The 44676-nt window shown below is 41.0% G+C and carries 39 protein-coding genes, 1 rRNA gene and 1 pseudogene; 23 read left to right on the forward strand and 18 right to left on the reverse strand.

Going from position 1 to position 44676, the window contains the following annotated elements:
- Positions 1-134: 134 nt before the first annotated feature.
- A 5S ribosomal RNA gene (gene rrf, locus OFO01_RS08620) occupies positions 135-253 on the forward strand.
- Positions 254-516: 263 nt separating this feature from the next.
- Here the strand turns inward: rrf and OFO01_RS08625 are convergent.
- The gene (locus tag OFO01_RS08625) at positions 517-768 is read right to left on the reverse strand and encodes a helix-turn-helix domain-containing protein (protein WP_270859952.1); all 252 of its coding nucleotides are present in this window, start codon (positions 766-768) and stop codon (positions 517-519) included.
- Between the two features lie 115 nt (positions 769-883).
- On the opposite strand from OFO01_RS08625, the gene OFO01_RS08630 reads away from it, so the two are divergent.
- Positions 884-1549, forward strand: a complete 666-nt coding sequence (locus OFO01_RS08630) for a hypothetical protein (RefSeq protein WP_270875538.1) — start codon at positions 884-886, stop codon at positions 1547-1549.
- A gap of 11 nt (positions 1550-1560) precedes the next feature.
- Positions 1561-1950: a hypothetical protein gene (locus OFO01_RS08635; RefSeq protein ID WP_270859950.1), complete on the forward strand. Its 390-nt coding sequence runs from the start codon at positions 1561-1563 to the stop codon at positions 1948-1950.
- A gap of 65 nt (positions 1951-2015) precedes the next feature.
- Here OFO01_RS08635 and OFO01_RS08640 read toward each other — a convergent pair whose 3' ends face one another.
- The 3 genes from OFO01_RS08640 to dcd are packed head-to-tail and all read right to left on the reverse strand — an operon-like array spanning position 2016 to position 6020.
- Positions 2016-3167: a cation:proton antiporter gene (locus OFO01_RS08640; RefSeq protein WP_270859949.1), complete on the reverse strand. Its 1152-nt coding sequence runs from the start codon at positions 3165-3167 to the stop codon at positions 2016-2018.
- 54 nt (positions 3168-3221) lie between these two features.
- Entirely contained in the window at positions 3222-5450 is a 2229-nt protein-coding gene (topA, locus tag OFO01_RS08645; RefSeq protein ID WP_270859948.1) for a type I DNA topoisomerase, read from the reverse strand.
- A 9-nt stretch (positions 5451-5459) separates the two neighbouring features.
- Positions 5460-6020, reverse strand: coding sequence for a dCTP deaminase (gene dcd, locus OFO01_RS08650; protein WP_270859947.1), 561 nt, complete (start codon positions 6018-6020; stop codon positions 5460-5462).
- Between the two features lie 131 nt (positions 6021-6151).
- Between dcd and OFO01_RS08655 the strand changes: the two genes are divergently transcribed.
- From OFO01_RS08655 to OFO01_RS08665, 3 genes are all read left to right on the forward strand, one after another.
- Positions 6152-7201 carry a type II asparaginase gene (locus tag OFO01_RS08655; RefSeq protein WP_270859946.1) on the forward strand — a complete coding sequence of 350 codons (1050 nt, stop codon included), beginning with the start codon at positions 6152-6154 and terminating at the stop codon, positions 7199-7201.
- A gap of 147 nt (positions 7202-7348) precedes the next feature.
- Positions 7349-7810, forward strand: a complete 462-nt coding sequence (gene accB, locus OFO01_RS08660; protein ID WP_270859945.1) for an acetyl-CoA carboxylase biotin carboxyl carrier protein — start codon at positions 7349-7351, stop codon at positions 7808-7810.
- Positions 7807-9144, forward strand: coding sequence for an acetyl-CoA carboxylase biotin carboxylase subunit (locus OFO01_RS08665; protein WP_270859944.1), 1338 nt, complete (start codon positions 7807-7809; stop codon positions 9142-9144). Before accB ends, OFO01_RS08665 begins: the two co-directional genes overlap by 4 nt.
- 614 nt (positions 9145-9758) lie before the next feature.
- Here OFO01_RS08665 and OFO01_RS08670 read toward each other — a convergent pair.
- The 7 genes from OFO01_RS08670 to OFO01_RS08700 form a co-directional block, all read right to left on the reverse strand.
- Entirely contained in the window at positions 9759-10484 is a 726-nt protein-coding gene (locus tag OFO01_RS08670; RefSeq protein WP_270859943.1) for a hypothetical protein, read from the reverse strand.
- Positions 10485-10699: 215 nt separating this feature from the next.
- Positions 10700-11464 carry a polysaccharide deacetylase family protein gene (locus OFO01_RS08675; RefSeq protein WP_270859942.1) on the reverse strand — a complete coding sequence of 255 codons (765 nt, stop codon included), beginning with the start codon at positions 11462-11464 and terminating at the stop codon, positions 10700-10702.
- Positions 11465-11561: 97 nt separating this feature from the next.
- Complete coding sequence (gene bcp, locus OFO01_RS08680) at positions 11562-12041, reverse strand: thioredoxin-dependent thiol peroxidase (RefSeq protein WP_270859953.1); 480 nt, start codon at positions 12039-12041, stop codon at positions 11562-11564.
- Positions 12042-12075: 34 nt separating this feature from the next.
- Positions 12076-12285, reverse strand: coding sequence for a tautomerase family protein (locus OFO01_RS08685; RefSeq protein WP_270859941.1), 210 nt, complete (start codon positions 12283-12285; stop codon positions 12076-12078).
- 2 nt (positions 12286-12287) lie between these two features.
- On the reverse strand, positions 12288-13634 hold the full coding sequence (gene purF / locus OFO01_RS08690; RefSeq protein ID WP_270859940.1) for an amidophosphoribosyltransferase: 1347 nt from the start codon (positions 13632-13634) through the stop codon (positions 12288-12290).
- Position 13635: 1 nt separating this feature from the next.
- Positions 13636-14397 (reverse strand): 4-hydroxy-tetrahydrodipicolinate reductase, encoded by a 762-nt coding sequence (dapB, locus tag OFO01_RS08695; protein WP_270859939.1) that lies wholly within the window; start codon positions 14395-14397, stop codon positions 13636-13638.
- 566 nt (positions 14398-14963) lie between these two features.
- Positions 14964-18338, reverse strand: a complete 3375-nt coding sequence (locus tag OFO01_RS08700; protein ID WP_270859938.1) for a DUF748 domain-containing protein — start codon at positions 18336-18338, stop codon at positions 14964-14966.
- Positions 18339-18405: 67 nt separating this feature from the next.
- Between OFO01_RS08700 and OFO01_RS08705 the strand changes: the two genes are divergently transcribed.
- From OFO01_RS08705 to OFO01_RS08745, 9 genes are all read left to right on the forward strand, one after another.
- Positions 18406-19473 (forward strand): epoxyqueuosine reductase QueH, encoded by a 1068-nt coding sequence (locus OFO01_RS08705; protein WP_270859937.1) that lies wholly within the window; start codon positions 18406-18408, stop codon positions 19471-19473.
- 30 nt (positions 19474-19503) lie between these two features.
- A complete protein-coding gene (gene fabZ, locus OFO01_RS08710; RefSeq protein ID WP_270859936.1) occupies positions 19504-19962 on the forward strand; it encodes a 3-hydroxyacyl-ACP dehydratase FabZ in 459 nt (152 codons plus the stop codon).
- A 1-nt stretch (position 19963) separates the two neighbouring features.
- On the forward strand, positions 19964-20752 hold the full coding sequence (gene lpxA / locus OFO01_RS08715) for an acyl-ACP--UDP-N-acetylglucosamine O-acyltransferase (RefSeq protein WP_270859935.1): 789 nt from the start codon (positions 19964-19966) through the stop codon (positions 20750-20752).
- Positions 20752-21987, forward strand: coding sequence for an ATP-dependent Clp protease ATP-binding subunit ClpX (clpX, locus tag OFO01_RS08720; RefSeq protein ID WP_270859934.1), 1236 nt, complete (start codon positions 20752-20754; stop codon positions 21985-21987). Before lpxA ends, clpX begins: the two co-directional genes overlap by 1 nt.
- Before the next feature lie 8 nt (positions 21988-21995).
- Positions 21996-23030 (forward strand): rod shape-determining protein, encoded by a 1035-nt coding sequence (locus OFO01_RS08725; RefSeq protein ID WP_270859933.1) that lies wholly within the window; start codon positions 21996-21998, stop codon positions 23028-23030.
- Positions 23023-23772 (forward strand): rod shape-determining protein MreC, encoded by a 750-nt coding sequence (gene mreC / locus OFO01_RS08730; RefSeq protein ID WP_270859932.1) that lies wholly within the window; start codon positions 23023-23025, stop codon positions 23770-23772. Before OFO01_RS08725 ends, mreC begins: the two co-directional genes overlap by 8 nt.
- A complete protein-coding gene (gene carB, locus OFO01_RS08735) occupies positions 23772-27032 on the forward strand; it encodes a carbamoyl-phosphate synthase large subunit (protein ID WP_270859931.1) in 3261 nt (1086 codons plus the stop codon). Before mreC ends, carB begins: the two co-directional genes overlap by 1 nt.
- A gap of 72 nt (positions 27033-27104) precedes the next feature.
- Entirely contained in the window at positions 27105-27998 is an 894-nt protein-coding gene (locus OFO01_RS08740; RefSeq protein WP_270859930.1) for a DMT family transporter, read from the forward strand.
- A 55-nt stretch (positions 27999-28053) separates the two neighbouring features.
- Positions 28054-28740 carry an aspartate/glutamate racemase family protein gene (locus OFO01_RS08745; protein ID WP_270859929.1) on the forward strand — a complete coding sequence of 229 codons (687 nt, stop codon included), beginning with the start codon at positions 28054-28056 and terminating at the stop codon, positions 28738-28740.
- A gap of 6 nt (positions 28741-28746) precedes the next feature.
- Here OFO01_RS08745 and OFO01_RS08750 read toward each other — a convergent pair whose 3' ends face one another.
- Positions 28747-28893: a hypothetical protein gene (locus tag OFO01_RS08750; protein ID WP_270859928.1), complete on the reverse strand. Its 147-nt coding sequence runs from the start codon at positions 28891-28893 to the stop codon at positions 28747-28749.
- A 16-nt stretch (positions 28894-28909) separates the two neighbouring features.
- Between OFO01_RS08750 and OFO01_RS08990 the strand changes: the two are divergent.
- The 4 genes and pseudogenes from OFO01_RS08990 to OFO01_RS08765 form a co-directional block, all read left to right on the forward strand.
- Positions 28910-29029 (forward strand): annotated as a pseudogene (locus OFO01_RS08990) (DMT family transporter); the annotation flags it as partial.
- A 69-nt stretch (positions 29030-29098) separates the two neighbouring features.
- Positions 29099-29755 carry a CsgG/HfaB family protein gene (locus OFO01_RS08755; protein ID WP_270859927.1) on the forward strand — a complete coding sequence of 219 codons (657 nt, stop codon included), beginning with the start codon at positions 29099-29101 and terminating at the stop codon, positions 29753-29755.
- Positions 29755-30117 (forward strand): DUF4810 domain-containing protein, encoded by a 363-nt coding sequence (locus OFO01_RS08760; RefSeq protein ID WP_270859926.1) that lies wholly within the window; start codon positions 29755-29757, stop codon positions 30115-30117. The genes OFO01_RS08755 and OFO01_RS08760 overlap by 1 nt, the downstream gene beginning before the upstream one ends.
- The gene (locus OFO01_RS08765; RefSeq protein WP_270859925.1) at positions 30114-30785 is read left to right on the forward strand and encodes a DUF799 domain-containing protein; all 672 of its coding nucleotides are present in this window, start codon (positions 30114-30116) and stop codon (positions 30783-30785) included. The genes OFO01_RS08760 and OFO01_RS08765 overlap by 4 nt, the downstream gene beginning before the upstream one ends.
- Before the next feature lie 221 nt (positions 30786-31006).
- Here the strand turns inward: OFO01_RS08765 and OFO01_RS08770 are convergent, their stop codons facing one another.
- The 4 genes from OFO01_RS08770 to OFO01_RS08785 all read right to left on the reverse strand — a co-directional run bounded on the left by OFO01_RS08770 (position 31007) and on the right by OFO01_RS08785 (position 36346).
- Positions 31007-31504 carry a flavodoxin gene (locus OFO01_RS08770; RefSeq protein WP_270859924.1) on the reverse strand — a complete coding sequence of 166 codons (498 nt, stop codon included), beginning with the start codon at positions 31502-31504 and terminating at the stop codon, positions 31007-31009.
- A 245-nt stretch (positions 31505-31749) separates the two neighbouring features.
- Positions 31750-32073: a DUF2325 domain-containing protein gene (locus OFO01_RS08775; RefSeq protein ID WP_270859923.1), complete on the reverse strand. Its 324-nt coding sequence runs from the start codon at positions 32071-32073 to the stop codon at positions 31750-31752.
- 169 nt (positions 32074-32242) lie between these two features.
- The gene (gene nifJ / locus OFO01_RS08780; RefSeq protein WP_270859922.1) at positions 32243-35794 is read right to left on the reverse strand and encodes a pyruvate:ferredoxin (flavodoxin) oxidoreductase; all 3552 of its coding nucleotides are present in this window, start codon (positions 35792-35794) and stop codon (positions 32243-32245) included.
- A 138-nt stretch (positions 35795-35932) separates the two neighbouring features.
- A complete protein-coding gene (locus OFO01_RS08785; RefSeq protein WP_270859921.1) occupies positions 35933-36346 on the reverse strand; it encodes a hypothetical protein in 414 nt (137 codons plus the stop codon).
- Between the two features lie 97 nt (positions 36347-36443).
- Between OFO01_RS08785 and dut the strand changes: the two genes are divergently transcribed.
- Genes dut through OFO01_RS08800 form a run of 3 tightly spaced genes read left to right on the forward strand, consistent with a single transcriptional unit; the run spans position 36444 to position 38166 of the window.
- The gene (gene dut / locus OFO01_RS08790) at positions 36444-37136 is read left to right on the forward strand and encodes a dUTPase (protein WP_270859920.1); all 693 of its coding nucleotides are present in this window, start codon (positions 36444-36446) and stop codon (positions 37134-37136) included.
- A 9-nt stretch (positions 37137-37145) separates the two neighbouring features.
- Positions 37146-37895 (forward strand): EI24 domain-containing protein, encoded by a 750-nt coding sequence (locus tag OFO01_RS08795; RefSeq protein WP_270859919.1) that lies wholly within the window; start codon positions 37146-37148, stop codon positions 37893-37895.
- 55 nt (positions 37896-37950) lie between these two features.
- Positions 37951-38166 (forward strand): hypothetical protein, encoded by a 216-nt coding sequence (locus OFO01_RS08800; protein ID WP_270859918.1) that lies wholly within the window; start codon positions 37951-37953, stop codon positions 38164-38166.
- Between the two features lie 35 nt (positions 38167-38201).
- Here the strand turns inward: OFO01_RS08800 and OFO01_RS08805 are convergent, their stop codons facing one another.
- Complete coding sequence (locus tag OFO01_RS08805) at positions 38202-38609, reverse strand: acyl-CoA thioesterase (RefSeq protein ID WP_270859917.1); 408 nt, start codon at positions 38607-38609, stop codon at positions 38202-38204.
- Between the two features lie 122 nt (positions 38610-38731).
- On the opposite strand from OFO01_RS08805, the gene ciaB reads away from it, so the two are divergent.
- Positions 38732-40552, forward strand: a complete 1821-nt coding sequence (gene ciaB / locus OFO01_RS08810) for an invasion protein CiaB (RefSeq protein ID WP_270859916.1) — start codon at positions 38732-38734, stop codon at positions 40550-40552.
- Between the two features lie 481 nt (positions 40553-41033).
- On the opposite strand, the gene OFO01_RS08815 is transcribed toward ciaB, so the two are convergent.
- Positions 41034-44676, reverse strand: a 3643-nt coding sequence (locus OFO01_RS08815; protein ID WP_270859915.1) for an autotransporter domain-containing protein, incomplete at its 5' end; no start/stop codon positions are given.

The following is a 44676-nucleotide window of genomic DNA, read 5'->3' on the forward strand; positions in this document are numbered from 1 at the left end:
TTATCTTTTTAAGCATTACTTCCTTGTTAAAGGTATTAGAAATCCTTTAACAGTAATGGTAAAAGATTTTATTAAGCTTGATGACTTTTGCAGTGTTAAAAAAGCAAACTTACAAAGTTTCCTTTTTTAACACTGTCCGTGACTATACAGATGAGGAAACGCCTTGCTCCATACCGAACCAAGAAGCTAAGCTCATCATGGCTGATGATACTCTCCGTTACTCGGATGTCGGGAAAGTAGGTCGTTGCGGACTTTGTTTTTATTCTTTATGCTTTTTTAAATCAATTAAATTTTTATGTCAATCAAATTTTAAATCAATTACAGGGTCAGTATTTTGCAGAATTTTAAAATTTAAGCGGAATTTTGCTTTAAATTTTGCTGGATTGCTTCGAGTTTTTTGGCGCTTGTTGTCAAGTTTCTAGGCTGACATTAAGATTTTTTTATTTTATAAATTATCTTTAAATTTATGGATTAAATTTGATTTGCGTTTTTGCAATATAAATTTGTGGGCTAAATTTATTCTATGAAAAATTCATTTATATTTGTGTTTAGGATTTTTGAGATTTTATAAAGATGTTCGAGATTAAAATGAACGCCGTTGTAGCAAATTTCAGCACCCGATACCAAAGAAACTGATTTATAACCAAGTTTTAGACTTAATTCAAGTTGTGATATGTTTTTACTTTTTCGAATTTTTGCTACATTTTTTCCGATTAGTTTATAAAATTCGTCTATTTCTACTTTTTGAATTTCTACTTCATTTTCCATACTTAAAACTCTACTATAATAGATTTTTAAGTTTATCTTGATTATAATTTCGTATCAATCTATAATAATAGAGTTTTATTTTTGTAGAGCTGTTTGCTTTGGAGTAAAATGGATTATGCAAAATTCACAATTACCTGTTTTTATAAGAAAAATAGAAAATAAAGATAAATTCTATAAAGAATTTACGGAAAACTTTTTGGTGAATTATCTCGCTGGCAGTTTTGGGTCTCTTGGCAAAAGCGAAATAGATATTTTGGTTTTTAGTCTTTTGGAGCCGTATTTAGCTATGTCAAATTATGAAAAATCAAGACAACTAAAAATAACTGATACCAGAGTAAAAGCACTATGCCTGAACGCTCATTTGCGTTATGGAAAAAAAGATGATGATGAAATCATAAAAGAAATTTTATCTAGTCTAAATAGTGAAAATAGCAAAAGTAAAATTGATTTTGAAAAAGGCGAAATAGTTTTTGGGCTTGAAAATTCGGTTCAAAGAGACGTTTTTATAGGTCGCATAAAAAAGCTTGGTTATTATGCAGATTTTAGCTTTAATTCTGAGATAGTAATGGTAAGCATAGACGCCATTTTTGGGTTGATTGGAGATGAAAAATTTAAAAATATAGTTCAAAAACATAAAAATTATGATGAAATAAAGAAAAAATTAAATGGTGAAAAAACAACTTGGCAGAAATTGAAGGAATTTATTCCAGATAAAAAATCACTAACTGGTATAGTTTTAAATCTGCTAGGTTCGATATTGTTACCAAAAATCATAACTTAAAAGGAGATAAGATGAAAAGCAAAATTTTAGGTTTTACCTTGTTGTTTGGTTTGGCTATACAGCTTAATGCCAGTGAGCCATTTAAGTTAAAAATAGGTCCTGAGTATATGGGAAGTATTGAATTTGCCTATTTATCGATACAGGCAAAAGATGATATTGAATTGGATCAAATTGAGATAAATAGAGGAAAATGCAAAGCATATGTTACACGACCGGCATGGACTAACAGGGAAATAAATGAATATATACAAGAAACAAAAAAAGGCGGAAAACAAACTGTCATTGAATATGGAAACATTCTTAAAGTATATCCTATGTGCAAATACGATGAAATATTAGAAGTTAAAATTAAGACAAATAAAGGCGAATTTGTATTTGATGAATTTGGTCTCGATTTTTAAGATATCATAAACCTAACTCTGACAAATCAACAAAAGCTTTCTTTGAAAAATTTCCAAGAAAGCTTTTATGATTTTTGCTTTGTTCTATTATATATCAAATTTATCCCAATCATGCAGACCAAAGCTTCTATCAGAGAAGCCACAATCATTGCGTAATAAATCTCTTTGCTTATGAAATTCGCCTCGAAAAACAGCGTCGCAGTCGCGATCAAAAGCGTCAGTGGCATTGAGAGGCTAAGCGCAAAAAGTGCGCCTGCTCGCGCGCGCAGTATCTCCCAAAACACCCCAGCGCACAAAATCCTCGTAAAAATCATTATCCCAGCTAGTAGCAGGCAAAATTTCAAAACCCCGGGCATTAGCAGTGCGTCCAGCTCGACCGCTGCGCCTGTGTGTATGAAAAATATCGGCACGATAAAGCCAAAGCCAAACGACGATAGCTTTGGCACGAGGCCCTCTTTGTGCGAGAAAAATGTCGGCAAAAACGCCCCCGCGATGAAGGCTGCGATAAAGATTTCGATATCTAGCCACGACGCGCTCGCGCAAATTAGGCAAAAAATCGCCATAGCAAAGCGTATGTCTTTTTCGTTTTTGTCATAGTGTGGCATGATTATGGTTTTTAGGCTCGGATACCACCAAAACACCATTTCTAGGGATTTAAACACTAGCGCGATGGCGCCGATAAATCCCACAAGCGAGCCGATTTTAAGCAGCATGCTTGCTCCAAAGCCGTCTTTTAGGTAAATCCCCACCACGCTAAGTGCTACGATGCTTACTATCTCGCCAAGCACGCCTACTAGCATGGCTAGATTGAGCCACTCTTCGTCCTTGCCGTAGTCCTTATACAGCGTCGAGAGCAGTCCCACGCTCATAAGTGGCACGGCGATGATGATTAAATTTGGCAAATCAAAAATCGCTACCAAAATCGCGCCCAAGATATAAAGCAGGGTCAAAAACAGAAGCGATTTTTTTAAAATTTGGCGCGAAATTTTAAACAAAAAGCGAAAATCCACCTCCGCCCCAGCCAAAAACATAAGGTAATAAAACCCGATTTTAGAGGCGAAATCAAAGGTAGGATTGGCATAAAGCAGGCCCAAATTTCCAGCGATTATGCCTAGGATTATCTCTGTGGGCGAGACTGGGATTTTTAGGACTTTGGCTAGATACGGCGAGGTAAATATAAAAAATCCTAGCGTGATTAAAATTAAAATTTCGCTCATTTTGGTTAAATTTCGAAATTTAGCCACGCCAAATTTGGCAATGGCTAAATTTGTTTATTCGATTTCCTCTTTAAATTTGCATTTCGGGCACTCGGCGAAATTGCCTTTTTTCAGCTCTTTTCGCACCATGTAGGTGTTTTTGCACTCAGGGCATTTGCGCGAAAGCACGGCGTAGTTGCTCACAAAATCGCACTTTGGATAGTTTGAGCAACCATAAAATTTCCCCCTGCGCGAAAATCTCTCGACCACATCGCCTTTGGCGCATTTTGGGCAGATTACGCCGGTGCTGGTGGCCTTTTTGGCTGGGGCTTTGGCAGCGCCTTCGATTTGGCGAGAGTATTTGCATTTCGGATAGCCCTCGCACGCGATAAACTCGCCAAAACGCCCAGCGCGCCTTACTAGCTCTTTGCCACATTGTGGGCATTTCTCGCCGATTTTTTCAGGCTCAGATTTGCTTGCCTCATCTGCGCTCTCGCCTAGATTGCGAGAGTATTTGCATTTCGGATAGCCCTCGCACGCGATAAACTCACCAAATCTGCCAGCGCGCCTTACTAGCTCTTTGCCACATTGCGGGCATTTCTCGCCGATTGGTTCGGAGATTTTTTGGCTAGCGATTTCGCTCTTGCCTTTGGCGATTTCGTCCATAAATGGGTAGTAAAAATTCGCCAAAATTTCTTGCCAATCAGCCTTATTTTCGGCGATTTCGTCGAGTTTTTCTTCCATTTTGGCGGTGAAGTTGCTATCAACGATATTTTTAAAATGCCCCTCCAAAACCTCGGTGATTTTAAAGGCGACCTCGGCTGGGATTAGCTGTTTTTTGTCGATTTCGACATATTTTTTCGAGGTTAGAAGCGTGATAGTTGGCGCATAAGTGCTTGGTCTGCCAATGCCTAGGCTTTCTAGCTTTTTAATCAAACTAGCTTCTGAATACCTAGCTGGTGCTTCTGTGAAATGCTGCTCGCTTCCTAGGCTTTCAAGCTCCATTTTATCGCCTTTTTTAAGCTCGGGCAAAATTTTATCCTTATCCAAATCGCCATAAACCTTGTAAAATCCGTCAAATGTAACCTTGCGCCCGCTTATGCGAAATTCGGCGCTCTCTCCGCAAATCGTGATTGTTTGGATATCTGAGGTAGAAGCGCTCATTTGGCATGCGATGAAACGATTATAAATCAGCGTATAAAGCCTAGCTTCGTCGCGTGGGAGCGTGGCCTTTGCCATTTGTGGCGTAAAGGCTATGTTTGTAGGGCGAATCGCCTCGTGGGCTTCTTGCGCGCCTTTGGATTTGGTGGTGTAAATGTTTGGCGATTTTGGCAGATACTGCGCGCCATAGGTTTTTTCGATCATATCGCGTGCGGCAGCGACGGCCTCTTTGGCTAAATTTAGACTATCTGTTCTCATATATGTAATCGCACCGCCAAAATTCGTATTCACGCCCTCATACAGGCTTTGGGCTAGGCTCATAGTCTTGCGCGGATTAAAGCCAAGGCTAGTTGAGGCTGCTTGTTGAAGTGTGCTTGTCATAAACGGCGCGCTTGGGGCTGTTTTGCGAGATTTGCTCTCAATCGCGCTAACGCTAAATTCTTCGCTTTTTAAAATTTTTAGAATTTTATCAGCCTCTGACTTTGTTTTTATGGATAGTTTTTCCATTTTTTCGCCGTTAAATTTGACAAATTCGGCTTCTAGCTTTTTCTTAAAAACAGCGTCTATGCTGTGGTATTCTACCGGCACAAACGCCCTTATTTCGCGCTCTTTATCGACAATGATTTTTAAAGCCGCGCTTTGGACGCGCCCAGCACTTAGCCCTCTTTGGATTTTGGTGTTTAGTAGCGGACTTAGCTTGTATCCTACTATGCGATCTAGCAAACGACGCGCTTGTTGGGCATTTACGCTATTCATATCGAGCGTGCGTGGTGAGTTTATGGCGTTATCAATCGCGCTTTTTGTGATTTCGTGAAATACAATGCGAGGCAGGCTGGTTGGGGCTTTACCGATTGATTCTGCGATATGGTATGCTATCGCCTCTCCCTCTCTATCCTCGTCGGTTGCTAGGTAAATTTGACCTGCTTTTTTGGCTAAATTTTTTATCTGCGACACGATCGCTTCGTGATCGGTGCTGATTTCGTATTCAGGGCTAAATTTGTTGCCGTCGATTTTAATGCCAAATTTTTTCTGCGGAAGGTCGCGGATATGACCTTTGCTAGCGATTACTTCGTAATCTTCGCCTAAAAATTTTTTTATCGTTTTGGCTTTGGCTGGTGATTCAACTATGACTAAATTTTTCATATTTCTCTCTTATTTTAAAATTCTTGGTAGCGTAATGCCCTCTTGGGCTTGGTATTTGCCCTTTTTGTCGGCGTATGTTACTTCGCACGGCTCATCGCCTTGCAAAAACAGCACCTGCGCGATTCCCTCGTTTGCGTAAATCTTGGCTGGAAGCGGGGTTGTGTTTGAGATTTCGATTGTGATATGCCCCTTAAATCCGGGCTCAAATGGTGTTACATTGACGATTATACCGCACCTTGCGTATGTGCTTTTGCCTAGACAGATTGCAAGCACATCAGAAGGCATATTAAAATACTCGATTGTGCGAGCCAGCGCGAAAGAATTTGGCGGAACGATACAGATATCGCCTACGAAATCCACGACATTTTTTTCGTCGAAATTCTTAGGATCGACGACAGTGCCACCGATATTTGTGAAAATTTTAAACTCATTTCCCACTCTGATATCATATCCGTAGCTTGATACGCCATAGCTTACTACGCCTTTTCCCACTTGCTCTTCGGCAAATGGCACTATCATAGCGTGCTTTTGCGACATTTCTCTAATCCATTTATCGCTTTTTAGTCCCATATTTATCCTTAAACTGAAAAATTTTTCGCGCATTATAGCAATAAAATTCCACGATTTACAAATTTGGTGCTATAATTCAAATTTAATTTTGCAATTAAATGCAGAAATTTATCAAATTTTAAGGAGATAAGATGAAAATCTTAGGCAAATTCGCGTTCGCTGCGCTTTTTATCGCTTCATCACTAGTTGCGGCTAAACCAAATATCTACATTTTGGCCACAGGTGGCACAATCGCTGGTGGAGGCGATAGCGCTGTTAGCGGTGATTACACATCAGGCACAAAAACTGTCGATGAATTGCTAGCTGCCGTTCCTCAAATCAACGACATCGCAAATGTCAAAGGTGAGCAAATTTCACAAATCGGCTCACAAGAGATGAACGATGAAGTTTGGCTAAAACTAGCAAACCGCGTAAATGAGCTACTTACGAAAAACGATGTCGATGGCGTAGTCATCACTCACGGAACTGACACTATGGAAGAGACAGCGTATTTTCTAAATTTAGTCGTAAAAACTAAAAAACCTATCGTAATGGTTGGCGCGATGAGATCTGGCACTTCACTAAGCGCAGATGGCCCGCTAAATATCTTTAACGGCGTAAATGTCGCAATCAACCCAAGCGCTCGCGAAAAAGGCGTAATGGTCGTAATGAACGACGAAATTCACGCTGCACGCGAAGTAACTAAAACAAACACAACTGCTGTTGATACATTTGCTTCACCAAACGCTGGCAAAATCGGCACCGTAAATTACGGAATTGTAAATTTCTATATGAATCCACTTCGCAAACACACAGTCGATAGCGTATTTAATATCAAAGATGTAAAAGAGCTTCCACGCGTTGATATTTTGTTCGCTCACGCACAAGATGTCGCTGATTTCGTCGATGCTGCTGTAAATGGTGGCGCCAAAGGTATCGTGCTAGCTGGCATGGGTAACGGAAATCCTTTCCCAACCGTCGAAGCTGCACTTGCAAAAGCTAGCGAAAACGGCGTTGTCATAGTTCGCGCTTCTCGCACAGGCTCTGGCTCAACAAGCGTTGGCGCAGAGGTTGATGACGCAAAATACGGCTTTTTGACAAGCGATAACCTAAACGCTGCCAAAGCTAGGGTTTTATTGCAACTTGCCCTTTCAAAAGGTCTAGACAAAGCGAAAATTGCTGAAATTTACGCTACTCATTAATAACTCTTGGGCGCAGATTTTGCGCCCTTTTTTAAATTTAACTTCACTTTAAATTCCATAAAATTTCGCTAAATTTAAATTTAATGTAAGAATTAACTAAATTTAGGTAAAATGCGCCTTTGGAATTTCTATTTTTAGGAGAAATAAATGAAACAAGAAGATATTAAGGAATTGATGACTTTCTTCGACGAAAAATCATCTCTTAGCAAGATTAAAATTAAAAACGACGATTTTGAAATCGAAATTAAAAAATTCGGCGCAGATATCGAAACCGGCGCAGCATGTGCCACACCTGCACCGCACGCCCCGGCTGCTGTGCCAGCTGTAAATGTCGTCGTAGGCGACTCTCACGCAGCTAGCAAGGCTAGTATGGATACTATCGATAGCCCTATGGTTGGCACTTTTTACAAGGCTGCAAGCCCAGGCGCAAACCCATTTGTAAGCGCTGGTCAAGTCGTGCATAAAGGCGATACTATCGGCATTATCGAAGCGATGAAGATTATGAACGAGGTCGAGGCTGAGTTTGATTGTCGTATCATCAAATCGCTAGTAGAGGACGGACAGCCAGTAGAATACGCTATGTCGCTATTTGAGGTTGAAAAGCTATGAAAGAGCTAAATAAAATTCTTATCGCAAACCGCGGTGAGATAGCACTTCGCGCACTTCGCACTATTCAGGAAATGGGCAAAAAGGCTATTGTCGTACATTCAACAGCCGATCAAGACGCACTTTATGTCAAATACGCTGACGCTGCGATCTGCATAGGTGGGCCACGCTCGACTGATAGCTATTTGAATATTCCAGCCATTATTACGGCGTGTGAATTAACAGAAGCTGACGCTATTTTTCCAGGATATGGTTTTTTGAGCGAAAATCAAAATTTCGTCGAAATTTGCGCCAAACACGGCATTAAATTTATCGGCCCAAGTGTTGAAGCTATGACGCTAATGAGCGATAAAAGCAAGGCTAAGCAAGTAATGATGAGAGCTGGAATCCCAGTAGTGCCAGGATCAGATGGCGCGATTGCCGATGTCGAGGCTGCACGCAAACTAGCCAAAGAAATCGGCTATCCTGTCATCATCAAAGCAGCCGCTGGTGGTGGCGGACGCGGTATGAGAGTGGTCGAGAGAGAAGAGGATTTAGAAAAGCTTTTTTGGTCGGCTGAGAGCGAGGCTATGAGTGCGTTTGGTGACGGGACAATGTATATGGAAAAATACATCACAAATCCGCGCCATATCGAGGTTCAAGTCATCGGCGACGAGCACGGAAATGTCCTACATGTGGGCGAGCGCGACTGCTCTATGCAGCGCCGCCACCAAAAGCTAATCGAAGAGAGCCCGGCGGTGATACTCGACGAAGAAACCCGCGCCAAGCTCCTCGAAACAGCTGTTCGCGCGACTAAGGCGATAGGCTATGTCAGTGCGGGAACATTTGAGTTTTTATACGACAGCAAGGATAAGAAATTTTATTTCATCGAAATGAATACGCGCTTGCAGGTCGAGCATACAGTCAGCGAAATGCGCTCAGGGCTTGATTTGATCGAGCAAATGATTCGTGTAGCCGAGGGTCATAAGCTCCCTAGTCAAGACGAGATTAAATTTAGCGGACATGCGATCGAGTGCAGAATCACAGCCGAAGATCCGAAAAGCTTCATGCCAAATCCGGGTAAAATCACTCGCTACATAGCTCCTGGTGGGCGCAATGTGCGTATGGATAGCCATGTGTATGAGGGATACAGCGTGCCGGCGTTTTACGATAGTATGATTGGTAAGCTCATCGTGCATGACAAAGACAGGCTTCGCGCGATTTCGAAGATGAAAATCGCACTATCCCAGCTCGTCATCGGCGGTATCAAATCGACCCGCGATTTCCACATTGCGATGATGAACAACCCTGATTTTATCAACAACGACTACGATACAAACTATCTGTCAAAACACTAAAATTCTAAATTTAGCCCATGAATTTGGGCTAAATTTAGCTAAATTATTTATTTTTATTTCATTTCATTTCATTAAACATGTAAGTTATTATAAAAACAAACACACAAATCGGTGCAACCAAAAAACTAAATAATCCTATAAGAGTATTTATGTATTCGCTATTGCCATATAAATACTTTGTTGCAACAAAATACAAAAAACCAACATACAAAATTATCAATGATAAATTTTCAATGCAAAAAACTATCACGCTTAATTTTGGATTTTTTATAAATAAATTGCTGTATTTGAATTGTTTATATCTAGCATAAAAATATTTAACAAGATAAATACAAACGAACAAGGCTATAATTAGATTAATAGTAATTCTTATCGCAACACTATCACTAATCAATAACAATATCATAGATACTAATGCTCCCGCCAAATAACCAAATACTAAAATTAATGGCAAAAATAATACATATCTGATATTTCTACAAATTCTATATTTTTGTTTCAAATTCACAAAACGCACCCATTTCACTTTTTAAAAATTTTATTTTGTTCTTTGTCATTTAAATAGGCATTTCCTGCCAAATGTGCGTAAATTTTGTAAGTTGAGAATTTGTTACTCATCTTTTATCCTTGCCATTAGAATTTTTGTTTATTAAATTTTGTTCTAGAATATTGATTATTTCGTAAGTATCTAGCATATTATGGCAAGTTAAGCCCTGAACATCTGTGGATACAGATAAAAATTTGTGCATAAATGAATTATATGGCATAAAATATCTATATACTTTTCCTATTTTTTTATCATTGATATATATGTCGCTTTTATGAATTAAACCTGTATTTTTAGGGCATTTAGCATAATCATTATTGCATTGATGATATATTTCACTATCTTTTAATCGAATATTTTGTAAATCGCTTAGTGCATAATTATTATCTAAAATTTCAATCTTAAAATTCTTTTTAATATCACACTCGTATCTAAATTTAAGTATCTTAAAGCCGTCAAATAAAAATCCATAAGTTAAAAACAGAGTTATTAAAGTAGCTACAAAATGAGTTTTATTTTGAAATAAAAATTTATCATCTTTTGAAATTTCTATTTTTTCATAATTTAATTTATCATCTATTGTATTGATTTTGACTTTATGTTTCTTTGTGATTAGTGCTAAGAAAAACAAAGTCAGAAAAAATACAAAGACAAAAAATCCAAAAAAAACGAAAACAAAGAAAAATAGCAAAGTAAAGAATTTCGCAAATTTGTTTATCTGTGAATTTGCGATGTATTTTATACACAACGCACAAGCAAATGCCACAATTAAATTAACAATTAAAATATCCATATAATTCCTTTGTGTTTTATTGCAAATTTAAATTCGGTCAGTATCGCCGATACCGAATTTATTAAATTTACAAATTTAAACTTACTTTTGAATTTCAAGCTCGTAGATTGCCACGCAAGCAGGCTTGCTTGCAATGACAAATCAAGGGCTAGGGAATTTCTCTGAATCGCCACAAAATATTTCGCAAATTTTGCCAATGACAAAACGGGCGAAATTTACTCCAAAACCTCGTCTAATCGCACGAACTCAAAGCCATTTTTAACCAAAATTTTAAGGCCCCCCACCACGCCTGCGCCACTTGGCTTTTCGGGGTGGTTTGCGTGAGCGATGATGATGTCACCGCCGCGCGCACTAGACACAGCGGTGCGCGCCCCTTCCGCGCTCATCGTAGCCCCTGCATCGCCTAGCACGCTAAATCCCACGGGCGCGTATCCCATATCATAAATCTGCGCCACGGCAAGCTCATCGTAATACGCCGTGCCTGAGCGGTAAAATTTCGGGCGCGCGCCGGTGATTTTTTCGATTAAATCGGCGTTTCGCGCGATTTCATCGTATAGCTCGCTAGCATTCGCCGTGCCCTTTATGCCGTAAATGCTAGCCCCATTTAGCGAGGCTGGGGGGTGTGCGGTGCCGTGATTTTCGATTTCGAAATTTGGATTTTGGCGCAAACGCTCGAATTTTTGTGGGAATTTCTCTATCCAGCGCAAATTTACGAAAAATGTCGCTTTCAGGCTGTGTTTTTCTAAAAATCCCACGATTCGCTCGTCCAAATCGTCCGTTTTGCTTCCGCACAGATCGAGCGTGAGGGCGACTTGCTTTTTGTCGGTTTTGAAATTTTTAATCACGCCCTGCAATTCCTCGCCCCAAAGGCTAGGCTTTGCGTCAGAGTATTTTTGCAAAATTTGCTCTTTGGTCAAATTTTCGCCCTGCGCGCCACACAAAACCCCCAAAGCGCAGATAAAAATTAAAAATTTTTTCATTGATTTCCCCTGTAAATTCGGCTAAATTTTGGCTAAATTTAAAAAGGGGCAAATTTTGAAATTCGCTAAATTTCGAAATTTTACCCCAAATTTGCGCTTAAATTTTGTTTATTTTTTGCGCCAAAATGTCGCCAAGCACCTTTGCGGCGTGGTCTTTGGCTTTGACAGATTTATAGACTTTTTCGATTTTGCCGTCTTTGCCGATTAGAAATGTCGAGCGCACGATCCCTAGATACTCGCGCCCGTAGTTTTTGCGCACTTGAAGCACGCCGTAAGCCTTGGCGACTTCGCGTTGTGGGTCGCTTAGCAAGATATGGCGCAGGCTTTGCTTGGCGATAAAGCCGGCGTGAGATTTCACACTATCTGGGCTAATGCCTATAATCAGGGCGTCCTCGGCGATAAATTTATCCCAAAGCTCGCTAAATTCGCACGCCTCAGTGGTGCAACCGGGCGTATTATCCTTAGGATAAAAATACAAAACGACCCTTTTTCCGATAAAATCGCTTAGGCGAATTTGCACTCCGTCGGCGTTTTCTAGGGCGAAATTTGGCGCCATATCGCCCTTAACAAGCGTGATTTTACGCGCTAAATCCTCTGCGCTAAATGTAGTCTCAGCCATTTTGCGCCTTTTTTCGCATATCTGCGACACTTTCGCCACCGAAATAGAAATTCTCAGCTTCGTCGTATTCGAATTTCACGACCACGCGACTTGGCACCTTGCCTAGGTTTTCGACCATTGTTTTGGTGATTTCACCAGCGATTTTGTCCTGCAATTCCTTGCTTGGGGCTGGTTTGGTTAGGCGGATATTGATGATTGGCATTTTTACTCCTTTATAAAATAATCTCCGTCAAAACTGATTAGCGAATATTTTCGCTCATCTCCTAGCGCGCCGACAAGCTCATTTATGCTTAGAAATGTCAGGGTGTCCGCGCCGATATACTCGCGCACCTCTTCGGTGCTTTTGTTTGCGCTGATTAGCTCGGCATAGCTTGGCGTGTCTATGCCGTATCTATCTGGGTGCTTGATTTCTGGGCTTGCGATACACATGTGAATCTCCCTCGCCCCAGCGTGGCGCAGAAGTTCGACGATTTTTTTGCTAGTTGTGCCTCGCACGATACTATCGTCGATGACGACTATGCTTTTGTCTTTCAAAACCTCGCTCATAGGATTTAGTTTGAGTTTGACCTTTAAATTTCGCATTTCTTGTGTCGGCTCGATAAAGGTGCGCCCCACATAGTGATTTCGCACGATTGCCAGCTCAAAAGGCACCCCGCTTGCGCCTGAGTATCCCAAAGCCGCTGGCACGCCACTATCTGGGACAGGGACGACAAAATCAGCCTTTATATCTTTGCATTTCTCAGCCAAAACTGCGCCTAGTTTTTTGCGGATATTATAGACATTTTTGCCCTCGACCGTGCTGTCTGGGCGGGCGAAATATATGTATTCAAATGCGCAAATTCTAGGATCAACCTCTTCGAAAATTTGAAGCGATTTTATCTCATCTTTGCCCTCTTCGAAAATCACCATTTCGCCAGGCTTCACATCTCTGATAAACTCCGCTCCCACCAAATCAAAGGCGCATGTCTCGCTCGCTACGATATATCCGCCGTCATTGAGTCTTCCGATACTAAGAGGTCTTACGCCGTGCGGATCACGCAGGGCAAACATTTTGCTACGACTTAAAATCAGAAGCGAATACGCCCCAGCGCATTTTTTCACAGCCTCGATTATGCGGTTTTGCAATTTTTTTTCTTTGCTTCTAGCGATTAAATGCAAGATATTTTCTGTGTCCATATTTGACTGAAATATCGCTCCCTCGGCGATTAGCTCAGATCTAACGCTATCTTTGTTTATCAAATTTCCATTATGCACGATTGAAATTTCGCCTAGGGCGTATTTAGCAGAGATTGGTTGCGCGTCGTGGATACTCTCGTTGCCCGCTGTGGAGTAGCGATTGTGGCCGATTGCGCTATTTCCCTTTAAAATTTCAAGGGCTTGTGGGGTGAAAATTTTAGTTACTAGTCCTTGACCTTTTACCGTGTTTATATGGTGGTTGTGATTAGCACTTACTCCGCTTGCTTCTTGTCCTCGGTGTTGCATCGAAAACAGCCCATAAACCGCCGTTTTAGCCGCATTGGCTGAATTTATAACTCCTACTATCGCGCACATTTTAAAATCCTAAACAATCATTTATGCTATAAAGGCCATTTTTTTGTGTGGCAAGCCAAATTCCAGCTTTAATCGCGCCATTGGCGAAGGTCGCACGGCTCGTGGCGGTATGGTTTAGCTCGATATACTCGCCCTCGTTGTAAAACCCTACCGTGTGGCGTCCGACGATATCGCCACCGCGAAGTGCTATGACAGCGATTTCGTCTTTGCCTCGCTCTCCGATTAGTCCGTCGCGTCCGCTAACTCGCACGCTTTTGATATCAAGCTCTCTCGCGCTAGCGGCACTGCAAGCTAGTGTCATAGCTGTGCCACTTGGGGCGTCTTTTTTGTGTTTGTGATGCATTTCGACTATTTCGCAGTCAAAATCGCGCAAAGCCTTGCTAGCTAGATTTACGAGCTTGTTTAGCACGGCTACTCCAAGGCTCATATTTGTCGCGTGAAAAACTGGCATTTTTTGCGCGCACTCTTTTAGCAGTGCTTCGCCCTCATCGCCTAGGGCAGTAGTGCCGATGACAAGGGGTTTTGGGTGAGTTTGGGCGAATTTTAATAAATTTATCACCCCGTCTCTAATGGTAAAATCAATCACCACATCGCAAGAATCAAAAAATTTCGCCAAATCGTCTGTGATTACGCATTTGGGGCTGTATGATAGCTCCTCGATAGTATAAATCGCGCTAACTTCCGCGTTTTCGTAGTTTTTCAGACACTCATAAATCATACTTCCCATTCTACCGCTACCGCCGTGGATACCAATCCTAACCATTTTAACCCTTTCTGAATTTGTAAAAATTTGGCGTAGTATAGCCAAATTTAGCTTATTTCTGAATTGTGTTGTGATTAATTTATAGTGCAAAGAAATGCGAAGCATTTCAGTAAAATAAAACCAGCTAAATTTTAAAAAGCAACGCTTTTTAAAATTTAGCCACTTCTAAGGTTTTACAGGGGTGGGGGTTGGTAAGGGGGAGGGTAGCGTCTCCTAAAAAGCGCGCCCTCCCCCTTACAGAGAATTTCAAATTTCGCTTAAAATTTAAAAAAATCGTTCAATGCAAAATTTAAGTAGAATTTTGCATTAAATTTTACTGGATTGCTTCGCTTCGCTCGCAATGACAGCAAATTTAGCGCAAGGAATTTTAAATTCGTAGATTGCCACGAATTTTGCTAACGCAAAATTCTCGCAATGACAATGGTGAGTGTTTCAGGGCAGTATTTTGCAATGACACACCCGGCGTAAATTTTGTCCGCTATTGTCATTGCGAGGAAAGGCGCAGCCTTGACGAAGCAATCAACGACTTTAAAATTTTTACCGCTAAATTTGCAAAATTTTAAATTTCACTTCTCTACGCCAAGGCCGACGCTGATGAAGCTATCTTGCTTCGCGCTGACATTTGCAGGCTTTTTAATCACGATTTGTGAGTCTGAAACGCCCAAATTCGCAAGCGCACTTTGCACGGATTTAGCGCGCGCGACGGCTAAATCCTCCAAGCGCGAGGTTGTGAATTTTTGCGCCTGTATGAGTTTTTCAAACCCCTCTTCGCCACCCTCTTTTATGCGGTGTTTCGCCCTTAGGCTCGCAATCGCAGCGTCAGATGAGAGATTTTCTTTTAGCATTACCCTGTCTATATTTTCGTTTAGTGTGACGAGCTTAAACGCCCTAGTATCTAGCTTCTCGTTATATGCTGGGGTTAGGGTGATTTTGATTTCTGGCTTTGATTTTGCAATCGTGGCAAGATTCTCGATTTTTTCGTTTTCGCTGATCAAAATCTCGCTACTAGCTGGCTCAAAATCAATTCCGTCGAGGCTAGAAGTATCAATTCCAGCGATTTTGCCCAAAAACCTAAACGGACTTAGCACGATATCGCTAAATAGCTTCGTCACAGCCCCCACGATAACGCCACCAAAGCTAAATTTCGGATCGTTTAGATTCCCGCTGATTGGCAGGCTGACATTGATTTGGCCGTCGCTGTCTTTGAGAATCGAAATCGCTAAATCCAGTGGCAAATTCAGCGCGTCTTTGCTCTGCACCTTTTCGCCAAGCACGAGATTATCGAGGTTTATGTCGTTTGTGGCGTTTAGTTTGGAGGCGTTGATTTTATAATTTAGCTTTAAATTACTCTTGCCACTTTTTATCTCATAGCCCACGAATTTCGCGCTGTATGGGGTGATATCAGCAAGCGCGACATCTTTTAAAACCACGCTAATATCGCTTTTTTGCTCTGGCGCGAAAGGATAGGCTTTAAGAGCGATTTGCCCTAAGCCGCTTTTGCCAACAAGGCCGTTAAATTTGAGGTTTGCTTGGGATTTGTCGCTGATTTTATCTATTGTAGTTTTGATTTTGGAGACCGTGATATTTAGTGGCATAAACAGCGTATCATCGATGAAATTAAACGAGCCGTTTTGCACGCTGAGATTTGCAATATTCACGCCAAAAGCGCCTTTTTGCCCTCTGGCTTGGGCTTTTGGCGCGGGCGATTTGGACGCAGATTTTGGCGAAGTTTTGGCTAGTTTGGCTAGGTTTATCTCGCCGTTTTTGGCGATATGGATTTTCGCGTAAGGGGCGTTTATGGCGATATTTTTGATATCAATCTTGCTCTCATTTAGGCTTAGCGCGCCCACTTTTGCGCTATTTATACTAAAAATTTTCGCCCCTTTTGCGTCGTTTAGGGCCAAATTTTTGCCTGAAATTTCAGTATTTAGCGCGAATTTATCGCTAAATTTGAAATTTCCTTTTAAATTTGCGCTACCACTTGCGATTTTTGCGTTTAAAAACTGCTCCAAATACGGGTTTGCTTTGCGCAAATCAGGGTGGGCGACATCAAAATCAATGTCTAAGTTCAGCGGATTTATGGTGATTTTCGAGGTCGCATTGGCACTTATTTCGTCGCTTGCCACGCTTGCTTTGGCGCTAAAAGGGGCGCTAAAATTGCTAGATAGATTTTGCACGCTAGCGTCAATTTTAGCGAGGTTGTGGGTCATCTTTGGGGCTACGAAGCTCTCTGTGATTTTCGCGTGGCCGCCATTTAGCGCGATTTGCGCGATAGCAAAGCTAAATTTTGGCTCATTTTTGGCTGGTGAAATACTGCGCGCGGAGCCGTTATTTTCGCTATTTTGCGTGAAATTTCCCTCTGGGGCGAGCGTGTGTATCCAAGCTAATAAATTTTGCCTAAATTTTGCATTTTCCGCCTTGCTGGGTGCGTAAGAAATCACGCTTAAATCGTTTATGCTTTTTGCGCCCTCTTCGCTAATCTCTGAGTTAAAAAACGGCGCGTCAATGCCGATTTTATCGATATTTAGAGCAAGTTTATCTAGGGCAAAGCTTAGCTTTTGCACGCTTAAATTTTTAATTCCGCTAAATTTTTCGTTTTTATTGGCTAGGCTAAGCTCGCCAAATTTGGCCAAATTTAGGGCCAAATTTGAGCCTTTTTCGCCCATTTGGAAGCTAAAATCATTTGCGCTTAAATTTGCCAAATTTATTTTGTCAAATTTCGCCAAGGCTAAATTTAGTGGCAAAATTTCGATTTTTGCGACTTTTGCCTCTGTTTTGGAGGCGTTGTTTTCGCCCTTAAAATTTGCGCTGATTTGCGAAATTTTGCCACCCTTTGCGCTTAAATTTATTAAGCTATCATTAAATTTGCACTCATTTAAATTTATCTTGTCTAAATTCGCATTTAAGCCCAAATTTTCGCCCTCTAAGCCAAAATTTAAACCAAAATCAAAAGCCCTGAATTCGCCCAAACTCGCGTTATTTTCTGCGCTTAGAAAATCACTATTTTTAAGCGTGATTTCACCAGTGCCCAAAGCGGCGGCTAAATTTTCCCCAAATTTGGCGTCAAAATCAATATTTGCAAGCGAAATTTGCTCTGATTTGATTAAATTTTGACTAGCAAGCAGGGCAAGGTCATTTAGTGTGATTTTGCTTTTTTTCAAATTTAGCGCGATTTCCTCGTCCAAAATCACCTCATATAGGGCGTTTGCGCTGATTTTCCCACCAAGGAGATCAAGCTCTTTTATATCCAAAAACGATAGCCAAAACGGATTGATTTTGAGATTTTCTACGCTTAAATTTCCCTCGATTTTAAGCGGATTTAGGCTGATTGAGCCTGAGTGAAAGATATTATCGAAAGTCTGCGAAGAGGCGTTAAAATCGTGGTTTCCGATAGAATTACTAGCCAAATTTAGGCCGGCGATTTCGTAGTTTAAGCTACCAAGCTCGATTTTAAAGGGGCGTTCTAGGCTCAAATCTTCGTAAAAAACCCCGCCATTTTCGATTTTGAAATTATCCAGCTTGACATTTATGCTCGAATTTTCGTCCGTTTTTTCGCTTTCGCCCCCAGCATAAAGGCTTTCGAAATTAAACGAGCCGTTATTTTCGCGCGAAATGCTGATTTTAGGGCTTTGCAGGCGCAGGGTTTGGATATCTATGGTTTTGTTAAACAGCTCGCCAAATTTTAGCTTGACATCGATTTTCTCTGCCGAAAATAGCGGTTTGAAAGTCGAAAGCGAGGGAGCAGTGATGTTTAGCTCGTAGGTAAAGGGGTTAAATTTCGCACTTTTAACGCTGAAATTTGCCTCGTTTTCTAGGATTTTTGGAACTGCTTTTTCGATGAGAAGTGGCACGCCAAAAAAGCCAAAAAGCGTGTAAAACGCGCCAATCCCACAAATGCTATAAATAAATTTTTTCTTGTGTTTTGCTAAAAATTTCACCATTTTTGCGCCTATTGATTGTTAAATTTAATAATCTAAAATTATAGCAAATTAAATTAAAAGGCTGATTTTGTTAGTTCATATCTGTTGTGCGGTGGATTGTGATTATTTTTTGCGTAGGTTAGCGCGCGAGTGCGATGAGCCCTTAGTAGGGTATTTTTACGACCCAAACATACACCCTTACAGCGAGTATTTACTGAGGTTGGAGGACGCAAAGAGCGTGTGTGAGGGGCTAGGGATCAAATTTTACGCTGGGGAATATGATTATGAGGCGTGGCTTAGTGGGGCAAAAGGCCTTGAAAACGAGCCAGAAAAAGGCAGACGCTGTGAGTTTTGCTTCGATTTTCGTATGCAAAACACCGCTTGTTTCGCGCGCAGTATTGGCGAGAAAAAAATCACCACGACGCTTTTAATGAGCCCCAAAAAATCGCACGCCCAGCTCGCCCGTTCGCTAGAAAAAATCTGCAAAGAGCAAAATTTGGAGTTTGTCGCGCCTGATTTTCGCAAAAACGGCGGCACGAACGAGCAGTTTGCCCTAGCCAAAAAAGACAGCCTCTATCACCAAAACTACTGCGGCTGCATGTTTGCGCTACGCGCACAGCGCGGAGAGGGCGAAATTTACGAGCTTATGTCGCCAGTTGGCGGGGAAATACTGCCTGCTTCGATAGAAGAAAAGTTTAAAATTTATAAAAAAGTGGCGAAATTTAGGCGCGAAGGGGTAAAATTTGAGATTATCAGAGATGAGTTTTTAAATTACCGCCTGCTTAGGGCGTGGGTGAAATTCTCTGGGCAGATAAGGCCATCATTTATCTTGCATAACTCCCATTTTAGGCGTGAATTTGTCAAATTTAGCATAAATGAGAGTTGCGAAAAATTTTACTGCGATAAGGGCGAGATTAAAATTTTAAGCCTTAAATTTTTCAACGAAATTTTAAAAACAGATTTCAAAAACACAGCCGAAATTTTAAAAAATCCGCCAAGCCTGAAAAAACAAGAGCAAATTCGCGCGAAAATTTGCGGTGCGCGCTCGCTTTCGCCAATCATCGTCGTAGATGAAATTTACCCAGCCAAAGTGGAGATTTACGCGCTATCTCGGATATTTTTAGATGTTAGGGAAATTTTAGTAAAGTTAGGGTAAAATGGCAAGAATTTTTATCAAGGATACGAAATGATTGATATAACCGAAATCTTAAACATACTCCCGCACCGCTACCCGTTGCTTTTGATCGACAAAGTTACCGATATGGATATGGGAAAAACGATAATCGCTTACAAAAACATCACCTATGGCGAGCAAATTTTTCAAGGACATTTTCCGGGCCACCCGATTTATCCGGGCGTTATGATTATCGAGGGACTTGCCCAAGCTGGGGGAATTTTGGCGTTTAAATCAATGGAAGCTGAGGGCACGGATTTAAGCGATAAGGTTGTGTATTTTATGAGTATCGACAAGGCGAAATTTCGCAAACCAGTGCGCCCAGGGGACCGCTTAGAATACCGCTTAGAGGCGATTAAACACAGAGGCAGAATTTGGCAGTTAAAGGGCGAAGCGTATATCAAAGATGACGCAGGAGGCGATGTTCTGGCAGCCGAAGCTGAACTTCAAGCAATGGTAATGGATAAATAAAATGAGCAAAATTCATCACACCGCTATCGTAGAAGATGGCGCAGTTTTGGGCGATGATGTCATAATCGAGCCTTATGCGTTCATAAGCGCTCAGGCCAAAATCGGCTCTGGCACACTCATAAAACAGGGCGCGCGCATCATCGGCGATACTACAATCGGCGAAAATTCTAAAATTTTCTCTTATGCGATTGTGGGCGATATCCCGCAAGATATCAGCTTCGAAGTAGGCGAAAAAACAGGCCTCATAATCGGCAAAAACGCCACAATCCACGAATTTTGCACCATTAGCTCTGGTTCGCACAAGGGAGATGGATTTACGCGCATTGGCGATAATATCTTTATGATGGCGTATTGCCATGTGGCGCATGATTGCATTTTAGGCGATAATATCATTTTGGCAAATTCAGCCACTTTGGCTGGGCATGTGCAAATGGGCGATTATGCCGTAATCGGCGGTCTAACCCCCGTGCATCAATTCGTCAAAATCGGCGAGAGTTGTATGATAGCAGGGGCTAGCGCGCTTGGACAAGACATAGTGCCGTTTTGTCTAGCGGAGGGAAATAGGGCCTATATCAGGGGGCTAAATTTAACAGGAATTCGCCGTAGATTTGACAGAGATACGGTCGAAATCATCAACAAAGCATATAAATTTTTGTTTAACCAAGGCGTGGGATTAAAAGAACAAGCCGAAATTTTGATAAACGAAACAGATAACGAGCATGTGAAAAAAATGTGCGATTTTATATTAAACACAAAACGCGGAATCCCGCTAGATAAGGGTAGAAATTAATGTCAGATAAATGTAGTTTTTGTGGTTCGAGCGAAAAGGACGGACTTACGATTTTTCCAAATGATAGTGGCACGGCTTCGATTTGTAGCTATTGTATAGATCAGGCTTATGCAGCACTTCATGGCGGGGAGGTCGCGAAAAAGAGCGAACGAATCGCAGGTGAGATAGATTTCGAGGCGATTAAACCAAAGGCTTTAATGGAGGTTTTGGACAGATATGTAATCGGCCAAGAAAGGGCGAAAAAGATTTTTAGTGTGGGTGTTTATAACCACTACAAACGAATTTTTCGCAAAGATGAGATAGAGGGCGACGATACTGAAATTTCAAAATCAAATATTTTGCTAATTGGCCCCACAGGAAGTGGCAAAACGCTTATGGCGCAGACTTTGGCTAGGTTTTTAGATGTGCCTATCGCAATCAGCGACGCTACAAGCCTAACAGAGGCTGGATATGTGGGCGAAGATGTCGAAAATATCCTAACTCGCCTGCTTCAAGCAGCCGATGGCGATGTCGAGAGGGCTCAAAGGGGAATTGTATTTGTCGATGAGATCGATAAAATCGCTAGAATGAGCGAAAATCGCTCGATTACGCGCGATGTCAGTGGCGAGGGCGTGCAACAAGCGCTTTTGAAAATCATCGAAGGAAGTGTGGTAAATATCCCGCCAAAAGGTGGTAGAAAACACCCTAACCAGGACTTTATTCAGATTGATACAACAAATATTTTGTTTGTTTGCGGTGGTGCGTTTGATGGCATAAACGAGATTATCGGACGCAGAATCGGTAAAAATGTGCTTGGTTTCGGACAAGAAAAGCGAAGCAAAAAAGAAAACCAAAATTTGCTTGGCATGGTAGAGGCTGATGATTTGGTGCATTATGGGCTAATCCCTGAGCTTATCGGCAGACTTCATGTCATGGCGAGTTTAAACGAAATCGACGAGGCGGCAATGGTGAGAATTTTAACCGAGCCAAAAAATGCGATTTTAAAACAATACCAAAAACTTTTCGCAATTGACGGCGCAAATTTGAAATTTGACGATGAAGCTCTAAGCGAGGTAGCAAAACTTGCTATCAAGCGCAAAACTGGTGCTAGGGGACTTAGATCGATTATTGAAGAGATTATGATTGATATAATGTTTGACCTACCAGAGCTTAGTGGATATGATGTGATTATCTCAAAAGAGGTAGTCAGTGAGGGCGCAAAGCCGATATTAGTAAAACAAAATTTAACTGCATAGGGGAATAAATGTTACTTGATTCTTTATTAGGCTTATTTTCTAGTGATATGGGAATTGATCTTGGCACGGCAAACACGCTAGTTTTGCTCAAAGATAAAGGTATAATCATAAACGAACCAAGCGTCGTGGCTGTGCAAAACGAACGCTATGGCAAACAAAAAATCATAGCTGTGGGCGCAGAAGCCAAAGAAATGCTAGGTCGCACACCAGGCGATATCGAGGCTGTGCGCCCGATGAAAGACGGCGTTATCGCAGACTTTGATATGACCGAAAAGATGATTAGATATTTCATCGAAAAAACGCACAAAAGACGCTTTTTTGTAAGCCCTAGAATTATCATCTCTGTCCCTTACGGACTTACACAGGTCGAGCGTAAGGCCGTGCGAGAAAGCGCGATGATAGCAGGTGCGCGCGAGGTCTATCTAATCGAAGAACCAATGGCGGCAGCGATTGGCGCAGGGCTTCCAGTAGCCGAGGCGAAAGGTTCGCTAGTCGTAGATATCGGTGGTGGCACGACAGAGATTGGCGTGATTTCGCTAGGGGGTATTATAAATGCAAAATCAGTGCGCGTAGCAGGCGATAAAATCGACGCTAGCATTGTAAATTATGTCAAAGAAAAATACAGCCTTCTTATCTCAGAGCGTGCAGCCGAAGAGATCAAAATTAAAATCGGCACCGCAATCCAACAACCAAAAGATCTAACCTACACGGTCAAAGGCAAGGACCAAATCAGCGGGCTTTTAAGTTCGGTTGATTTAACTAGCGAAGATGTCAGAGAGGCGATAAAAGATTCGATCCGCGAAATCGCTGACGCGCTAAAATTTGTGCTTGAAAGTATCCAGCCAGAAGTCGCAGCCGATATCGTAGAAAACGGCGTGGTTTTAACCGGCGGAGGCGCGCTAATTAGAGGGCTAGATAAATATCTAAGCGAGGCTGTGAAACTGCCTGTATTTGTCGCAGATGAGCCGCTGCTTTGCGTGGCAAACGGCACTGGCAAGGCCCTAGAAGATATCAAATCGCTAAAACAAGCAGCAAATGACTAATGTAAAGTTTCTACTCATCGCTGTGGTATTGGTGGCTACTTCGCTTATTTTTGGATCGCAAATTCATGGTAAATTTATCGGTCTTAGCGGAGGAGCTATTGATACTTACAAAGATATTACGAGCTTTATAAAAAACAAAATTTCAAAACATATCGATCAAGCAAACACTATCGAAGCCCTGCGTGCCGAAAACGAGGAACTGAAAAAATCCGCCATGCTTCTTGGCACCTTTGCGGGGGAGTTAAATAAAATTTTGCTTGATAAAAACAGCTCCGCTTACGAACCGCGTGTCGAGCTTGTTAGGACGCTAAGTTACGCTAGTTTAAATGATTACAACAAATTTTGGATAAATTTTAAAAATTTCAATCCAGATAAAGTCTATGGTCTCATCAGCGAGGGCAAAACCGCAGGAATCGTCGTAAATCGCGATAACAAACCCCTAGCCATACTCCAAAAAGATGAAAAAAGCAATTTTTCTGTCTCAATCGGCGAGAGCCAAATTCCAGGCGTTGCAAACGGCGAGGGAAATGCTTTGGTGGTGAAATTTATCCCACAATGGCTAGATCCAAAAGTCGGCGATGAGGTTTATACGAGCGGAAAGGACGAGATATTTTTCGAGGGCGTGCCTGTGGGGCGGGTCAAATCAGTTCAGAGTGGTAAATTATACAAAAGCGCTGTCATAGAGCCATACGCAAATCCAAATATGCCAACGTTTTTGTATGTCGTTACAAAGGAAAGATAATGCCAAAAAGAGAAGATGTAAAGACGATATTGCTCATCGGAAGCGGTCCTATCGTCATCGGTCAAGCGTGTGAATTTGATTATAGTGGCACACAAGCTGCTAAAACTTTGAAAAATTTGGGCTATCGCGTAGTTTTGATAAATTCAAACCCAGCTACGATTATGACAGACCCTGATTTTGCAGATGCGACCTATGTCGAGCCAATCACGAAAGAGAGTATTTTGCGAATTATCAAAAAAGAGAGCGTCGATGCGATACTGCCTACTATGGGCGGTCAGGTTGCGCTAAATGTCGCAATGGAAGTCTATGAAAGTGGCGAGCTAGGCGATGTGAAATTTCTAGGCGCTAAACCAGAAGCGATTAAAAAGGGCGAAGACCGCGTGGCTTTTAAAGAAGCTATGATTAAAATCGGCATGGATTTGCCAAAGTCAAAATACGCCTACACTATGGAAGAAGCTCACCAAGCAGCCGAAGAAATCGGCTTTCCGCTAATTATCCGCGCTAGTTATACACTTGGAGGCGCAGGAAGTGGCGTAGCGTATAATATCGATGAATTTAAAGAAATCGCGCAAAACGGCATTGATATCAGCCCAATCCATGAAATTTTGATTGAAGAGAGTTTGCTTGGCTGGAAAGAGTATGAAATGGAAGTTATCAGGGACAACAAAGATAACTGCATAATCGTCTGCTCTATCGAAAATTTAGACCCTATGGGTGTGCATACGGGCGATAGCATTACGATTGCACCGGCTCTTACTCTTACGGATAAAGAATATCAGCGCATGCGTGATGCGAGTTTTGCGATTTTGCGTGAGATTGGCGTCGATACGGGCGGAAGTAATGTGCAATTTGCCATAAATCCGCGCACAGGTCGCATGATAGTAATCGAAATGAACCCACGCGTCAGCCGTAGCTCAGCCCTAGCTAGCAAGGCCACAGGCTATCCGATAGCCAAAGTCGCTACCATGCTTGCTGTGGGATTTAGCTTAGATGAGATAAAAAATGATATTACTGGCACGCCTGCGAGTTTCGAGCCTGTAATTGATTATATCGTCACAAAAATCCCGCGTTTTGCCTTTGAGAAATTTCCGGGTGCGAACCCGCATTTAGGCACTGCGATGAAGAGTATCGGCGAGGTAATGGCGATTGGGCGCACATTTAAAGAGAGTATCCAAAAAGCACTTTGCTCAATGGAGAAAAGCTACTATGGCTTTATCGAGTTAAATTTAAGCAAAGATGATTTGATTTTTGGGCTTAGAAACGCGGGGCAGGATAGAATTTTATATGTCGCGCAAGCTTTTCGCGAGGGATTTAGCGTAGATGAGGTCTTTGAATTTAGCAAAATCGATCCGTGGTTTTTGCGCGAAATTCACGAAATTGTCGAATTTGAAGCCAAAATCGACATGGATATCCTAAATGCTCCAAATTTGCTTCGCAAAGCCAAAACTATGGGCTTTTCGGACAAAATGATTGCGCATTTGATCAACAAAGTCGATAATCTAGGCCTTACGCAAAACGATATTTTCTTTGCGCGCGCAAAACACGGCATAAATTTAGAGTATAACGAAGTCGATACCTGCGCAGGCGAATTTAAGGCTCTCACGCCGTATTTGTATTCTAGCACAAATATCACGCCAAATCTACCAACCAGAACGCCACAAAACGCCAAAAAAGTCCTAATCATCGGTGGCGGCCCAAACCGCATAGGTCAAGGCATAGAGTTTGATTATTGTTGTGTGCATGCAAGTTACGCGCTAAAAGATCTTGGCATAAAGAGCATTATGTATAACTGCAACCCAGAAACGGTTTCTACTGATTATGATACGAGCGATATTTTGTATTTTGAGCCGATTGATTTCGAGCATGTTCGCACCGTAATCGAGACAGAAAAGCCAGAGGGCGTAATCGTGCATTTTGGCGGACAAACTCCGCTTAAATTTGCCAAACGCCTAAACGCAATTGGAGCCAAGATTATCGGCACGAGCGCGCGCACGATTGATATCGCAGAAGACCGCAAGAAATTTAGCGAATTTATCACTAAAATCGGCGTAAAACAGCCTAAAAATGACACAGCCATAAGCGAAGCCGAAGCAATCGAAAAGGCCGCAATCATCGGCTATCCGGTTCTTGTGCGCCCTAGCTATGTGCTTGGCGGACGGGCTATGAGAAGAGTGCATAATGTCGATGAACTAAAAGAGTATATGAGCGAGGCTGTGAGCGTTAGCTACCACTCGCCAGTTTTACTTGATAAATTTTTGCTTGACGCAACCGAGCTTGATGTCGATGCGATAAGCGATGGAAAAGATGTCTATATCGGCGCTATAATGGAGCATATCGAAGAGGCCGGAATCCACTCAGGCGATAGTGCAAGCATACTGCCTCCAATGAGCCTAAGCGATGAGATGATTGATAAAATCAATGAAACCACAAAACAAATCGCGCTAAATTTGGGCGTCGTGGGACTTATGAATATTCAGTTTGCGATTTTTGAGGACGAGCTTTATATGATCGAGGTCAATCCGAGAGCTTCTAGAACCGTGCCGTTTGTGAGCAAGGCAACTGGAATTTCAATGGCAAAGGTCGCCACTCGCGTAATGTGGCAAGGAAATTTGCGCGAGGCGCTTAAATTTTACGATAAATTTGGCGTTTTGTGTGAGGAAAAGGGCATTTTAAAACCGCGCGTGAGTGGCAGAGTTTGCGTCAAAGAAAGCGTATTTCCGTTTAATAAACTACCAGGTTGCGATATCGCGCTAGGGCCTGAGATGAAAAGCACGGGCGAGGTTATGGGTATTAGCGAGAATTTCGCAAAAAGCTTTGCCAAAAGCCAAATTTCAGCCAGCAATGTCTTGCCAAGCAAGGGTGCTGTGTTTATGAGCCTGACTGACCGCGACAAAGAAAAAGGGGTAAGCCTAGCTAAGACTTTGGTTGAAACAGGTTTTAGCCTGATTGCCACTGGCGGGACTTGCAAGGCGCTAAAAGAGGCTGGTTTGGAGTGCGAGTTCGTCTATAAAATTTCAGAAGGTCGCCCAAATATCGAAGATAAGCTAAAAAATGGCGAAATCGCCCTTGTCATCAACACCAGCGACACCAAATCAAGCTCGTCAGATACATTTAAAATCCGCCAAGCTGTGGTGAGATTTAAACTGCCGTATTTTACAAATATCAAGGCTGCGCTCGCTGCTACTATGTCAGTGTGTGCGGTCCAAGACGGAAGCGCGCTGGAAGTGAAAAGCTTACAAGAGTATCTAAAAAACAAATAATTTAAAATTTGGCAAATTTGCGTTAAATTTAGCGTGAATTTGCCGAAATTTTATAAATTTAATTCAATTAATATGAAAACGCAAAGTATAATTTTTGGCATTTTCATAACCTTTCTTGGTGGGGTTTTGTGGGGATTTAGCGGGGTTTGCGGTCAGTATCTCTTCGAAATAAAGGGCGTGAGCGCAAACTGGCTTGTTCCGCTTCGCCTGCTTTGTGCTGGGGGAGTTTTGGTGATTTATTGCGCTTTTTTGTTGCGAGATAGGCGAGTTTTTGCGCCGATTTTGGACGCGAATTTGAGGGCGCAATTTTTGGCGTTTTCGATTTTGGGCTTAATGTTGACGCAATATTTTTACTTTTATTCTATTGAGCTTTCAAACGCCGCAGTCGCTACCGTGATCCAATACACAGCACCAGCTATGATTTTAGTGATTGTATGCGTAAATGAAAGACGATTGCCAAAAATCAGCGAATTTATCTCTTTGATTTTAGCAAGTTTGGGTGTTGTGATTTTAGCTACGCACGGAAATTTAGACTCACTTGTTATTAGTCAAAAGGCACTTATTTTTTGTTTGCTTAGCGCAGTTTGTGTTTGTGTTTATAATCTTGCACCAAAAAAACTAAATCAAAAATATCCTGTTGTGCTAAATTTAGGCTGGGGCATGGTGCTTGGCGGAGTGGTTTTAGGTTTGTTCTTGCAAGTTTGGAATTTAAAAGGTATTGGCGATTTTAGTGGGTTTTTAGCACTCATGGGCGTTGTGTTTTTTGGAACGGTTTTAGCATTTAGTTTTTATATGATTGGCGTGAAATTGATCGGCGCGCCAAAAGCAAGCCTAATCGCCGCGATTGAGCCAGTTAGCGCAGCATTTTTTGCACATTTTTGGCTTAAAACGCAGTTTGTGTTTTTGGATTTTGTTGGCTTTGTTTTGATTATTTCGTGTATATTTTTGTTAGCAAAAAAGGGTTAAATTTACCAAATTCGGTTAAAATCATTTGAATTTTAAATTTTTCAAGGAGATTTTTTTGAAAACTATCGGACTAATCGGCGGAATGAGCTGGGAAAGCACGGCTACTTACTATAAAATCATAAATGAAGAAATTAAAGCTCATCTTGGAGGTTTGCATAGTGCAAAAATTCTGCTTTATAGTGTGGATTTTAGCGAGATCGAAGAGTGTCAGGCAAAGGGAGAGTGGGAGAGAGCCGGTCGTATTTTAGCTGGTGTCGCTAAAAATTTAGAACTCGCAGGAGCCGATTTTATCGCTATTTGCACCAACACAATGCACAAGGTTGAACCACAAATCAGTGCGAATTTGCAAATTCCCATTTTGCATATCGCCACAGCCGCCGCTGATGAGCTAAAAGCCAAAAATATCGATAAAACCATACTTCTTGGCACGAAATACACGATGACGCAGGATTTTTATAAAGAAAAATTAATCGAACAAGGTATAGAAGTTTTTATCCCAAATGATGACGAGATCGAATTTATAAACTCGGTCATTTTTAATGAGCTTTGTTTAGGTAAAATTTTGTCATATTCAAAAGAGAAATTTTTAAAAATCATCGCTAGACTTGCGAATTTAGGGGCAAAAAGTGTGATTTTAGGTTGCACAGAAATCGGACTTTTGATTTCGCAAAATGATTTGGAAATTCCGGTATTTGACACGACGATAATCCACGCTAAAAAATGCGCCAAAATGGCGTTATAATGGGATTTAATCTCCCATTATAAGCTTATTTGTGATTATATATTTAATCTTTTGGCGATTTAAATTTGAAACAGGATCAAATTCTCCCTCATAAATTTCATCGAAATTTTCGTCCAAATACCTAGTGTAAATTTCGCCGATTAACTTCGTCATTTTTGCCGCCACAGACGAATTTATAAGCGCAACTGTGTTTGCGCATTTTTGGCTAGGGACAAAATTTGTATTTTTGGATTTCGTAGGATTTGTGCTGATACTTTCGTGTATATTTTTATTAGCGAAAAAGGGCTAAATTTAGCCAAATTTGACCAAATTTTGCGTATAATCACACTTTTTAAATTTTCAAATTTAAGGATTTATTATGAAAAAGAAAATTTTACTTTCAGCGCTTTTTGGTGCAGTGATTTTCACAGGTTGCGCCACAGAAAAGCAAAGAGTCATCGAAACACCCGTCTCGCAAGTCGCACTTAGCCCATATCACGGCGAAAAAGTAGCCGTCAGCGTGGGTAGATTCGCAAATCAATCGACCTATAATAGCGGTATTTTCTCAGACGGCGAGGATAGGCTAGGAAGCCAAGCTTTGAGTATTTTAATCACAAATTTACAGCAAAGCGGGCGTTTTAATGTCTTAGAGCGCACAAATTTAGAGGCGATGAAACAAGAGAGCAAAATTTCGAAAAAAGCTCAAAGCCTAAAAGGGGCGAAATACATCATCACAGGCGATGTCGTGGAGTTTGGCAGAAAAACTGTCGGTGATCATCAGCTTTTTGGAATTTTGGGCAAAGGCAAAACTCAAATCGCATACGCCAAAGTCAATCTTAATGTCGTAAATGTCGCTACTAGCGAGGTCGTGTATTCAAGCAGCGGCGCTGGTGAGTATTCGCTAAGCAACCGCGAAGTTATCGGCTTTGGTGGCACGGCTGGATACGACGCTACGCTAAATGGAAAAGTCCTAAGCTTAGCGATCAAAGAAGCCAGCGACAAACTAGCCCTTGGCGTCGATAATAAGGCGTTTTAATGAAAAATTTAATTTTTGCATTTTGTCTCGGGGTGCTTTTAGTAGGGTGCGCTGGCGGTGGCAGACAGAGTCTGTATCACTGGGACGGCGAGTATCAAAAATCGCTTTATTTATATCTTAACGAAGAGGGCGACATAAACGAGCAAATTTCATCGTTAGAGAAATCTATTGCCAAAGCAGAAGCTAGCGCGAAAAAGGTTCCGCCAGGGCTTTATGCGCATGTGGGGCTTTTATACAATGCGCTAGGAAATACAGCCGCAGCTAAGTCGTATTTCCAAAAAGAAGCCACAGCGTTCCCGCAATCAAGGGGATATATGGAGTTTTTGCTCAGTGATAAAAAAGCTAAAAAGGGTGCAAAATGAAAAATAAATTTATAAATTTGGCTATATTTTGCCTCGTATTTTTACTTTCTGGTTGCGCAAACAACGCTCCCAAGACCGATTATTCAGCATTTTTGCAAAAAAAGCCAACCTCGATTTTAGTCTTAATGCCGACAAACGAATCCGTTGAGGTTAAGGGCGCAAGCGCGGTTTTGGCTCACAGCGTAATGCCTTTAAGCGAGGCTGGATATTATGTCCTGCCTGTAAGCGTGGCGCACGAGACTTTCAAAAGCAACGGCCTTAGCGAAGCGGGCGAAATCCACGCCGTTTCAGCAGCTAAATTAAAAGAGATTTTTGGCGCAGACGCCGCGCTGTATCTAAAAGTCCTACAATACGGTTCGAGCTACAAGGTCGTTTCTAGCAACACTATCGTTAGCGTCGAAGGAAGGCTAGTCGATTTAGGCTCTGGTGCGACGCTGTGGCAAAAGACAGCCTCAGCCCAAAGTGGCTCAGGGAGTGGTGGCGGAAATCTTTTTGTGATGCTAATTTCGGCCGCGATAGAGCAAATCGCGTCAAGTATCTCGGATAAAAGCTACGATGTATCGGCTATGAGCGACGCTTTGCTTTTAGGGCAAGACTGCAACGATTGCTTGCTTTATGGCCCACTTTCGCCAAATTTTGGCAAAGATAAACAACTGCAAAAAAATTAGTTTTCGCTGGGCAAATTTATCAAATTTGGTAAATTTGCCCTATTTGTTGCCAAGAGAAATTGTGTAGCAGTTTCGTGGCAACCTATGAGTTTTAAAAATTCAAATGCTGAAATTGCAAAATTTAAAATTCTGCGAAAATTCGTAATAATACTGTGTAAAAAAATTGTAAATTTTAAAATTTATATTTGAAAAATTAAAAGACACCCTAAGGTATCTTAAAATCATTGAAGATCTTGGGTGATTTGGGCCAACCAAGCCTTTATGCGACCTTCTGTTAGGGCGCTTTGGTTGTCGTTATCGAGGGCAAGGCCTACGAATTTCCCGTCTTTTATGGCTTTGCTTGCGCTAAATTCATAACCCTCAGTCGGCACCGCGCCTATGATTTTTGCGCCAGCGGTTTTAAATCTGGCATATAATTCCGCCATTGCGTTGCAGTATGCGCCAGCATAGCTCGAACTATCGCCCATGCCAAAAATCGCCACTGTTTTGCCAGCTATATTAATCGCGAGCGAATCAAAATCGAAGGCCGCCCAATCGTCTTGGAGTTCGCCATCGTTCCAAGTAGAGCTTCCTACGATGAGTGCGGTGTAGTTTGCGAGGTCCGCTGGCGTGATATCTGCTACATTTTTGATTTCATTTACTATGCCTAAATTTTCGCTTATGAGTTTCGCGGCTGCTTCTGTGTTTCCCATCGAGCTACCGTAGATAATGCCTATCATTTAAAATCCTTTATAAGCTAAATTTTGAGGGTCTATATTACTAATTTTGCTATGAATTTATACTTAAATTTGATGATTAATTCGCATACAAATCGCGCAAAAATGCGAAATTTGGATTTCGCAGGAAGTGCGATAAAATCGTGGTTTGGTTAAATTTAGCAAATTTTAAAAGGGCTAAATTTGGGGTTTCGCAAAAGCTAAATTCCACCCAAAATTTCAGCGAGAAATTTGGGCGAAATTTTAGATTAATCGTTTTTGTCTTTATCGCAACAAAAGCTGTTTTTTAGCCCGAAAATCTTGCAATACTCGCAAAATACACAGCTCACGCTTCGTTTCGCGCATACAAGCGGGATATTGCGCTTTTTGACTTCGCTTTTTATTTTTTTCATCGTGTTGTGGTTTAAAAAACTAGTTAGCATTACCACGCAATCGGTGTTTTGTGGGATTGGTTTGCGATTGACGCGGTTTTCGTTGCGTGCGTCCCAATGCTCGATATGCGTCGCGCCAAGATTGTGCAAAACAGCCTTTATCGGAGTGATTTCATCTGCGCCTATTACTAAAACACTCATTTTATCCCCTTTTGTTTTGATATTGGTTATTATAACACAAAAAATTTAAAACTTTCTGATAATGGATATAAAAATCTCAGAATTTTTATAAATTTAAAAAGGCTAAATTTAGGGAATTTTGAAAGAATAAAGAAAAAAGGTTGCGGTAAATTTACCGCAACCTGCGAGATTAAATCTCGTCTGAATAATCAGAATTTGCTAAGCGTTTTAGCTGTCTGTATCGTTTTTGAGAGTCTTGTTTGTTTTTAGCATAAAGCTCGTCAGCGTGCTCTGGGTTGTTTTTCCTTAGAGCGTTGTAGCGAACTTCGTTCATCAAAAAGCTCTCGTATAGATCCCAATCAGGCTCTTTTGAGCTGATTTTTAGTGGGTTTTGACCAGCGTCTGCTAAGCGTGGATCGAAGGTATAAGTTGGCCAGTAACCGCATTTTGTCGCAAGCTCAGCTTGTGCGCCAGAGTGGTTTAGACCGCCTTTGATACCATGAGCGATACAAGGGCAGTAGCAGATGATGAGCGATGGACCATCATAAGCCTCTGCTTCCAAAATCGCTTTTATTGTAGCAGCTTGGCTAGCGTTTGAGTTGATTTGAGCTACGAAAATATTTCCGTAAGTCATAGCGATTTGTCCCAAATCTTTCTTTTGAACTGCTTTTCCGCCAGCTGTGAATTGAGCGATAGAGCCACGGCGGCTAGCTTTTGAGCTTTGGCCACCTGTGTTTGAATAAACCTCAGTGTTTAGAACCAAAACATTTACATTTTCGCCACTAGCTAAAACATGATCAAGTCCGCCGTATCCGATATCATAACCCCAGCCGTCGCCACCGATAATCCATTGTGATTTTTTGCTTAGGTAAGATTTTCTCTCTAAAATTTCACTAACGCCCTTAACGCCTTTGTTTTGCTCTAAGATTGGGATTAGTTTGTCTGTGACTTCGCGAGATTTTACAGTGTCGTTGCGATTTTCGATCCAGTCATTATATAGAGCTTTTAGCGCGTTTGGAGCTTCTTCCATTGTATTTAGCATAACATCTTCGATTTTATGGCGAATTGTCTCAGTTGCTACCTTCATACCAAGGCCGAATTCTGCGTTGTCTTCGAATAGTGAGTTTGCCCATGCGACACCGCGTCCGTTTGCGTCTTTGCGGTATGGAGTCGAAGGAGCAGAACCGCCATAAATCGAGCTACAACCTGTCGCATTTGCTACAATCATGTGATCGCCAAATAATCTTGTGATAAGTGTGATGTATGGAGTCTCGCCGCAACCTGGGCATGCGCCGTGGAATTCGAAATATGGTCTAGCAAAGCCGACATTTTTGACATTGTTTTTCGGTGCCAAATCATCTTTGTAGCGAACATTTTCAAATAAATAATCAGCGCTTGTTTGCTCGCCTTTATCCATTTCTTCGCCAAGTGGAACCATAACCAAAGATTTCTCTTTGCTTGGGCAGTTTTCAGCACAAAGCGCACAACCGGTGCAATCTAGCGGGCTTACTTGAATTTTATATTTCATACCTGCAAAATCTTTGCCTTTTGCGTCAAGTAGGTGCTCTTTTGTGTATTGTGGAGCGTTTGCTACATCGTTTTCATCTAGCAAGAACGGTCTGATTACAGCGTGTGGGCAGACGAACGCGCATTGGTTACATTGGATACAATTTGCCTCAATCCATTTTGGCACAAGCACGCCTACGCCGCGTTTTTCGTATTTTGTAGTGCCTGCTTCAAATGAGCCGTCTTCGTGTCCGATAAATGCTGATACTGGTAAATCGTTACCGCGCGCTGCATTTACAGGTTTTACGATTTTTTCGACGAATTCTGTGCCTTTGTATCCTACGCTATCAGATTTTACTTCGTCTTTCAAATTTGCCCATGCAGGATCTACTGGGACTTGGACTAAGCCGTCAGCGCCCTTATCAATCGCATCGTAGTTCATTTGCACGATTGCGTCGCCTTTTTTAGCGTATGATTTGTATGCAAATTCCTTCATATATTTTTGAGCTTCTTCAAACGGAATAATTTTTGCTAGTTTGAAAAACGCTGATTGCATAATGGTATTTGTGCGGTTGCCTAGTCCGATTTCGTGGGCTAGTTTAGTAGCGTTTAAAATGTAGAATTTAACATTTTTTTGCGCTAGGATTCTTTTTACTTTGTTTGGTATTTTTTTGATAGTTTCCTCTGCGTCCCAGATTGAGTTCAAAAGGAAGGTTCCGCCGTTTTTAATACCGTCGATTACATCGTAAATTTCAAGATATGCTGCTACTGAACAGGCTACGAAATTTGGATTTGAAACTAGGTAAGTTGAGCGGATTGGTTTTTTACCAAATCTTAGGTGTGAGCGTGTGTAACCGCCTGATTTTTTGCTATCGTAAGCAAAATATGCTTGCGCATAAAGATCTGTTTTATCGCCGATAATTTTGATTGAGTTTTTGTTCGCACCGACTGTGCCGTCTGCGCCAAGTCCGTAGAAAAGACACTCGATCTCATCTGCTTCGCCAAGAGAAATTTTCTCGCCAACTGGCAATGATAGGAAGGTTACATCGTCTTCGATACCCACAGTGAAGCCATTTTTTGGTTGGTCTGATTTTAGGTTGTCAAATACAGCGATCATTTGAGCTGGATCGACATCTTTTGAGCTTAGGCCATAGCGTCCGCCGATGATTAGTGGAGCTTTTTTGCTGCCATAAAATGCTGATTTGATATCTAGGTATAGTGGCTCGCCGATACTTCCTGGCTCTTTTGTTCTATCTAAAACGCAAATTCTCTCTACTGATTCTGGTAGGACAGCAAATAGGTGTTTTACGCTAAATGGTCTGTAAAGATGAACTTTGATAACGCCAACTTTTTCGCCTTTTGAATTTAGATAATCAACTACCTCTTCAAGAGTTTGATTTACTGAACCCATTGCGACTACAACGCTTGTAGCGTCTTTTGCGCCATAGTAAGTGAAAGGCTTATACTCTCTGCCTGTGATTTTTGAAATTTTTTCCATATAATCAGCTACGATATCTGGCAAAGCGTCGTAGAATTTGTTTGTTAGCTCTCTTGTTTGGAAGTAAATGTCATCGTTTTGAGCTGTTCCGCGAGTTTTTGGGTGCTCTGGGTTTAGCGCATTATCACGGAAAGCCTTAACTGCGTCATAATCGAGCAATTTGTCAAATTCAGCGTAATCCATAACCTCGACTTTTTGAATTTCGTGGCTTGTGCGGAAGCCGTCGAAGAAGTGTAGGAAAGGAACGCGACCTTTAATCGCTGCTAGGTGAGCGATACCGCCTAGATCCATTACTTCTTGCACGCTGTCGCTTGCTAGCATAGCAAAGCCTGTTTGGCGACATGCATAGACATCTTGGTGATCACCAAAGATAGAAAGGGCTTGCGCTGCAAGGGCTCTGGCTGCTACATGGATAACGCCTGGTAGCATTTGTCCAGCGATTTTATACATATTTGGAATTTTAAGTAGTAAGCCTTGTGAAGCTGTGTAAGTTGTAGTAAGCGCACCAGCTTGTAGTGAGCCATGCACTGTTCCAGCGGCACCTGCCTCGCTTTGCATTTCTACGACTTTAACTGGCATACCAAAAAGGTTTTTCATGCCTTTTGCAGCCCACATATCTGTATAATCAGCCATTGGTGAGCTAGGTGTGATAGGGTAAATTCCTGCAACCTCGGTAAAAGCGTAAGAAACATAAGCCGCGGCTTCGTTTCCGTCCATAGTTTTCATAACTTTTCCCATATTTTCTCCTTACTGTTCGGGATTGTGTAAAACCTGTAAATTTTAGCTAAAAGTTGCTTAATTTGTTGTAAGTAATTAAAATAAAAATGAAATTTTACGGATACAAATTCAACTGAATTTAAGTAAAAGGAGTAAAATTTACTCCTCTTTTTTGCGCTCCCAAACACGCTTTTTACCGAAGGTTACGACATTATCGGTTAGCTTCATCCAATCAAGCCTAATGGCAAAAAGCTCAGGCTTCATCGCCTTGGCAACGGCAAATCTTTTGAAGTAAATTTTAGCCTCGTTTTCATCTGCGCTACGAATTTTGCCTCTAAACTGAATTCCTTTAATCCTAGAAATGATTTTGGTATCCAAAGCAATCGTGCCAGAGACGAAACGATTGGTAAAAAGTGCCTTTATGTGCGTAGAATCTTCATGCCCTGAGAAAATCAAGGTTTTATTGTCTTTATCGTAAGCGTAAAATGCGTTTGAGCAATACGGCAGATTTTCGACTAGCACGGCGATTGACATAAGCTTCATTTTGCTTAAAAATAGGTCAAATTTATCCATAAATCCCCCTGTAAAATTTAAAATTTCAAAAATTTGAGTAATTATACCTACATTTTCTTTTATGCGCTATAATTTCGCGCTAAATTTAGGAGAAGTTATGGAAAATTATAAAAAAATAAAAGAGATGTTTTTAATGCAACAACGCCTAAACGACGAAACTAACGGCGTGGGCTGGGAGGACGGATACACCAAAAACGGCAAACTAATCAACTGGAAGCGTTGCATTTATATGGAGTGTGCTGAGCTAATCGATAGCTTTGCGTGGAAGCATTGGAAAAACATCGCCGCAGCCCCTGATATAGATAATATCGTCATTGAAATCGTGGATATCTGGCACTTTGTGATGAGCTATGTTTTGGAACAAAACAAAAATTTAAAGAGCATTGATGAGATTGCTAGCGAAGTAATCAGCGTAAGCGCGTTTAGAGAATTTAGCGCGCACCGCGCGAATATCGAGGATTACTCGATTTATGAAATCGTAAATGATATCGAGCTTTTGATTCACGAGACGAGCGGATTTAATTTTAGCGTGGGTTCTCTTTTGCAGGATTATTTCAGAGTGGCGATTAAGTGCGGGGTAAATTTGGAGGTGCTTTTCGCCAAATATATCGGCAAAAATGTGCTAAATAAATTCCGCCAAGACAACGGCTACAAAGAGGGCAGCTACCGCAAAATTTGGAACGGCAAAGAGGATAATGTCGTTTTGGTCGAAATTTTAAATAGTGGCGTTTTGGAAGTGGGCGAAATTTACGCAAATTTAGAAAAAGCCTATAAAAACAGCGAAATTTAAAGAAATTTAATGGGTAAAATTTTTCGCCTCTCAATCAAAGATTTTTTTACGAAAAAATTCATCACCCTTTCGCTTTTGCCGTTTTTTTGCGCACTTTTGGTGCTTGGGTATTTTATGTATTTTGGCGGAAGCGAGATTTTTGCCCTGCTCGAAGAGGGGGCAAAAAGCGGTAATTTTAGCTTTTTGGACGAAGCAAGATTTCCACTGATTGCAAAACTTTTAGCGTTTGGCGCCACAAAATGGATAATCGGCGTGATTTTTTACACCTTTGGGACATTTTTGGTGCTTATGCTAAGCGTGTTTTGCGCGCTTTTTATCGCTGGATTTCTCACGCCGATTGTTACAAAAGAGATAAATTTAAGACACTACCATTTAGAGCGCGCCGATGAGCCAAATTTGGGGCGAGTGCTAACCCTAATGGCGATTGAAATTTTAAAATTTATTGGAATTTTACTGCTTTGCTTGCTACTTTTAGCAGTTCCCTTAATAAATCTTTTTGTGATAAATATACCATTTTTTTATATTTATTATAAACTCATTTTAATCGATGTCGCTTCAAATACACTAGATAAAAAAAGCTTTGAGAAATGCTATAAAAAGGGCGGTGGGTATAAATTTATGCTTAGCGTGTTTTTGTTTTATTTAGCGTGTTTGATTCCGCTTGTGGGTCTGTTTTTCCAGCTGTTTTTTATCATATACTTATCGCATATAATATTTTTATCGCAACTAAAATTTAAAAAAATTAATGCAAATCAATGAAATTTATGCCAAATTTGTATAAAATAGCGGTTTAGTTCATTTCAAAGGATTTCTCATGAAAACTGGCAATGTCTATATCTGCAATATCTGCTCACTCAAAAGTAGCGATGACGAAAACGCTGTATTCATCAAAGCCCACAAAAACGGCGAAACCGTGCATATTTGCACCGCCTGTATGCCAAGCGTAATACACGGCTCTGGTATGATTGTAAAAAGCAACGCTGAACTAGAATCTGAATTTTTTGAAGAGTTTAAAAAACACACAAAATAAAAATTTGGCAAATTTTAAAATTTGCCAAATTTAGCCTAAAATCCCTTTAACTTTTTTAGCTCTGGATCGATTATGAGTTTGTTGCCCTCGCTATCGACGGCTACATAGGTTACTTCTGCGCTTGTTACATGCTGGCAAATGCGAGAGCGCGACTCTTTGCAATACCTCTCGGCTGTGACATTTACCAAAACCGTAATCGAAGTGTTGCCGATTTTGGTCACGGTTGCGTGGCAAGTGACTAAATCTCCCACGAAAACAGGCTGTTTGAAAATCACCTCTTTCATCGATATCGTAACCACGCGCTCAGGCGCAAACTCCCTTGCTGCGACCGTTCCAGCTAAATCAATCTGCGATAAAATCCACCCGCCAAAGATGTTTCCGGCTGGGTTAGTATCTGTTGGCATAGCGATGATTTTTATAACTGCTTCGCCCATGTGTTCCATATTTTCTCCTTATTTGTAAATTTAAGCTTGGCATTGTAGCAAAGCCAGATTAAATAAAAAGTTACTAAAACTCTCTTAAAAAAAATTTTGCTAAAATTAGCCAAAATTTTAAAGGGAAAAATATGAATAATTTCGATCGATTAAATGAATTGGTAAGCGAAACGAAGGCAAATTTAAACGCACTTTATGCAAACTCAGATAGCGAAATCATAAAACAAGGTCTGCAAATTTGCGAATTTAGCGACACGCAAAGCGCGAAAATCGCGGTTTTAAGGCGCATCGTGGATTTAAAAGAAGAAGCGATGATGCAAGAATTTCGCAAGCTAGGCTATGACGCAAACAAACAAAGCCTGCTACGCGAAAAAATGTATGATTATGTCAGGCAAATACACTCTGACATGCACGCCGCGCTTATCGCAAAAGCAGAAGAGGAAAAAATTTTAAACCCATTTTATTTAGAACTTATCAAAAGCGTGCATAAAATCGGACTTGTAATCAATCAAATGCAAAAAAGCTGGCAAAAACTCATCATCGACACTAACAACAAACGCTTGGAGATGAATTTCGCCAGTATCGCGGACGCCAAAGAGTATCTTTTCGAAAACGAGCTTTTACAGCGCACGCCACACGATGAAATTTGTGATCGTTGCTATGGCGCGATTATCCAAGATAGCGAGGGCAAATTTGTCATGGCACCCTATGCTGTGGCGTTTGAAGAGGATAGCAAGGAGTTAATCGGCACATTTAATAAGGCTATTTTAGAACTCGAAGAATTAGCAAGTAATGCCGAGGAGCGGGCATATATCTACTATCTAGCCAAGCTTCGCACAGCCTTTGCCGAGCGCAACAATGTCTTTGTAATCGGCGCGTGGCGGGACGCTGAAATGGCGTGGATGGAGACCAAATCCCCGATACAAATCGGCCACCCGCTTGAATACTACGAGGATAACTACACACACGCAGTCGCGCTAGAATGGGACATCAGACTATCTCAGCCGACTAGGTTTGACTCGGATAAATTTAAGGCCGAAATAAGTGCTAGTTTTGATAAAATTTACAAACAAATCGGCGCAAATAGCCCTGTAATGCGCTCACTCGTGCTTTCAAATATTGATAAAACCCAGCTTTATATCTCCACGCCGATGATTTATTACGGCGCGGATTTAAACGGACTATTTTCGGCGCAGGTTGTGCCAAATGACGAATTTGTCAGCACAAACTGCGGAAAGAAAATTTTCGCATTTGTAAATTTTGTCTATGAAAGCGCCAAAGCCAAGCCGTTTATGAAAATTTCATCGCAAATTTTCGATTTAGACTATCTAAATTTCGGGCGCGAAATTTTATTCAAACAGCCTAAAATTTGGCGTATGGTTTATGAAATCTCCACAATCGGCCACGAGTTTGGTCATATATTTTTCATCGACGAGGACACAGAGTCGCTGATGAATAAATCAGGCGCTTTCAAGCTCGTCGAAGAATACAAGGCCACCACAGGCGGACTAATCAACTTCTTTTTCAACGAAAAACCAGAAATGCGCTTGCCGGTCCTTGACGAGCTAATCCGCCGTAGCGTGGGGCTCATCGCGTGGCAAAGGGTAAATGATGTGAGGCCGTATTATTGCGAGGGGCTAATTCATCTGACGCTACTATTCCGCGCTGGCGTGCTGAAATTTGACGGCGCGAAGCTTGCGGTCGATTTCAGTGAGGCGGGGTATGAGAGATTTAAGGAAATTTGCCTGAAAAATTATGAAATTTTAGCGAGCACTTATTACAAAAAGCTCGATGCTTACGACTTTTTGGACGGATTTGTCGAAAATACTAGCGGCGTGTATCTGCCAAAAGACGCAGTGTGCAGGGAGTTTGTGGAGTTTTACTACGCGCTTTATGAAAAAATCGGCAATGAAATCGACGAGAGTGGCGAGCACGAAAAATGGGTAAATTAGTGTCAAATTTAGCCTTTTTGAGTTTTTAAACACTGCGCCTGAGATTTGAAATTTGCCAAATTTGTCATTGTGAAGAGCGACAGCGACGAAGCAATCTACAAGTTTAAAATTTAAAGTATGCGAATTTGCTGTCATTGCGAGGCGATTTATCGCCGAAGCAATCCAGTAAAATTTAAAGCAAAATTCAACCTAAATTTAGCATTGAATTATTTTTTAAATTTTAGGCTAAATTTTGAAATTCTCCGTAAGGGGGAGGGCGCGCTTTTTAGGAGACGCTACCCTCCCCCTTACCAACCCCCACCCCTGTAAAACCTTAGAAGTGGCTAAATTTAAAGCGAAGCTTTAAATTTAGCTAGTTTTATTTTACTGAAATGCTTCGCATTTCTTTGAAATTTCAAACCATAAAAAAAACCAGGGATTGCTCCCTGGTTAGGGTTAAATTTTAGAAATTTGGCAAAATTTTAAATTTTGCCAAATTTAACTAAAATGCAATGCTAAGTGCCATTTGTGCGCTTACACCTTCTTGTTTGCCAGCGTATCCTTTTACGCCAGTGTCGAATTTAAGCGTTTCGGTTTTGTATTGATAGCCGATTTCGCCAATTCCTGTTAGGCCTTTTAGATCTGGGCTTAGTATCTCGCCTGTGTTACCATTTGGCACGATAAATCGTCCGCCTGCTTCTGAGCTAAACTCATATTCGCCAGCCAAACCAACGAAGAATTTATTATGCTCATCTATTTTGAAGTTATCTTGCAAGCCAGCCCTAATCTTGTGTGATTGTAGGGCGTCGAAGTGAGTATCAACGCCGTCTATTTTGATATCGGCTGCGTCGATATGAGTGTAGAAATATCTAGCATAAAAATCCAAATCGTTGCTTTCGCTTAGTGGGACGATTTTGCCACCGCCTACATGCACAGCGTAGTATGTAGAGTCTATGCCCCAATCATAGTATTTGCTAGCGCCGTTGAAATTTAGAGTGCCGTCGAAATTTGTAGTTAGCTGACCAACTCTAAATGAGCCCTCGAAGTATGAGCCAGTGGTGTTTTCTTGTTTGCCAAATGCGCCCACACCAGCGTAGTATGCGTCTCCACTGCCCTTGGTGCCGTCATCTAGGTAGGCATCATAATCTACATTGCCGTATTCGATGAAAATACCCATTGTAAATTCGCCCTTGCTATTTGGTGCTTTGCCTGCAAGACCAGCGTTTGCGTTAAAGCCCAAACTATCTACATGAGAGCCTGTGTTGTAGCGTTTGTCGTAACCCTCTACGATAGCATAAGGGAAAAGCTCGGTGTATCCATCAGGTATAATGCGCTCTAAGTGGTTTGAGATGAGATACGAACCCTCCCAAACAGCCGCCATACCAGCAATCCTTGCTTCGTTGAAAATTTTGGTTTGGTCAGTTGGCGTAATCGGTGTCGTTTTATCCACAGATAAATCTAAGGAATTTGTTACATCTATCATTAAAATTGAACCGATTTGATAGTTTGCACTTTTTGGCTTATTATTTGCCAATTCGTTATTACCGTCAAACAAATGCACTCTACCGCCTTGTTTCTCCAAATCATCCAAATTATCGACATATATCATTACATTTGAATTTGATAAGTCCGTATTAGAACCGTCACTTAGTTTGACAGCAGTTGTGCCGACGCCCGGATTTTTAGGCAAGTAGAAATTGATTTTTTCAAAATTTTGCACATCTTTTACTGTGATTTTATCCATTTCGATAGTATTGCTTGAATCTTTACCTATGTTTAGGGTATTTCCGCTTGGGTCGCTACCACCGATTGTGACATTGCTTAAATCAAGCGGTTTGCTCGGGTCTTTTGGATCGATTGTGATTGTGTTATCTATGATATCACCTCCGAATTTTGTAAATTCCTCATCCCCTAGCGTTTTGTCTAGCTTCTCCTCTACCTCGTTTTCAGCCGTGATATAGATATGGTTTTTGTCGCTATCGGCAAACATACCTTGTAAATTTCTAGTGTAAGTTTGGCTATCGATTATACGATATTCATTATTTGTTTGGATGACATTGATTGCGGTTGAGCCGTCTTTTATAGTTTTAGTCTCTTTGCCGTAAGCGTAGTTTTTAAGATCGTTGAAATTTACATTTTCTGCACTATCTGCACTACTAGTGTGAGCGATGAGATACGCTTTTTGATTTGCACTTAATCCATAACTATTCTCTGGATTATATGTGGTGTCATTGATTTGAATTTCAGCCTTGCTTAAATCAGTATTATCATCAGCTGTTAATTTTAAAGCTGCATTATCAGCAGAAGTCGTTTTAGTAATATCGCCTGTAAAATTCATAACCTGAAAGTTAGCTACATTTCCAGCTTCTAACTTAGTAGAATTTACATTTAGAGTATTGCCTGTGCCATTGTTTCCACCATAGATTGTTCCTGTAACTTCACCTTTTTCAAAGTTTGCGATATTGTTATTTGTATCTCCTGATTGGCTATATCCTACATAAATATTACCATCTACTTTATCGCCTTTTATGTTGATAGTATTATTTGAGACTTCGCCGCTACTGCTTTTTCCTACATAGATATTTGTAGCTTTTACATTTGTTACATCTAGTGTATTGTTTGAAATATTTCCGCTATTGCTATTAGCTAAGATGAAATCCCCTGTTATTGTTATGTTCTCAGGCATTGTATAGGTAGCGTTTTCTAAATTTGCAGAATCTGATTTAGCTACTGTTAAAGAGCCTGTTATTTTTTGATTATCTGCATTAACTAATTTATTTGTAGCTATATCTATGCTTCCCTTATCAGTTTGAGCTAGTGTAATATCTGCTGTTACACTAGTATTGTTTAAATCAATGCTATTGCCTGAGACCTTGCCTTTTTGGCTAAATCCACCTATGATTGTAGCGTTTGATAGGTTAGCGTTTTTATTAAGATAGATGTTGTTGTTTTCAACACTATTTTTAGTAGAATCATCACTGTCGCTATATCCGCCGTAAATTGTTTTACCGACTAAATCACCAGCGTTTGCTTCTATAAAGATATGATTATCTTTGTTATCAGGTTTGTCAAATTTGGCAAATTCATCGGTATCAAATTTATCGTTTTCCCAAGTTTCTTTTACTTCATTTGCACCTGTTATATAAAGATCTTGTTTATTTTCGCTTACAAACATACCTGCTAGATTTCTGGTGTAGGTATCTTTGTCTAAAATTTTATAAACTTGATCTGTTTGAAGTGCGCCTACTGCCGTGTCACCATTTCCTACTGTGTTGCCTTGATTTGGCATAGGTTTATTTTCGATTTTATCGTAGTTTGCTAGCTCGTTGTTGTTTTTGTGGATTAGATAGTATTTGCTATCTTTATCTAGTGTGGCGTAGTTTTCTACCTTGTATGGGCTTTTTGAAATATCTATTCTAACTCCGCTTAAATCAGTCGCTTCATCTTTGGTTAGGATTAGGGCTGCATTATCGCTGTTATTCTTAGTAGAAGCTATATCTGCAAAATTCATAATATTAAAGTTAGCTACATTTCCAGCTTCTAACTTAGTAGAATTTACATTTAGAGTATTTTCTTTGCCACTGCCGATACCGCCATGAAGTGTGCCTGTAATCTTGCCTAAGTTAAAATCAGCAATATTTTTATTTGTAGTTTTTCCCTCAGCTACGACTACTTTTGTGCTATCGATTTCACCATTGATTATTAGTTTGTTATCGGTAGCTTCATTTGCACCTTTTGCGACATAGATTTCATTAGCTTTAACATTACCGTTTAGTGTTAGGGTGTTTTTATTTGCATTGCCTAAGCTTTTTGCAGTATAGATATTTCCATCTACATTAATATCATTGTTTAGTGTTAAAGAATTTTCATTTGCACTACCTGTGTTTGTATCTGCTAAGGTAAAATCGCCTGTGATTTTTGCAAATTTTGGCATTTCAAAATTTAAGCCATTTAAATTTGCACTTCCTGTGGATTTAGCAATAGTTACTGAGCCGCCAATCGTAACGCCATCAGCGTTTTTAATATTATCATTTGAAACTTTTACACTTCCCTTATCAGTTTGAGCTAGTGTAATATCTGCTGTTACACTAGTATTGTTTAAATCAATGCTATTGCCTGAGACCTTGCCTTTTTGGCTAAATCCA

The sequence above is a fragment of the Campylobacter sp. JMF_01 NE2 genome, from assembly GCF_027737365.1.
Taxonomy (GTDB): Bacteria; Campylobacterota; Campylobacteria; order Campylobacterales; family Campylobacteraceae; genus Campylobacter_B.

Bases quoted from the DNA above. Each gene is read 5' to 3' on its own strand.
- OFO01_RS08625 (WP_270859952.1), bottom strand. From the start codon at position 768: ATGGAAAATGAAGTAGAAATTCAAAAAGTAGAAATAGACGAATTTTAT.
- OFO01_RS08630 (WP_270875538.1), top strand. From the start codon at position 884: ATGCAAAATTCACAATTACCTGTTTTTATAAGAAAAATAGAAAATAAA.
- OFO01_RS08635 (WP_270859950.1), top strand. From the start codon at position 1,561: ATGAAAAGCAAAATTTTAGGTTTTACCTTGTTGTTTGGTTTGGCTATA.
- OFO01_RS08640 (WP_270859949.1), bottom strand. From the start codon at position 3,167: ATGAGCGAAATTTTAATTTTAATCACGCTAGGATTTTTTATATTTACC.
- topA (WP_270859948.1), bottom strand. From the start codon at position 5,450: ATGAAAAATTTAGTCATAGTTGAATCACCAGCCAAAGCCAAAACGATA.
- dcd (WP_270859947.1), bottom strand. From the start codon at position 6,020: ATGGGACTAAAAAGCGATAAATGGATTAGAGAAATGTCGCAAAAGCAC.
- OFO01_RS08655 (WP_270859946.1), top strand. From the start codon at position 6,152: ATGAAAATCTTAGGCAAATTCGCGTTCGCTGCGCTTTTTATCGCTTCA.
- accB (WP_270859945.1), top strand. From the start codon at position 7,349: ATGAAACAAGAAGATATTAAGGAATTGATGACTTTCTTCGACGAAAAA.
- OFO01_RS08665 (WP_270859944.1), top strand. From the start codon at position 7,807: ATGAAAGAGCTAAATAAAATTCTTATCGCAAACCGCGGTGAGATAGCA.
- OFO01_RS08670 (WP_270859943.1), bottom strand. From the start codon at position 10,484: ATGGATATTTTAATTGTTAATTTAATTGTGGCATTTGCTTGTGCGTTG.
- OFO01_RS08675 (WP_270859942.1), bottom strand. From the start codon at position 11,464: ATGAAAAAATTTTTAATTTTTATCTGCGCTTTGGGGGTTTTGTGTGGC.
- OFO01_RS08685 (WP_270859941.1), bottom strand. From the start codon at position 12,285: ATGCCAATCATCAATATCCGCCTAACCAAACCAGCCCCAAGCAAGGAA.
- purF (WP_270859940.1), bottom strand. From the start codon at position 13,634: ATGTGCGCGATAGTAGGAGTTATAAATTCAGCCAATGCGGCTAAAACG.
- dapB (WP_270859939.1), bottom strand. From the start codon at position 14,397: ATGGTTAGGATTGGTATCCACGGCGGTAGCGGTAGAATGGGAAGTATG.
- OFO01_RS08700 (WP_270859938.1), bottom strand. From the start codon at position 18,338: ATGGTGAAATTTTTAGCAAAACACAAGAAAAAATTTATTTATAGCATT.
- fabZ (WP_270859936.1), top strand. From the start codon at position 19,504: ATGATTGATATAACCGAAATCTTAAACATACTCCCGCACCGCTACCCG.
- lpxA (WP_270859935.1), top strand. From the start codon at position 19,964: ATGAGCAAAATTCATCACACCGCTATCGTAGAAGATGGCGCAGTTTTG.
- clpX (WP_270859934.1), top strand. From the start codon at position 20,752: ATGTCAGATAAATGTAGTTTTTGTGGTTCGAGCGAAAAGGACGGACTT.
- OFO01_RS08725 (WP_270859933.1), top strand. From the start codon at position 21,996: ATGTTACTTGATTCTTTATTAGGCTTATTTTCTAGTGATATGGGAATT.
- mreC (WP_270859932.1), top strand. From the start codon at position 23,023: ATGACTAATGTAAAGTTTCTACTCATCGCTGTGGTATTGGTGGCTACT.
- carB (WP_270859931.1), top strand. From the start codon at position 23,772: ATGCCAAAAAGAGAAGATGTAAAGACGATATTGCTCATCGGAAGCGGT.
- OFO01_RS08740 (WP_270859930.1), top strand. From the start codon at position 27,105: ATGAAAACGCAAAGTATAATTTTTGGCATTTTCATAACCTTTCTTGGT.
- OFO01_RS08750 (WP_270859928.1), bottom strand. From the start codon at position 28,893: ATGACGAAGTTAATCGGCGAAATTTACACTAGGTATTTGGACGAAAAT.
- OFO01_RS08755 (WP_270859927.1), top strand. From the start codon at position 29,099: ATGAAAAAGAAAATTTTACTTTCAGCGCTTTTTGGTGCAGTGATTTTC.
- OFO01_RS08760 (WP_270859926.1), top strand. From the start codon at position 29,755: ATGAAAAATTTAATTTTTGCATTTTGTCTCGGGGTGCTTTTAGTAGGG.
- OFO01_RS08765 (WP_270859925.1), top strand. From the start codon at position 30,114: ATGAAAAATAAATTTATAAATTTGGCTATATTTTGCCTCGTATTTTTA.
- OFO01_RS08770 (WP_270859924.1), bottom strand. From the start codon at position 31,504: ATGATAGGCATTATCTACGGTAGCTCGATGGGAAACACAGAAGCAGCC.
- OFO01_RS08775 (WP_270859923.1), bottom strand. From the start codon at position 32,073: ATGAGTGTTTTAGTAATAGGCGCAGATGAAATCACTCCGATAAAGGCT.
- nifJ (WP_270859922.1), bottom strand. From the start codon at position 35,794: ATGGGAAAAGTTATGAAAACTATGGACGGAAACGAAGCCGCGGCTTAT.
- OFO01_RS08785 (WP_270859921.1), bottom strand. From the start codon at position 36,346: ATGGATAAATTTGACCTATTTTTAAGCAAAATGAAGCTTATGTCAATC.
- dut (WP_270859920.1), top strand. From the start codon at position 36,444: ATGGAAAATTATAAAAAAATAAAAGAGATGTTTTTAATGCAACAACGC.
- OFO01_RS08795 (WP_270859919.1), top strand. From the start codon at position 37,146: ATGGGTAAAATTTTTCGCCTCTCAATCAAAGATTTTTTTACGAAAAAA.
- OFO01_RS08800 (WP_270859918.1), top strand. From the start codon at position 37,951: ATGAAAACTGGCAATGTCTATATCTGCAATATCTGCTCACTCAAAAGT.
- OFO01_RS08805 (WP_270859917.1), bottom strand. From the start codon at position 38,609: ATGGAACACATGGGCGAAGCAGTTATAAAAATCATCGCTATGCCAACA.
- ciaB (WP_270859916.1), top strand. From the start codon at position 38,732: ATGAATAATTTCGATCGATTAAATGAATTGGTAAGCGAAACGAAGGCA.